This window comes from Neiella marina, assembly GCF_002165625.1.
In the GTDB taxonomy this organism is placed as follows: Bacteria; Pseudomonadota; Gammaproteobacteria; order Enterobacterales; family Neiellaceae; genus Neiella; species Neiella marina.
The window spans coordinates 1-51,465 of the sequence record NZ_NGNS01000028.1; the positions used below are offsets into that span (position 1 = coordinate 1).

Annotated in this window: 46 protein-coding genes; 29 read left to right on the forward strand and 17 right to left on the reverse strand. The window is 50.8% G+C overall.

The genetic code is table 11. The annotated features are described in order from the left end of the window. Positions 1-362 precede the first annotated feature (362 nt). From cowN to CBE68_RS16785, 3 genes are all read left to right on the forward strand, one after another. Entirely contained in the window at positions 363-653 is a 291-nt protein-coding gene (cowN, locus tag CBE68_RS16775) for a N(2)-fixation sustaining protein CowN (protein ID WP_087507262.1), read from the forward strand. Between the two features lie 77 nt (positions 654-730). Beyond that, entirely contained in the window at positions 731-1,414 is a 684-nt protein-coding gene (locus CBE68_RS16780; protein WP_087507263.1) for an SDR family NAD(P)-dependent oxidoreductase, read from the forward strand. Between the two features lie 113 nt (positions 1,415-1,527). Beyond that, positions 1,528-3,252 (forward strand): hypothetical protein, encoded by a 1,725-nt coding sequence (locus CBE68_RS16785; protein WP_087507265.1) that lies wholly within the window; start codon positions 1,528-1,530, stop codon positions 3,250-3,252. Positions 3,253-3,264: 12 nt separating this feature from the next. On the opposite strand, the gene CBE68_RS16790 is transcribed toward CBE68_RS16785, so the two are convergent. The 4 genes from CBE68_RS16790 to CBE68_RS16805 all read right to left on the reverse strand — a co-directional run bounded on the left by CBE68_RS16790 (position 3,265) and on the right by CBE68_RS16805 (position 9,403). Continuing rightward, positions 3,265-6,351: an error-prone DNA polymerase gene (locus CBE68_RS16790; RefSeq protein ID WP_087507266.1), complete on the reverse strand. Its 3,087-nt coding sequence runs from the start codon at positions 6,349-6,351 to the stop codon at positions 3,265-3,267. Positions 6,352-6,357: 6 nt separating this feature from the next. Continuing rightward, entirely contained in the window at positions 6,358-7,827 is a 1,470-nt protein-coding gene (locus tag CBE68_RS16795) for a Y-family DNA polymerase (protein ID WP_087507268.1), read from the reverse strand. A 9-nt stretch (positions 7,828-7,836) separates the two neighbouring features. After that, positions 7,837-8,565 carry a translesion DNA synthesis-associated protein ImuA gene (imuA, locus tag CBE68_RS16800; protein WP_158100649.1) on the reverse strand — a complete coding sequence of 243 codons (729 nt, stop codon included), beginning with the start codon at positions 8,563-8,565 and terminating at the stop codon, positions 7,837-7,839. Between the two features lie 85 nt (positions 8,566-8,650). Continuing rightward, positions 8,651-9,403, reverse strand: a complete 753-nt coding sequence (locus tag CBE68_RS16805) for a hypothetical protein (protein ID WP_143824606.1) — start codon at positions 9,401-9,403, stop codon at positions 8,651-8,653. Positions 9,404-9,564: 161 nt separating this feature from the next. On the opposite strand from CBE68_RS16805, the gene CBE68_RS16810 reads away from it, so the two are divergent. From CBE68_RS16810 to CBE68_RS16835, 6 genes are read left to right on the forward strand one after another with little or no spacing between them, the layout of a single operon-like run. Continuing rightward, positions 9,565-10,920: an isochorismate synthase gene (locus tag CBE68_RS16810; RefSeq protein ID WP_158100650.1), complete on the forward strand. Its 1,356-nt coding sequence runs from the start codon at positions 9,565-9,567 to the stop codon at positions 10,918-10,920. After that, entirely contained in the window at positions 10,917-12,617 is a 1,701-nt protein-coding gene (gene menD, locus CBE68_RS16815; RefSeq protein ID WP_087507275.1) for a 2-succinyl-5-enolpyruvyl-6-hydroxy-3-cyclohexene-1-carboxylic-acid synthase, read from the forward strand. The genes CBE68_RS16810 and menD overlap by 4 nt, the downstream gene beginning before the upstream one ends. After that, entirely contained in the window at positions 12,595-13,446 is an 852-nt protein-coding gene (locus tag CBE68_RS16820; RefSeq protein WP_087507276.1) for an alpha/beta fold hydrolase, read from the forward strand. The genes menD and CBE68_RS16820 overlap by 23 nt, the downstream gene beginning before the upstream one ends. Then, positions 13,436-14,287 (forward strand): 1,4-dihydroxy-2-naphthoyl-CoA synthase, encoded by an 852-nt coding sequence (gene menB / locus CBE68_RS16825; protein ID WP_087507277.1) that lies wholly within the window; start codon positions 13,436-13,438, stop codon positions 14,285-14,287. The genes CBE68_RS16820 and menB overlap by 11 nt, the downstream gene beginning before the upstream one ends. Continuing rightward, on the forward strand, positions 14,241-15,248 hold the full coding sequence (gene menC, locus CBE68_RS16830; protein ID WP_158100651.1) for an o-succinylbenzoate synthase: 1,008 nt from the start codon (positions 14,241-14,243) through the stop codon (positions 15,246-15,248). Before menB ends, menC begins: the two co-directional genes overlap by 47 nt. After that, entirely contained in the window at positions 15,245-16,705 is a 1,461-nt protein-coding gene (locus tag CBE68_RS16835) for an AMP-binding protein (protein ID WP_087507281.1), read from the forward strand. The genes menC and CBE68_RS16835 overlap by 4 nt, the downstream gene beginning before the upstream one ends. Here the strand turns inward: CBE68_RS16835 and putP are convergent. Then, complete coding sequence (putP, locus tag CBE68_RS16840; protein WP_087507282.1) at positions 16,702-18,189, reverse strand: sodium/proline symporter PutP; 1,488 nt, start codon at positions 18,187-18,189, stop codon at positions 16,702-16,704. The genes CBE68_RS16835 and putP overlap by 4 nt on opposite strands. Positions 18,190-18,411: 222 nt before the next feature. Between putP and CBE68_RS16845 the strand changes: the two genes are divergently transcribed. Together CBE68_RS16845 and CBE68_RS16850 are read left to right on the forward strand one after the other, a co-directional pair. Continuing rightward, positions 18,412-18,855, forward strand: coding sequence for a GNAT family N-acetyltransferase (locus CBE68_RS16845; RefSeq protein ID WP_087507285.1), 444 nt, complete (start codon positions 18,412-18,414; stop codon positions 18,853-18,855). An 87-nt stretch (positions 18,856-18,942) separates the two neighbouring features. Next, on the forward strand, positions 18,943-19,137 hold the full coding sequence (locus CBE68_RS16850; protein ID WP_087507287.1) for a (2Fe-2S)-binding protein: 195 nt from the start codon (positions 18,943-18,945) through the stop codon (positions 19,135-19,137). 408 nt (positions 19,138-19,545) lie between these two features. Here the strand turns inward: CBE68_RS16850 and CBE68_RS16855 are convergent, their stop codons facing one another. Together CBE68_RS16855 and CBE68_RS16860 are read right to left on the reverse strand one after the other, a co-directional pair. Continuing rightward, positions 19,546-20,034 carry a chorismate--pyruvate lyase family protein gene (locus CBE68_RS16855; RefSeq protein WP_143824607.1) on the reverse strand — a complete coding sequence of 163 codons (489 nt, stop codon included), beginning with the start codon at positions 20,032-20,034 and terminating at the stop codon, positions 19,546-19,548. Positions 20,035-20,079: 45 nt separating this feature from the next. Then, positions 20,080-21,516 carry an SLC13 family permease gene (locus CBE68_RS16860; RefSeq protein ID WP_087507290.1) on the reverse strand — a complete coding sequence of 479 codons (1,437 nt, stop codon included), beginning with the start codon at positions 21,514-21,516 and terminating at the stop codon, positions 20,080-20,082. 221 nt (positions 21,517-21,737) lie between these two features. Between CBE68_RS16860 and CBE68_RS16865 the strand changes: the two genes are divergently transcribed. Beyond that, entirely contained in the window at positions 21,738-22,325 is a 588-nt protein-coding gene (locus CBE68_RS16865; protein ID WP_087507291.1) for a DUF4202 domain-containing protein, read from the forward strand. Here CBE68_RS16865 and CBE68_RS16870 read toward each other — a convergent pair. From CBE68_RS16870 to CBE68_RS16880, 3 genes are all read right to left on the reverse strand, one after another. Then, positions 22,322-23,419: a glycosyltransferase gene (locus CBE68_RS16870; protein WP_158100652.1), complete on the reverse strand. Its 1,098-nt coding sequence runs from the start codon at positions 23,417-23,419 to the stop codon at positions 22,322-22,324. The genes CBE68_RS16865 and CBE68_RS16870 overlap by 4 nt on opposite strands. A gap of 86 nt (positions 23,420-23,505) precedes the next feature. Continuing rightward, positions 23,506-23,994, reverse strand: a complete 489-nt coding sequence (locus CBE68_RS16875) for a methylated-DNA--[protein]-cysteine S-methyltransferase (protein WP_229744794.1) — start codon at positions 23,992-23,994, stop codon at positions 23,506-23,508. Beyond that, entirely contained in the window at positions 23,991-25,394 is a 1,404-nt protein-coding gene (locus CBE68_RS16880) for a DNA-3-methyladenine glycosylase 2 family protein (protein WP_087507295.1), read from the reverse strand. Before CBE68_RS16880 ends, CBE68_RS16875 begins: the two co-directional genes overlap by 4 nt. Positions 25,395-25,584: 190 nt before the next feature. On the opposite strand from CBE68_RS16880, the gene CBE68_RS16885 reads away from it, so the two are divergent. The 10 genes from CBE68_RS16885 (at position 25,585) to CBE68_RS16930 (ending at position 35,994) form a co-directional block, all read left to right on the forward strand. Further along, the gene (locus CBE68_RS16885; RefSeq protein ID WP_087507297.1) at positions 25,585-26,133 is read left to right on the forward strand and encodes a hypothetical protein; all 549 of its coding nucleotides are present in this window, start codon (positions 25,585-25,587) and stop codon (positions 26,131-26,133) included. A 334-nt stretch (positions 26,134-26,467) separates the two neighbouring features. Next, a complete protein-coding gene (thiC, locus tag CBE68_RS16890; RefSeq protein WP_087507300.1) occupies positions 26,468-28,414 on the forward strand; it encodes a phosphomethylpyrimidine synthase ThiC in 1,947 nt (648 codons plus the stop codon). A gap of 705 nt (positions 28,415-29,119) precedes the next feature. Then, positions 29,120-30,775: a thiamine phosphate synthase gene (gene thiE, locus CBE68_RS16895; RefSeq protein WP_087507303.1), complete on the forward strand. Its 1,656-nt coding sequence runs from the start codon at positions 29,120-29,122 to the stop codon at positions 30,773-30,775. A gap of 14 nt (positions 30,776-30,789) precedes the next feature. Then, positions 30,790-30,990, forward strand: coding sequence for a sulfur carrier protein ThiS (gene thiS / locus CBE68_RS16900; RefSeq protein ID WP_087507305.1), 201 nt, complete (start codon positions 30,790-30,792; stop codon positions 30,988-30,990). 37 nt (positions 30,991-31,027) lie between these two features. Continuing rightward, positions 31,028-31,801: a thiazole synthase gene (locus CBE68_RS16905; protein ID WP_087507307.1), complete on the forward strand. Its 774-nt coding sequence runs from the start codon at positions 31,028-31,030 to the stop codon at positions 31,799-31,801. Positions 31,802-31,856: 55 nt separating this feature from the next. Continuing rightward, the gene (gene thiH, locus CBE68_RS16910; RefSeq protein ID WP_229744795.1) at positions 31,857-33,005 is read left to right on the forward strand and encodes a 2-iminoacetate synthase ThiH; all 1,149 of its coding nucleotides are present in this window, start codon (positions 31,857-31,859) and stop codon (positions 33,003-33,005) included. Positions 33,006-33,038: 33 nt separating this feature from the next. Next, positions 33,039-33,788, forward strand: coding sequence for a HesA/MoeB/ThiF family protein (locus tag CBE68_RS16915; protein WP_087507309.1), 750 nt, complete (start codon positions 33,039-33,041; stop codon positions 33,786-33,788). Between the two features lie 119 nt (positions 33,789-33,907). Beyond that, on the forward strand, positions 33,908-34,324 hold the full coding sequence (locus tag CBE68_RS16920; protein WP_087507311.1) for a hypothetical protein: 417 nt from the start codon (positions 33,908-33,910) through the stop codon (positions 34,322-34,324). 21 nt (positions 34,325-34,345) lie between these two features. After that, positions 34,346-35,404, forward strand: coding sequence for an XdhC family protein (locus CBE68_RS16925; RefSeq protein ID WP_087507314.1), 1,059 nt, complete (start codon positions 34,346-34,348; stop codon positions 35,402-35,404). Then, on the forward strand, positions 35,401-35,994 hold the full coding sequence (locus CBE68_RS16930) for a nucleotidyltransferase family protein (RefSeq protein ID WP_087507316.1): 594 nt from the start codon (positions 35,401-35,403) through the stop codon (positions 35,992-35,994). Before CBE68_RS16925 ends, CBE68_RS16930 begins: the two co-directional genes overlap by 4 nt. Here the strand turns inward: CBE68_RS16930 and CBE68_RS16935 are convergent. Beyond that, on the reverse strand, positions 35,980-36,603 hold the full coding sequence (locus CBE68_RS16935; RefSeq protein WP_087507319.1) for a LysE family translocator: 624 nt from the start codon (positions 36,601-36,603) through the stop codon (positions 35,980-35,982). The two genes, CBE68_RS16930 and CBE68_RS16935, sit on opposite strands and share 15 nt — an antisense overlap. A gap of 179 nt (positions 36,604-36,782) precedes the next feature. On the opposite strand from CBE68_RS16935, the gene CBE68_RS16940 reads away from it, so the two are divergent. Together CBE68_RS16940 and CBE68_RS16945 are read left to right on the forward strand one after the other, a co-directional pair. Then, positions 36,783-37,946 carry an ABC transporter substrate-binding protein gene (locus tag CBE68_RS16940; protein ID WP_087507321.1) on the forward strand — a complete coding sequence of 388 codons (1,164 nt, stop codon included), beginning with the start codon at positions 36,783-36,785 and terminating at the stop codon, positions 37,944-37,946. A gap of 90 nt (positions 37,947-38,036) precedes the next feature. Next, complete coding sequence (locus CBE68_RS16945) at positions 38,037-38,516, forward strand: glutathione peroxidase (protein WP_087507323.1); 480 nt, start codon at positions 38,037-38,039, stop codon at positions 38,514-38,516. A gap of 7 nt (positions 38,517-38,523) precedes the next feature. Here the strand turns inward: CBE68_RS16945 and msrA are convergent, their stop codons facing one another. Both msrA and CBE68_RS18800 read right to left on the reverse strand, forming a co-directional pair. Next, positions 38,524-39,051, reverse strand: coding sequence for a peptide-methionine (S)-S-oxide reductase MsrA (gene msrA, locus CBE68_RS16950; protein WP_087507325.1), 528 nt, complete (start codon positions 39,049-39,051; stop codon positions 38,524-38,526). An 84-nt stretch (positions 39,052-39,135) separates the two neighbouring features. After that, positions 39,136-39,312: a hypothetical protein gene (locus CBE68_RS18800; protein ID WP_158100653.1), complete on the reverse strand. Its 177-nt coding sequence runs from the start codon at positions 39,310-39,312 to the stop codon at positions 39,136-39,138. 116 nt (positions 39,313-39,428) lie between these two features. Between CBE68_RS18800 and CBE68_RS16955 the strand changes: the two genes are divergently transcribed. After that, complete coding sequence (locus CBE68_RS16955; RefSeq protein WP_143824608.1) at positions 39,429-40,211, forward strand: potassium channel family protein; 783 nt, start codon at positions 39,429-39,431, stop codon at positions 40,209-40,211. A gap of 11 nt (positions 40,212-40,222) precedes the next feature. Here the strand turns inward: CBE68_RS16955 and CBE68_RS16960 are convergent, their stop codons facing one another. After that, entirely contained in the window at positions 40,223-40,417 is a 195-nt protein-coding gene (locus CBE68_RS16960) for a DUF4250 domain-containing protein (protein WP_087507328.1), read from the reverse strand. Positions 40,418-40,532: 115 nt separating this feature from the next. On the opposite strand from CBE68_RS16960, the gene CBE68_RS16965 reads away from it, so the two are divergent. Then, on the forward strand, positions 40,533-41,408 hold the full coding sequence (locus CBE68_RS16965) for a hypothetical protein (protein WP_143824609.1): 876 nt from the start codon (positions 40,533-40,535) through the stop codon (positions 41,406-41,408). A 27-nt stretch (positions 41,409-41,435) separates the two neighbouring features. Here the strand turns inward: CBE68_RS16965 and CBE68_RS16970 are convergent, their stop codons facing one another. Together CBE68_RS16970 and CBE68_RS16975 are read right to left on the reverse strand one after the other, a co-directional pair. Beyond that, positions 41,436-41,789 carry a putative quinol monooxygenase gene (locus tag CBE68_RS16970; protein WP_087507331.1) on the reverse strand — a complete coding sequence of 118 codons (354 nt, stop codon included), beginning with the start codon at positions 41,787-41,789 and terminating at the stop codon, positions 41,436-41,438. Positions 41,790-41,850: 61 nt separating this feature from the next. Beyond that, entirely contained in the window at positions 41,851-46,599 is a 4,749-nt protein-coding gene (locus tag CBE68_RS16975; RefSeq protein ID WP_087507332.1) for a response regulator, read from the reverse strand. 223 nt (positions 46,600-46,822) lie between these two features. Between CBE68_RS16975 and CBE68_RS16980 the strand changes: the two genes are divergently transcribed. The 3 genes from CBE68_RS16980 to CBE68_RS16990 all read left to right on the forward strand — a co-directional run bounded on the left by CBE68_RS16980 (position 46,823) and on the right by CBE68_RS16990 (position 50,709). Further along, positions 46,823-47,752: a type 2 periplasmic-binding domain-containing protein gene (locus CBE68_RS16980; RefSeq protein ID WP_087507334.1), complete on the forward strand. Its 930-nt coding sequence runs from the start codon at positions 46,823-46,825 to the stop codon at positions 47,750-47,752. Then, entirely contained in the window at positions 47,749-49,155 is a 1,407-nt protein-coding gene (locus tag CBE68_RS16985) for an OprD family outer membrane porin (protein WP_087507335.1), read from the forward strand. The genes CBE68_RS16980 and CBE68_RS16985 overlap by 4 nt, the downstream gene beginning before the upstream one ends. Positions 49,156-49,236: 81 nt before the next feature. Beyond that, positions 49,237-50,709, forward strand: coding sequence for a GGDEF domain-containing protein (locus CBE68_RS16990; RefSeq protein ID WP_087507336.1), 1,473 nt, complete (start codon positions 49,237-49,239; stop codon positions 50,707-50,709). A gap of 87 nt (positions 50,710-50,796) precedes the next feature. On the opposite strand, the gene CBE68_RS16995 is transcribed toward CBE68_RS16990, so the two are convergent. After that, on the reverse strand, positions 50,797-51,465 hold a 669-nt coding region (locus CBE68_RS16995), incomplete at its 5' end, for a sigma-70 family RNA polymerase sigma factor (RefSeq protein ID WP_087507338.1).

The window sequence follows — 51,465 nt, forward strand, 5'->3', positions numbered from 1 at the left end:
CTAACCTATCACTCTGCTTAACGACAGCGCGCCGCAGGCTCCCAGCGTCGCAGCTAAGCTGCTAGCGCTCCACAGGTGCACAAAGCGTTGCTTTGTGAACGCACCTGGTCGGCCTCCATGTGAGTCATATCTCTGTTGAGATGATTAATAGCCCTTAGGCTGGCACCCGAAGGGCGGAGGGCGCGATTACAGGACGTAGCAGGTAGCTCGCCGGGATTTCTCCGCTTGTTGGTTTACTAACAAAACTTACAAAAACAACAAGTTAATCATTTGTTAAATGACAGTATTTCAGTGGCTTATAAGTGGCCCATGGTTTGCTGCGTGTCACTACGGCTAACGTCACTATGTAGAGGGCACCTGTTGTGACACCACCAGATCAAACAACGGATCGTTACATTTCATTTTGCGGTATCGAATGTGACGCAAACGCAGATAAGCTCATCGAAATGCTGAAATTGAATTTGTCGCAAAAGAAAGGCGGAGGGACGTGGGGCCAGTACTTTGAAATGAAGTTCAAAGAGCAGCATTCAGTTGGCTCTGACAACCTGCACTTTATCGGTAACCAGCTCAATCCATTGTATGAATACTTCGAAGCGTGTGGCGATAGCGAGGCAGAAGCTTTGTTATATCAGATTGAGCAAGAGTGCTGCTGAGCATGGCGTTGCTCATGTTTTTGTCACAGCGACTTTGTTAAGGTGGTCGTTAACAGTTAAACCCTTGAGAATTTCCAATGCATATCTTACTGACCGGTGCTTCATCTGGCATCGGCCGAGCCCTTGCTGTGGCACTTGACGCCGCTGGCCATCAATTGAGCTTGTGTGGCCGTAATCCTGAAAAGCTGCAACAAACGTTGGATCAACTAGCGCACCCTGAGCGCCATCTTGTCCGTGCGTTTTGTTTGAGCGACTTCGATGCCATCGCTGAGTTTGCCAGCAGCGCCCAAGAACGCGGAGCGGTTGATGTATTGATTAACTGCGCTGGTTTAAATCATGCCAGAGGAGCGGGTCATGAATTGCCGAAGCAAGAATTAGACTGGATGCTGACCATTAACTGCCATGCGCCGATTGCGATGATGCGAGCTGTGGTGCCTGATATGCTCGCGCGCGCTAGTGGCATGATAGTCAATGTGTTGTCGACCGTGTGTTTATTCGCGAATCCCAATTTGGCCGGTTATACCGCTTCGAAAGCGGCGCTCGATGCTTATTGCAAGGTCATGCGCAAAGAGTTGCAGCCTCAGGGCGTTCAAATGTTGTCAGTTTACCCGGGTGGGGTGGATACCGATTTCCGTAGCCAGCAACGACCGGAGTACTTGTCGCCAGCACAAGTGGCAGAGGCCATTGTGCCGCATTTGAGTACTAAGGCACATGTTCATGAGCTGGTGTTGCGGCCACAGTGTGAATCGAATTACAGTTAACGGCAGCCTATTAGCAGGCCATAACTAGTTACTATTGGAACAGGATAGAGTTTCGTCTGAATGACCTTAATAACGAATCAGTCAGTCTATCTCGCAAACAGGATAGTTACGCTTTGAAGTACTTATTTTTTCTCGCCGTATTAGGGCTTGTCAGCGGCTGCGCCACTCCGATTAAGAGCACTCACATCAATGATCAACAGCCTTTGCTGGAGAATGAAGGCGTTGTTGCTGTGCAGGTCGTCAATAACGCCGGTCAGTTAGGTCAGTTTCACCGTAATTGGACGGAAGTCATTGCCGTGCGCTTAGATAACATGGCCGAGCTGAAAGCCGCTGCAGTTGAAAAAGCGCAAAAGCAACCAGGTGGCAAAGTTGTCGATGAGGACAAGGTTGATTGGGAGCCCGATGTGTTTTCATTGGCTCCTTCGTCGCAAGGCATGATTGATAGCCAAGTCTATCTCGGGCGGATGCCAGCCGGTCGCTACATGATTTCATCGTTATTTAGTTTTTTTACTAATGGTGACATGAGCTCTTGGATCTCCATGCCTGTGGGACATTCCGCCGGTACCTTTGAGGTCAAAGGCGGCCAAATGACGTACCTTGATACCTTGGTGTTTCAGCCGCTTCTTAGTATCAAGGAAAGCTCCTTTTGGAGCTCTCGCTCATCACAAAAGGCGTTCGTCACCCGAATTCCATCGCAGCAAGATATTGTTGGCTTTACCAAGGAGCTATATCCCAACTTAGTTGCCAAGCTCAGTAGCACCACGTTATTAGGTTGGAATGATGATCCGCTCAATCAGCTCCGCATCGATCTTGGCCAGCTGTCTCGGCAGAATGCCTTTGCTAACCGATTCTTACCATTGCAACTCCATGGCAAAGGCATCGTCGCCGCTCGTTTTGGTCAGCTACGTGTGTTGCCGCATCAAGGCGAGTGGATCCAAGTTGACTTACCAACCAATGCACAAATTTCCGCAGTACTGGAAGCGCCTGATTATGTAGCAGTGGGTGGCGAGCTAGGACAAGTATTTGTCGCGCCGAGCTTCGCAACAGAGTGGCGCCAGATAAGTCCTGTTTCCGCCGATGAGGCCATTGTTTGGTTTGGCCGCGATCAACATGCTGGCTATGCGATGAGTGCCTCGAACAATGAATTTCGGTTATATCGATTTGATCATGTCGAAGCGCCTTGGCAACAAATTCGTCAATTTGACAAAAAAAGCTATGGTACGTTTTTGAATGTTGACGGTAATGTCTTTGCGTTTGTCAAAAAGTCCGGTGGTTTAAAGGTGATTAATAATGACCTGCACTATGACTACGATGCCGAGGCAAATGCGTGGCAGGAAGCCAAAGGCGATCGTTTTAACCAGATTAGCCAGTTGGCATCGGGTAATTTGGTTGCCATTGAAACCAGTCAGTGGGATGGTATTGGCGATCAGCTGATGAGTACTGACGATGGCGCAAGCTGGCAAGTCATTCCTCGTAGCTTGAATTTGTTCGGCGACGCCAAAGCTGATGCGAGCTTACCGGCGATGCTGTCGGCACAAGATATCGTCACGGTTGGTCGGGTGCAAACAAGCAGCGAATCGAAGCGCGAGTTAAGATTGCTATTGAGCTCCAACCAAGGCCAAAGCTGGCTGGCTAAGGGGTTGGTCGACAAGAGTTGCGCAACCCTGATCCCTGAATTGAGCAACCAGCAGGCGATCTACTTGCTATGCGATCAAGGAACCATTGTCACCACGTCTGATTTAGGTGAATCATGGCATGATGCTGTTACTCTTGATCTTGGTAGTATTCAAGCTCAATTTGAAGCCTTGATCGAAGCGCTAAAAGAACCAACGTCATAATCAAACGACTTGCTAATGAAAGTCTCGTGAGTGTACCGCGAGCTGTTCAAGGGCGCTGGTACGATCAATCAGGCGCCCTGCAACAATATGAATCACTGATTCTTCTCGCTCAAGAATGCCGTGAACTTCCAGCAACTTGGCTTGCAAGAAAGGCTTACGTTGCTCTCTGGCAGTATTGAGCCAGACCACCACATTGATATTGCCAGTGTCATCTTCGAGCGTGACGAAGGTGACGCCACTGGCTGTCCCCGGTCGCTGGCGGCCAACCACAAGGCCGGCGACGCGAACCAACTCGCCATGACTAAATTGAGGCAGCTGGGCGGCATTGATGGTCCGCTTAAATAACTGTTGTTCTCGTAATAACGTCATTGGGTGACGCCCCAAACTCACTCCCAAGTGTCGGTAGTCTTGTAGTAAGTTATCCACTTCGCTGGGGATACTTAAATAGTTGGCGCTCTCTGGTTCGGCAACGGTTTGTTCGATGTTGGCAAACAATGGTGTGTCATTGGCTTGCGCGGCAACCTGCCAATGAGCCTGATAGCGGTCGCCAGTTAGCGGATTCAGTGCGCCTGCTGCTGCTAGTGCCTGTTGTTCATGACGAGGCATTGCGCAGCGCTGCTGCAGTTCAAGCAATGAGCTGAATCCTTGTGACGGCCGATGGTGACAAATTCGTTCGGCTAACTGTTTCGATAGCCCTTTGATCAAGCGCATGCCAAGACGAATGGCTGCTTGCTGGTTATCATCGGCAACCAATTGGTGGTCCCAGTCGCTTTGATTGATATCGACAGGCAGTACCGTCACGCCATGTCGGCGCACGTCCTGTAGCAACTGCGATGGTGAATAAAATCCCATTGGCTGACTGTTAAGTAGGGCACAGCAAAATGCCGCTGGATAATGACGCTTGAGCCAAGCAGAGACATAAGCCAATAACGCAAAACTGGCGGAATGGGACTCGGGGAAGCCGTATTCACCAAAGCCGAGAATTTGCTTGAAGATACGATCAGCAAAGCTGGTCGAATAGCCATTCGCAGCCATGCCCGTGCGCAGTTTATGCTCAAATTGCGCTAGCTTGCCATTGCGTTTCCAGCTTGCCATCGCCCGCCGTAACTGATCGGCTTCGCCAGCACTAAAGCCGGCTGCTACCATCGCTAATTTAATTACTTGCTCTTGAAAAATGGGTACCCCCATGGTTCGTTCGAGTACTGTTCTGACCGCGTCATTGGGATAACTAATAGGCTCTTTGCCATGGCGTCGGCGGAGATACGGGTGAACCATGTCGCCTTGAATTGGCCCGGGCCGGACAATGGCAATTTGCACCACCAGATCGTAGTAACAACGTGGCTTCAGGCGGGGCAGCATATTGGTCTGGGCGCGCGATTCGATTTGAAACACACCAATGCTATCGGCCTGGCATAGCATGTCGTAAACGGCGGGTTGCTCCCATTCAACCTGGCTCATATTTAATTGCTGACCGGTAAACTGATTGATTAAATCGAAACTGCGACGAATTGCCGTCAACATTCCCAGTGCTAGCACATCAACCTTTAATAACCCGAGCGCTTCCAAATCATCTTTATCCCACTGGATCACGGTGCGGTCTGCCATCGCGGCATTTTCGGTTGGTACCAGCTGATGAAGTGGCCCAGCAGAAATAACAAAACCGCCAACATGCTGAGATAGGTGGCGCGGAAAGCCGATGATTTGCTCGACCAGCTGGCGAAAATGCCGAATCAAATGATGATCTGGAGAGCCCAATAATCCCAGTTGTTGGCGCCAGTCTTGCTGCTTATCACGACGATCGACATTGGCCATGAACTGATCGAGTTGACTGTCAGCGAAACCCAGCGCTTTGCCAACATCTCTGACCGCGCTTTTGAAGCGATAGCTAATGACGGTTGCCGCTAAAGCGGCTCGGTCACGACCATATTTTTGATAGATGTATTGAATGACTTCTTCGCGTCGTTCGTGCTCGAAATCAACATCGATATCGGGTGGCTCACCGCGCTCTTTGGAGATAAAGCGTTCAAACAGGACCTGAATTTTGCGCGGATCGACTTCGGTAATTCCGAGGCAATAACACACCACCGAATTCGCCGCAGAGCCGCGCCCCTGATAGAGAATTTGCCGTTGTTTAGCAAACCGCACGATGTCTTCAATGGTTAAAAAGAAATGGGCGTATTCGAGCTCTTCTATGAGTGCCAGCTCCTTGGCGATGATTGCCTGAATCGCTAGTGGCACGCCATCGGCAAAGCGTCGCTGCTGACCTTGAGCAACCAACTGGCGGAGGTGACTCATCGGCGTATGACCGGGAGGAACCAGCTCCGCCGGATACTGGTAGCGCAGCTCATCCAAACTGAATTGGCATTGCTGTGCCAGCAGATAGGTTTGCTCAATGTGCTGTGGTTGAAATAATCGATAGATACTGGATTGAGGCCGCAAATGGCGCTCAGTGTTGGTACTGGCTTGTGCCAATGTTTGTTGTACCGACTGGTTCAGTCGAATGCTGGTGAGCGTATCGAGCAGTGGTTGACGCTTAGGATCGTGCATCAGTACGGCACCGCATGCAGCAATCGGAAGTTTGATAGCCTCAGCAAGGGCGCAAAGTTGTTGGTAGCGCAACTTATCATTGCCACACAGCGGTCGAGTGGCTAATAACCACAAGCGTCCTTGTGACCAAGACTGGAGCCAATCGAGGCTGGGCTGCCAGTCATTCGGATGGGGGTGAGGCAGCCAACCAATGCGCGCGGTTTGCAGTAGTTGTTCGACGTCATCTCGATGCAGTTGATAATGACCTTTCGGGCAGCGCATTCGGCCGCGGGCGATCAGCTGACTGAGTTCGCTATAGGCCTGTTTGTGTGGTGCCCATACCACTAATTGTTCGCCTTCCACTAAGCGGATATAGCTACCAATAATTAATGGTAAGCCAAGCGCTTTGGCGCAAACATGGGCTCGAACGACGCCCGCTAACGAACATTCGTCGGTGATTGCTAGCCCTTGATAGCCAAGTTCAAAGGCGCGCTCCACTAACTCCTCAGGGTGTGATGCGGCGTTGAGGAAGCTGAAATTGGATTGGCAAAACAGTTCGACATATTGAGTCATACTGCGCTACCCAAACCAGCCATGGAGAAACCATTGATTGGCTGGTGTTCTAAAGACCCAGCACAGCTGGCCATGCTGATCGACTGCAACAAAGTAGTCTCGCTGAATGGCACCATCATCCCACCAACCACAAGCAATGCGCTCGGGGGCAGACTTAAGCTCCCAGGGTTGATTGGGTAGCGGTACCGGCTTGGGCAGCAGCCAGACCGGTCGATTGGCACTATCTTGTATATGATCTCGACCATTATCTTGGACATCACCTCGGCCACCGTTTTGAGTGCCAGCAGTGATTGGCGTGTCGCTTTCTGTGACTAACTGAAAAGCGCGTTCGGGGCGAGGATCAGCAGCAAGAGCGAGGTGCTTGACGTCGCTTGGAGCGAGACGGCTACGAAGTCGGTTCAGTAATTGCCCGCCATCGAGGGCATGGCTATTGGTGGCGGCAAACAAATCGGTTGCTGGTTGTTGTTGTGAGACTAACTCGGCAGCAACCACCTGAATGCCGATCACTGGCTCAGGTAACGGCAGTTGCTGTAATCGCAGTCGGGCGAGCAGGAGGAATTCACTGGCTTGATGTTCAGGCTGAGCTAAGCGTAATGATATTTGGCTATCGGTTTGTTCCCGATGTTGCAAGATGAGTTCGACGGCACAGGCTGCCAGTTGCCGCCGACGTAAGTAGTGACTCAGCTCTTTGAGCATATGCTGCAAAGGAAATAATAAGCCGTTGCTATGGTTGATTTCATGCAAGCAGTGCCAGTTGCGGACAAACTGAGCGGGCGGTTCAAACCAGCAATGATCATCGACTTTGTCACCGTTTAACCGCTCCAACCAAGTTGCGATCTCGCCGCTAAAACGCCGCCGCCACTGAGCCATTGGAATGTTGGTTAAATCAGCCAATTGTTTGATGCCGACATCAGTCAGTGATTGTTGCTGCGAGGCCGATAGCGGTAATTGTTGTAGTGTCAGTTGTTGCAGTTGCTGGTTGAGCTGCTGGGTAGAGGCTAATGGTAAGTCATAGCCTGCTCGGGCTAACACGTAAGCGGCCATTGGTGTTGTACCAGCGGCGGCATGAAAGCGTAATTGCCGACTTTGCAGCGCCTGTTGTAATTGTTGCCAGTAGTTTGCTCGGCCACCAAATAAACGCCACATGGTGGCAACTTCGAGCAGCAACCCTTGCTCAAATGACAGCGCTATTCGGGCGCACCATTGGTAACAATAGTCAGCCATTTGCGCCAAGATCTGTTGTTGTTCATTGCTGCGCTGCGGCTGCAGCTGTAATTCTGGAGCAAGCTGCAGGGCCGTGGTAAATACCATGCCGGTTTGTATCCCGCTCGCTTGTGCTAGGCGGCAGTGCTGCCAAACTCGCTTGCTCTGATCCAATATCGCAATGGGAGCTTGTGGGTTCTGCAGTGATAACTGATCGGCCTGTAAATGTGGAAAGTGTAGATACAGCCACACTGGTAAATTGGGGCTCGCCATCGCAATGCCTCAAGCTTGTTGGGCAAGTGGCTTGCCTGACCAAGGCCCTTGAATAATCTGGCCGGTAGGCTGGTTGCTGTTGGTTATCTCGTCCGTTGATGGATAAACCGCAGTGACTTGAATCGGCATGGGTTGTGGCGCCCAGCCGCCACGGCGCTTGATGCAATGCACTTGTATTTGTTGCTCATCAATGGCGCTGAGTTTAAGGCGACAGGCTGCTGGTGATGATTGCGCTGCAACGTTGCTGGGTCGCATCAGCCAGAGCTGTGATTGACCTTGCTCGGCTGCCACTTGTAAGCGGCGAATATCTTTTGATGCCAGAGGCTGAGTGCTATCAAGCCATGCCATGACTGCGCTGCAACTACCACTTTGTAATGCTTGCTCGGCAGCCCATAGCTGTTGTTTAACATCGTTCGATTGCACTAGTAGTTGTTGCGATACATTCAGGCCGGCGTCATGGAGTGCTGGCGGATAGGGCACAAAGGGAGGAGCTAACCATAATTGCCATTGTGATGAGGCTATTTGTTGTTGGCTCAGTTGCGCAAGGGTAGGCAGTAGAAGTCGCAGCTCTCCTAGCCCCTGGCCATCATATAGTAGCTCGGTTGCCTGCCCTTTAGGCCAGCCTCCAAGGAGTAATTGATCAAGTGTGGCAATACCACTACTTAGGACTTGCTGAACCCGCTGATGATTGGTTGCCCGCCATAACCGGCCGGCATTCAGTAGTGATTGTAAACTCACCGTTTGCCTCCGAACGCAGAAAAATATAACTGTATATATATACAGTATCAGTGAGTTTGCCATTCGGCAAGTTTGTTATCACCGTTTAGTGATTGGCGTGATGGGCAATGCGTTCTTTAAAAGCTTGCCAGGCGAGACTGTCTTTACCTGAGCAGCCAGCACCGAAGTAAGGCAGCCACATGTTACCGCTGAGTTGTGGGTCAAGCTGCTGTTGATCTTGAACCAGTACACAAGCTCCTGATTTCATCCGCATCAATGTACTACCATCAGTGAGTCGAATTTCTTCCGATATGGGAGAGCTAGCTGCGTATCGAGTGCCGCCCCAGCTGTTGGTTGCGCGTTGGCGAGGTTGGGGGGCGGTATTTCGTAAATGCTCGGGTAAATCAGCAGTGCTGATGGATGGCGGTAATAGCTGTTGCCAAGTTGAACTCTCTTGCTCGGCAATTTCTGATGCGTGCTTTTGGGGTCTGCGAGGCTTGAGCAACTGGCTAATTTGTCGTTGTGTTTGAGCCGATAGGTTGGGCTTGTTGGTTACTTCTGGTTCAGCTATCACGGCCGTATTGCTTGGTGTCGGTTCGACAAGATCTGGTTGAACAATTTCCTGCTCTGGTTCGTGTTCCGGCTGGAGATTTGGTTTAGGCTCCGGCGGCTCTTCGGCTGGTGGTTTAGTTCTCGGTGCTGGCCGGATAATGAGTTTGGCTTGAATGGGCAGACGTTTAGTTGTCGCCGGTGGTTTTGCTGCTGACGTCACAGTTCGCTGCAACAAACCGATCAACAGTAAGTGCAGTAGCATAGAGATCACCAATAGGCTGGCAAACCGCATCCATCCTTGGGGCATGACGACAACCGTTATTTGTCATAGAGTTAGTTATCTATGACAACAAAAATCGTTATGTGTTAGATCATGACCTGTGAAATTTCACACTGTTACCATGCACAGCAAGACGATGGGGCGCCGGAAAAACGTCGGAGTCCAGCAAAACTGAGAGAAAACGAGTTGTGTTAACCGTTGCATTTGATCGCCAGATTGACCCTGTTATTGAGCTACTTGAGCTGCAACTGGGTCGTCTTCAGTGTCCGCAACAAGATAGCTTGGTCCAGCTAGCCGTTGCCATTAGCGAGATACCTGCGCTGGCATGGTTGCAGGCACAGCAAAGCTTTCCAAAAATTCACTGGCATTCACGCGATGGTAATCATGAAGTGTCTGCGGTGGGTAGTGTCGATCAATGGTGGCTAACCGAATCACAAGCTAAGCGTGGTAATTGGCAGCGCCTTTGCCTTGGTGAAGTGACCGCAGAATGGCGTTATTACGGCGGCCATGGCTTTAACCCTGATGATCCTTCGGTCACCGCACAAGGTGGCAATCGGCTGCATTTGCCGCAGTGGGAATATCGTCGCATCGGCGAGCAATCGTGCCTGATCTTCAATTTATTACTGCAACCAAGCTGTTATCAGCAGCAACTCTCGCAAGCAAAACAAGACCTACAACAACTGCGAGCGGTTGCACCACTACCGCCGCAACAACTGAATATTGCTAATCAACAACACACTCCGAATTTCCATGATTGGCAACAGCGCGTGCTAGAGCTGACTTCAGACGAGCAACAGGCGCGGACTTCAAAAGTCGTACTGTGCCGCGAAACTCGGCTCGATACCGAACAGCTGGCCAACCCTTGGAGCTTGCTGGATAGTTGGCAGGCGCAGCAGCATGGCTGTTATCGTTTCGGTATTCAAGTCGATGAGCAACAAGCCTTTTTTGGCTGCTCGCCGGAGCGGTTGTTTTTACGTAAGCAAGACAAGCTTTACACCGAAGCACTGGCTGGCACTTGTGCGCGTGGTCAGGATCAACAGCAAGACCATATCCTTGCTGGACAATTGCTGATGGATCGTAAAAACATCTATGAAAACCAGCTGGTCGCGGATGATATTGAGCAGCAGCTAACGCTGCTGGCAAGCCAGATTGATATTGAGCCTGAGCCCCACTTAGTGCCGCTGGCACAAGTCAGCCATCTATGTCGTATTATCAGTGCTCGACTGCGGCCAGATATTAGCGAACAAGCCTTGCTACAGGCATTGCATCCCACAGCTGCGGTTGGCGGTTTACCTCGACAAGCGGCGCAAGCCTACTTAGCCCAACATGAGGCAGTGAATCGCGGTTGGTATGCGGGTGTCTTTGGCATGATAGGTGAGCAGCGCAGTGAATTTTGTGTCACCATTCGTTCCATGGTCCAGCAAGGTCAGCAGTTGCAACTGTATACCGGTGCTGGCATTGTCGCTGGCTCGGAGCCAACTACCGAATGGCATGAGCTCAACAGTAAACTAAAAAGTGCCATGAGTGTTGTGCAACCTGCATGAGTTCGATCTTCCCCACTGCTTTTAGCCACCATAACCAGTTATGGGCCAGCTTATTGCTGGAAGAATTGGCCCGTTTGGGCGTCCGCCATGTTTGTCTGGCACCAGGCTCTCGTAGCACGCCACTGACCTTGGCTGCGGTCGCTAACCCTAAGTTACAGTGCCACAGCCATTTTGATGAACGTGGTTTAGGCTTTATGGCGTTAGGCTTATGCAAAGCCAGCGCTTCGCCAGTGGCGGTGATTGTTACCTCAGGTACCGCGGTGGCCAACCTTTATCCGGCGGTGGTTGAGGCCTTTCAAACCCAGCAACCATTGATTCTATTGACGGCCGACCGACCAGAAGAGCTGATTGATTGTGGCGCTAATCAGGCCATTGAGCAGGTTGGTATCTTTGCTCACTTTGTTGTGGCGCGACAAAACTTGCCAGCCCCCCATGCCAGTGAATCGGCCAGCGATTTACTGACCCGTATTGATGGCATTTACCAGCGTTGCTGTGTGCAGCCAGTACGCGGCCCCATTCATATTAATTGCCCCTATCGGGAGCCCTTGTATCCGACGGAGCAACAGCAAGACTTCGCTGCCGAATTAGCTGAATTGAATGAGTGGCGACAGCATCAACAGCCATTCGTTAGGGCTGAATTGAATGACCCTGAGCCGGTCGTCTTAGCTGTCCCGGCATTGCCTGGGGTGATTATTGCTGGTGCCTTGGGCCCGGATGAGCAAGCCGCGGCGTTGAAGCTACAACGTCAACTTGGCTGGCCTTTGTTGGCGGATGTCCAAAGTGGTTTGAGAGGGCAAGCGAACGTCATTAACCATCCCGAATTGGCGTTGGCGCAACAGCCTGATGCCCTGATGCAAGCAAGGCAATTTATCCTGTTAGGCGGTCGGCTGATCAGCAAATCGTTATTGCGCTGGTTGGAGCAGCACGAATGGCATCATTCGGTGCAAATCAGCGATCATCCAGGACCCTTCGATGCCGGTTTGGTGATCATGCAGCGGCTCAAGTGCCGTGTTGACCAGTTCGAGTTAAAAAATCCACCCGTTCACCCGCCAGCCGTTTGCGTGAGTGATGCCATTAACCAAGCGAGTCGATCATTGTGGCAAGCCGAGGCGTTATCGCTGAGTGAAGTGAATCTGGCCGCTCAGCTCCAGCTCAGTATGCCTGAGCAGGGGTTGTTGATGTTGGGGAATAGCCTGCCAGTGCGGCTGTTTGAGCAGCGCTTTAGCGGCTGCCAGCAGATCATTACCAGTCGTGGCGCCAGTGGTATCGATGGCCTTTTGGCGACTGCCGTGGGCCTTGGCAAACATGATGCGAGTCGGCCATTAACCTTGGTACTGGGCGATATTTCACTACTGCATGACTTGAATTCATTGGCTCTGTTGAGCCAATTGCAGCAGCCTTTGGTGGTGATTGTGTTGAACAATGATGGTGGCAATATCTTTGATTTGTTACCGGTGCCTGATGGCCGCACGCTCGATCAATATTACCGAATGCGGCATGGCTACCAGTTTGCAGCGGCCGCAGAGCAATTTAATCTCAATTACCAGCGGCCAGCCGATATGGCTGAATTCCATCAGGGCTATCAGCAGGCCCTCGCGTTGGCTCGGCCGACCTTAATTGAGCTGTTGACTGAACCCGGCGAAGCCGCCGCCGATCTGAAGCAGACCATCGCCGATGCCGCAGCACTTACACGCTGAGTTAATTGGTGCGCCTCTCTCCGCCGACCGACCTGTGGTGGTGATGCTCCATGGGTTCTTGGGCCAGCATCAGGACTGGCTTGCGGTGATTACGCCTTGGTTGCAGCAGTACAGCTTCTTGCTGGTGGATTTACCCAATCATGGCAATAGCCCCACGACAACCAGAAGTCATTCGGGCTTTCAACAGTGGTTGCAGTTGTTTGCCAATACCCTTGATCACCATGGCGTAGAACACTATTTATTGATGGGCTACTCCATGGGCGCCCGATTGGCAATGGCAACCGCAGCCGCGCAGCCGCCCGGGCTACGGGGGATACTACTGGAGTCGGGCCATCCCGGTGACATTCGCTGGAACAAACGTTTGGCGCGTCATCGCTGGCATCAGCGCTGGCAAGCTCGCTGGTTAAAGCAGCCGAAACTGCAAAGCTTGCAACAATGGTATCAACAAGGGGTATTTGCCGATTTAAGTCGGCCCCAGCGACAGCAGCAAATTCATCGTCGCTTGTTGACCATTAAGGCTTGGCGATTGGCAAGCACGTTGGCGCAGCTATCCCTCGATCAGCAAGACGATTATTGGTCGCTGCTGGCTCATGATCGCAATAAAGCCGACAGCCAGCAGGCAATGCCGATTCATTACCTTGCTGGTGGCCAAGACCGGAAATATGCCAAACTGGCTGAAAAGATGAAGCAAACCGGTTTGCCGGTTCGAGTTCATCTGCTAAAACATGCAGGCCATAACATTCATGCTCACCAGCCTCGGCAGTGGCAGCAGTGTTTTCAGTTATGGTTGCAAGATTGTTTACCACAAGGACTTATTCATGCTCGATGAACAAACCCTCTATGCGCCAATCGACTGGCAAGAGGTCAGCGAAAAATCGTATCAGGACATCCGTTATCAAAAAGCCGAAGGCATCGCCAAAATCACCATTAACCGGCCGCAGGTGCGAAATGCTTTCCGCCCGCAAACGGTAAAGGAAATGATCGATGCGTTAGCTGATGCTCGTTACGATGCGGCCATCGGCACGATTATCCTGACTGGTGAAGGTGAGCTGGCATTTTGCTCCGGTGGTGATCAAAAAGTTCGTGGTGACTACGGCGGCTACCAAGATGATCAGGGTACTCATCACCTTAATGTGTTGGATTTTCAGCGCCAGATCCGTACTTGTCCGAAACCCATCGTGGCGGCAGTTGCTGGTTATGCCATTGGTGGTGGTCATGTGTTGCATATGATGTGCGATTTAACCATTGCCGCTGACAATGCTCGCTTTGGCCAGACAGGCCCCAAAGTTGGCTCCTTTGACGGTGGCTGGGGTGCGAGCTATATGGCGCGTATTGTCGGACAAAAGAAGGCGCGTGAGATTTGGTTCTTGTGTCGTCAATATGATGCTCAGCAAGCGCTCGACATGGGCTTGGTCAATACCGTGGTGCCGGTGGCTGAGCTGGAGCGAGAAACAGTGCGTTGGTGCCGCGAAATGTTGCAAAACTCACCGATGGCACTGCGTTGTTTGAAAGCCGCGCTAAATGCCGACTGCGATGGACAGGCCGGTTTGCAGGAGTTAGCAGGTAACGCCACCATGCTGTTTTACATGACCGATGAGGGCCAAGAAGGTCGCAACGCCTTTAATGAAAAACGTGCGCCGGACTTCGACAAGTTCCCCCGTAATCCATAACGGTTATCGGTTAGTGGGGGTGTACTGCTATGACATCCCCTTAACACAACCGCTTCAGCTGGCCCACGGCAGATTGCAGCAGCGCCAAGGGCTATTGCTGAAATTTGCCGATCAATCTGGCTGTTACCATTGGGGCGAAGCTGCACCGCTGCCCGGTTTTAGTCGGGAAACACTCACCGGTGCCATTCATACGCTGTTGCAATGGCTTGACCGCCAGCTGTCGTTTGAGCAATTGCCGCCGAGTATTCAGTTTGCCATTGATATGGCGACTAGTACTGTCACCGAGAGCTTAGCCCAGACTGCCGAGGTTTCGATCCGGCCCGCAGCTTTGGCCGCTCAGTTGGTGACAGCAAATGAGACGCCTCAGCAACTGGCTTCTGTTGCTAAATTGAAAATCGGCAATGCTGATGTTGATGCCGACATCAGGCGCTTCAACCAGCTGCAACACCAATTCCCAGCAACGCGTTGGCGTCTTGATTGCAATCAGCAATGGTCGTTACAGCAAGCCGAGCAGTTTTGTCACAACGTCGATTTATCGGTTATCGATTTTATCGAAGAGCCTTGTCGCCACTTAGATGAAATCATGGCGCTGGCTGCTCAAGGTGTGCCGGTGGCGCTGGATGAAACCATTCAATCAAACCAAGTTGAATTAGCCATGTTTAGTGGCTTGCGGGCCTTGGTTTGCAAACCAACATTGGTAGGCGCCTTGACTCGGTGCCAGCAATGGCAGCAGTTCTGCCAGCAGCATGACTTGGCTTTTATCGTCAGCGCCTGTTTTGAAAGTAATTTGACCAATGATTACTTGGCTCGCTTGGCTAAACTGTGGGCGCCAGCGCAAATCCCAGGGCTTGATACGCTCAAGGCGCTGGGCGCAGACTTAATCCACCCGCGAAGCGCAGATTCTAGCTTGCCGCTGTTGAGCGAAGCCAAGCTGGACCTTGTTTGGAAATTGCCATCATGAGCCAAACAAGTTCGGTCACCTTACTTGCGCCATCGCCAAACGCAGCAATACAAGTGGGTGATATCACCCTAAGTGCGGCTGATTGGTGCCGTGCCAGTGAAGAGTTACGGAAACTACTCCCTCTATCAAGTCAGCCCAAGCGATTGGCGGTCTGCGCTGAATCATCCCTTGATTTACTGCTACTGGCATCAGCTTGTTTAGCGGCAGGCTGGACCTTTGTTCCCATCAGTCATCGTTGGCCGTTGCCACAACGGCTCGAACTGGCAAAGCGAGCTGGCGCCGATTATTGCTGGCCCGAGCATGGTTTTACCACTGATGATGGCTTGCCGCTGTTGGTTATCGAGCATCCACTTATTGGGTTGGCGTTGAATGGTGAGTTGAACACCGAGCGTTCTTCTGCCAGCCGAATCGCTCGTTGGCTGCAACCAGGCAGCCAGTTTGACGCTCATGCGCTGCCAGCGATAGCGGCACAACCGGCGCTGGAGGCGACTGTTTTAATGACCTCAGGTAGCAGTGGCATGCCCAAAGCAGTATTGCATCCGTTGTCATCTCACTTAAGTGCAGCGGCGTTTTGTAACCCGATCTTAGAATTATCTGCCGCCAACTGCTGGCTGCTGTCATTGCCGATGTTTCACGCCGCCGGTTACGGCTTATTTATCCGCTGTTTATCAAGTGGTGCGCGTTTGGCGATTGCTGAGCCGAAACTGCCATTGTTTGAGCAGCTGCAACAGAGCGCCGCGAGTCATTGCTCGCTGGTGGCGACGCAATTACAACGTTTGTTGGAGTTATCGACGTTTCATGCCGACTATTTGCCGCTACGCCACATCATGCTCGGTGGCGGCCCTGTTGCCGACACCTTGCTCCAACAGGCCTCGCAGCGCGGCTTTAAGCTTTACCTTGGGTTTGGCATGACCGAAACCGCTGCAGCGATTGCCTTATCACCAGTTACCGCTGATGGCGGTATTGATATCAGCAATAACAACCGCATATCGCTCGGTGATGATGGCCAAATTGGGGTCCGTGGCCCGCAGCTCGCCAACGCCTATGTTGAAGGTGACTATCGCAAAGCGCTGGTGGCGAAAGACGGTTGGTTTGCCACGGGTGATTTAGGGCGAGTCGAAAATGGCCGTTTGTTTGTTGTGGGTAGGGTGGATAATCGTTTTATCTCTGGCGGCGAGAACGTTCAGCCTGAAATGGTTGAGCAGGCTTTGAAGCAGTTACCAGAGATAGAACAAGTGCTGGTGGTACCTATCGCCGATGACGAGTTTGGCCAGCGGCCAGTTGCCTTTGTGCGTTGGTACCAGCAACTTGATGACTCAGCAATACAATTGTTTTTAGCGGCTCACTTACCCAAGCTTATGTGGCCCGTTCGCTGGCTCGACTGGCCGAGCGAAATGGATGCGGTGAAACCCAATCGAACTGCGCTGAAGCAATTAGCTGAAAGGTTGGTTGACTAACTTTCTTTGGCGTTTACCGCATCAAAGTCGGCTTTGATACTCGCAGTCGGCTCGGCGCTTAGTAGCGAGCCAATGACAATGGCAATAACTGCAAACAGTACGCCGGGAACCATTTCATACAAATCGAACAAGCCACCGCTGAGAGGTCGCCAGATCACGACCGTTAGCCCGCCAACGATCATGCCTGCCAAAGCGCCGATGCGCGTCATCCGGCGCCAGTAGAGCGACAGCAGTAAGACTGGGCCAAACGCCGAGCCAAAACCCGCCCAAGCATAGGCGACCAGATTCAGCACTGAAGTGTCGGGGTCCCAAGCCAATGCCGTTGCCAGCAAACACACGGCAACGACGGTCAGGCGCCCGGTCCAAACCAGTTCTTGTTGCGACGCTTGGGGTCGCAACCAACGCCGATACAAATCTTCGGTGAAGGCAGATGACGACACCAGTAGCTGGGAGTCGGCAGTACTCATTACCGCAGCTAGGATGGCTGCCAACAGCACGCCAGCAATCCACGGATGGAATAACAAACCCACCATCTCGATAAAGATGGTTTCAGAATCTTGTAACGCTGGCATTTGATGCTGGTGGAGGTAAATCAAACCACACATACCCACTAGCAAGGCGCCAATTTGGCAAAACAAGTTCCAGCTGACAGAGATTTTTCGCGCAGTGGCAATGGCATTGTCTGACTTGGTGGCGGCGAAGCGCGCCAAAATATGGGGCTGACCAAAATAGCCTAACCCCCAGGCCAGCAGAGAAATAATGGCAATGGTGGTCATCGGAAAACCATCGGCATCAGTGAGGGCATTGAGTAACTGCGGGTTAATTTTTGCGAGTGATTCAGAGGGGCTACCGTTGAGTTGCAGCAGAATGACCAGCGGCACTAGCAGTAGCGCCACCATCATCAGTAAACCTTGCACCACATCCGTCCAGGTCACTGCTAAAAAGCCGCCAAACAGGGTGTAGGAAACGATGCATATAGCGCCAACAACGACCGCAATGTGGTAATCCATGGCGAACACACTGGCAAACAGCTTGCCGCCAGCAACCAACCCTGAGCCGGTGTAAAACAAAAAGAACAGCAAAATCACCATGGCTGCTATTAACTGCAACACCCCAGACTGATCGGCGAACCGGCGCGAAAGATACTCAGGAACGGTGAGCGCGTCTTGACAGCGAATGGTATAGCGGCGCAATCGCCTCGCCATCAATCGCCAGTTCAACCAGAAACCAAGGAGCAGGCCAGCTGCGAGCCATAATGCTTCCATGCCCGCCAGATAGGCGTAACCGGGTAGCCCGAGTAGCAGCCAGCCGCTCATGTCGGATGCGCCGGCGCTCAGTGCAGACGGCACCGGCCCAAGCGAACGCCCGCCAAGGAAGTAATCCGATACGCCTTGAGTTTTACGATACGCCCATACCCCAATTGCCAGCATCATAACGAGGTAAGCGGCAAAAGTAAGTAGTACGGACATATCGGCAGCGGGCATTGGCAAGCATTCCTAAACAAAATGAGAATCGGTATCAAGCGTAAGACAACTTGGGCAGAAAAAGCCAGTAGCAAACAAAAATTGCCATTGAGCGTGATCTCGTTTGCATCTCGTTGATTTGTATAAGGCAGGTATCACAACCTGCGATAAAAGGGTTGGCGTGTTGTGAAATGCTCTTATATGCCTTAAACAACAGTCAAACAAGGTAGTTCAGCCATCCCTATGGAGTTAGAGATTTGCGCTATCAGCGCAGCCGATACATTAGCCGTTCGATTACCTGTACTGCGTCCCGGACGCCCGGCTGCCAGTGCAGTGTTTGATGGTGATCAAGAACCTTCAACCATTCATCTAGGAGCGGTTGTTGCCGATGAAATAGTGGCAGTGGTGAGCCTGATGAAAACACCCATGGTGGAACAAATCGATCAGGTGGCTTACCAGCTCAGAGGCATGGCAACTCAGCCCCAATGGCAAGGTCAGGGCTTGGGACGTCAATTGCTATCTGCCTGCACTGATGCCGTCGATCAAGTTAAAGGCGACATCATCTGGTGTAATGCCAGAGCCCATGTTGTTGGCTTTTATCGCGCGGCCGGCTATCAAGCTATTGGTGCACCCTTCCACATTGTTGATGTAGGTCAACATCAGAAAATGTTTTTACCCCTACCATAACTTCCTGAAAGCGCTAGATCTAATGCTCTTGATAATTGTTCGTATTTGCATTAAGCTTTGCGTCATACTTTTGAATCGAGGTTTCTTATGTACGTTTGTTTATGTCATGGCATCACTGACAAAGACATCCGCGAGGCAGTTGCTGGCGGAGCGACTCGCATGAGCGAAATAAAACGAAGCCTCAAAGCATCCACTCAATGTGGTAGCTGTGCCATGCAAACTGCTGCAGTATTGCGTGATGAGCTTGCTAAAACCGACACACCTTTCTACGACGCCGCGTAACTCTTTTCTATTGTTTAAATTCTTACGGATTTGAGCAACCTTATCTTGTGCTCTCCTAGTCAGCAGTGTAACGCTGCTCAAACCCACTATTGAACTTGGTCAACGGCGATTTTCAAGGGAAAAACTACTTTGCAGTTCGATGTAGGAACCCAGACACATTTGCTGTTCTCGCAAATGGCGTGGTTTTGCTAAATCGGCAATGTAATTGTGGCGCAGAACTGGGACTGAAGGTTGAGCAAATAGTGATTTCACACATTCGTTGATCCACTGGGTGCAATGTCTAATCATGGCGGGCTCTCTTGGTTGACTTGTGGCCCTCTGAGCCTATCTGGCAAACCTGAACCCATGCTTAATGCGACGCCGCTAATTCGCCGATTTTTATTTGGCTAATGCTCGAGATGCGCCCCCTCAATTGGAGGCAGTCGCAGACTTGTAGGTCTCTATCGGGAAGTGTTCGGTGATCAGCATCACTGGTTGGCCCGTCATCACAATGCGATAGCAGCGCCAAACTTCATTGCTTTGCTCATCAACCCCCCAATCAAGCACTTCGCGCAGGGTTTCACTTCTTGCTTGACGAAGCGCTTTGCCAATACCTGCTTCATGCTTTTCAATACAGGCAAGCGTTTGTGCAGGGACCCGATCGGCTAGAATTACCGCTGTGGCTCTGAGGTAGGTTGTCGAGCTGGATTTACCTACAATTTGGGTACTGCGGCAAATCACTTCATCGCCCGGCGAAGCATCGAGCATGAGTAAATCATGGTCAGAGACCGGTGCTGTGGTTTGGTCTACTTGGGCCACCACGGCTTCACTAAACCAAGCTTCGAGCATGTTCGAAATGGTGCCGTCTGCACTGATCAATACCTTGAGCAGTGGCGGCAGTCGGGCGTCGTCTGTCAAAGGTTGCTACCTGCTACTTTATTGCGCTCGCCAGTTTAGCAGCCACTAATTAAATAACAAAGGCAGCAACCAAACCGATGCCGCAGTGATCAGGGCGGTGGCGACAAAGTTCAGCATCAGTCCTTTGCGTGCCATTTGTTTTATTCGTAATTCACCGGATGCAAACACAATGGCGTTGGGTGGTGTCGCAACGGGCATCATGAAGGCACAACTGGCTGCCAGGGCCGCTGGAATAACGATACTTTGTGGCGCGTAACCTAGTGACACAGCTACTGGGCCCAACAGCGGCAGAAATCCGGCTGTGGTGGCCGTATTACTGGTGACTTCGGTGAGAAATACGATCGCGGCAGTGACGACAAAAATTAGTAGCCATAACTGACCGCTACCGGCTTGGCCAATGCTAGCGCCAATAAATTGTGCCAAGCCACTGGATTTGATCATTCCGGCCAATGCTAAGCCGCCGCCAAACAGCAATAACACGCCCCAAGGTAATTTTTGCGTCGTCGGCCAGTCCAGTAATCGCTCGGTTTGGCCGTCAGTGGTTTTTTTGCTGCTGGGGATAATGAACAGCAAGGTAGCAGCAACCATGGCAATGGTGGTATCTGATATCGGCAGGCCGGTCCAATTGGCCAGCGGTACTCGGAGTATCCAGCCGGTGGCGGCGCAAATGAAAATGATCAATACCCGTTTTTCATGGCGATGTAGCGGCCCCAATTGTTGTAGCTGTTGATGGAACAGCTCATGAGTTTGCTCAGAACCGCTGCCTTCTAGTCCAGATCGAGTGAGCCAATACCAAGCAGCGAGCAATAGCAAACAACACATCGGTAGGGCGAATAGCATCCATTGGCCAAAGCCTATTTCGATTTGATAAGTATCGCTCAGATAAGCGGCCAGCAAGGCATTAGGTGGTGTGCCGATCAGGGTGGCAACGCCCCCAATACTGGCACTGTAGGCAATCCCTAGCAGTAGTGCTGGTGATAGCTCTGATACATCATGATCTACTTTCAGCAATTCGATCACCGATAAGGCAATCGGCAGCATCATCACCGCCGTCGCGGTGTTGGACATCCACATGCTCAAAAATGCCGTCACTAGCATCAAGCCGCCGACTTGCAGGCGTGGATTTGAGCCCACTAAATTCATTGTTGTTAGGGCTATGCGGCGATGCAAGTTCGATCTCTCCATCGCCAAAGACAGTAAAAAGCCACCGAGAAACAAGAAGATCAAAGGATGAGTGTACAATGAGGCGACTTGTTTAATTGGCAATATATTCAGTAATGGTGCTGCCGTAAGTGGCACCAAAGCGGTGACGGCAACGGGCACTGTTTCCGTCACCCACCAAACGGCCATCATCACTGCCAACCCCGTGGTTACCCAGGCAGTGGCTGATAACGCCGCAGTTGGTGGTGGTAGCACTATGGTCACCAATAGACATGCGAGACCCAGCCATAAACCCCAGTAGTTTCCGGTTGTTTTGGTCATTGTAGATTCCGGTTATGCGGCGGTATTTGTAGCTTAGCTGAGCCGATCTACGACAGCGAAAAAGAGCTGATTAGTCGGGCAAATAATTGATAAAGCGCAAGCTTGGGGTCGAAATTAACGACCTTTAAGACGTTGGAAGTCGTTGAGTTTCTGTTCAATCTGCCCCACAATGTTGCGCTAATTAGTTTAATAACAAGCCTGAAAACACAGGGCGCGAAGCTATGGTACTGTCGAATCGACTCGAACAAGTATTCGCTGCAATTGATGCAGAGAATAAGGCGGATCCAAACATGGAGTTGCTGGAAGATATTGAGCTACCAGCCGCTCTACTTTACGGCACTCGAATGACCAGTATGCAAATGCGTTTTGCGCCAAAGGCAACGGAAGTGGTGCAAATTGCTGCTCGTGCACAGCATATCAAGCGTTGGGCAATTGCTCGCTCAGACTTTCCTGCGGGTAAGAAAGGGTACTACGACTGGCGTCAAACGCTAGGTAGAAAACACGCTGAGTGGACTGCTGAAATCCTGCAATCTTTTGATTTTGATGACAACACCATTGACCGTGTTGGTGCGTTGCTGCGCAAAGAGCGACTCAAAGCTGACCCAGAGTGTCAGCAACTCGAAGATATTATTTGTTTGGTTTTCTTAGCTTATTACGCCGAAGCATTTGCAGCTCAGCACACTGAAGAGAAGGTTATTGATATCTTGCAAAAAACTTGGCGTAAAATGTCTGCAGAAGGGCAGGCTTACGCGCTTGAGCAAAACTACCCTGCAGCGGTCCAGCAATTGATCGAAAAAGCTCTGGCTTAGGGCGTTTTCGGCGATTTATTGATGCATGAGCGATACAAATCCAAGTATTGCTCCCGCACAGAATGCTCGCAAAATTCCTCTTCAATTTGTTGTTGACCCGCCCGCGCCAGTTGTTGGCGCTTTTCTGCATTCTGTAGCAGCGCTAGCAATGATTCTTTGAGTTCTTCCTCGGTGTTATCCAACGACACAATCAGTCCTGTCTTGCCGTCTTCAATCAACTCATTGGCACCATCATTTGCTGTTGAAATGACCGCTTTACCAGCTGCCCAAGCCTCTAAAATAACATTGCCCAATGGTTCGTGACGCGAAGGGCAGACAAACAGTTCTGCTCGTTCAAACCAAGGCCAAACGTTGGTTTGCCACCCCGGCATCAGGATTCTTTCTTCGAGTTTAAGGTTGGCCACCAACTCAACAAGCGGCTGACGCCCCCAGCCATCGCCAAGTAACACCAGCTTTAGTGCTCGGTCATTAATTGTTTCCGGCAGTTTTGCAAAGGCATTGATCAAGCTATCAAAGCCCTTTTTCGGCACTTGCCGGCCTAAACCAAGCACCACTAAATCATCGGCAGAGAGTTCTGCAATTGCAGCAGGCTTGGCGACTTGCGGCGGCAATTGTCGCTGTCGACCAACAAAGTTGGGAATGTAGTGGCAGCAAGAAGCCGGTAGCTTGCAATCAATCAGGTATTGACGAAGTTGCTTGGTATTGCCGACCCAGCAATCGGCATGCTGATATCCCTCGAGTTTGTAGTAGCCGCCAATGCGAGCGATTAGTTTCGATTCAAGGCCTTTCGGTATTCGGGTCAAACGGGTCGCTCGACCCATATAGGTCTGCACCACTTCAGGTTTAATCGTTTTGATTAGCTGTTGGATCTGACGCTTTGAAAATGGGCAGAACACGCTACGCATGGATACCGGATGGAGGTTTACCTTGGACTCTTTCAGGGCATTGAATACGCCGCTGTTAGGTCGGCATATCACGTCTACAGGGTGACCAGCATTGCTTAAGGACGTCACTAAGCGGATGAAAAAACTCTCTGCACCACCGAGTTCTTTACTGCCGATGATATGTAGCGAGTGAATTGGCTGAGCGTCCATGTGAGATCGGTACCGATAATTGTTTCTATTAAAAAGTGGTCGAACCATACCTTGCAACGAGCAGAGGGGCAAGCCAGTGCAGGTATTTAGCAGTGCTCAAAATCGCGTAGCCACTGTTTGCGGCGTAAACCTCCAGCATAGCCGGTTAGTTTTCCGTTTCGAGCGATAACCCGATGGCAGGGAATGATAATCGCAATGGGATTTTGACCATTGGCGGCGCCGACCGCTCGGACCGCTTTGGGGTGACCAATTTGACTTGCCTGCTCGCTATAGCTTCGGCTGGTACCGTAACTGATGCTCCTTAACACTTGCCAAACAGATTGTTGAAATGGTGTGCCGATTGGCGCTAGGGGTAGGTCAAAATTTGTCCGCGTGGCAGCAAAGTACTCATTGACTTGGTTTTCGGTCTCAGTCAATACCGGATGATTGGCCGCCAGTGAAGCGGTTGACAAATCACCGCGAAAAGAATCTTCAAACTCAAGCCGGACTAGCGGCGAATGTGGCTGCAAAGCATCAGTAACGGCAATCATATCGCCAAGCGGTGTGGCAAATAGGTGATAATGCAACTGGCTCACAAGCGGCTCCAAAGCTGAAATGTGGCATAGCTTCCCCATGGACTGAGCTGAGCTGGCTCAAGTACTAACTGCTGCGCTTTCAAAGCATTCTTAACGCCCAGATCGGAGCTAAGAAAAATATCAGGATCAGATAAACCACGAAGCTTGGCGTAGTTAACCGTCCACGGGCCAATACCCTTGAGCGCTAGCCAGTCGTCAGGGTTATGATCTGATGCTTGTTGATAGTAGCGAGCGAATCGCTTGAGGCTTTGACGTCGGCTGTCGGGCATTCTCAGAAACATCAGCTCTGAGTCCGCAATAGCTTGCGCTGTCGGAAAGCAGCGATTCAGAGCCGCATCATGAGCTGTTGATGAATCGAGTGACTGGCCGAGTTCGTCGACCAGCTGTTGCACTAGATTACGCGCCGCTTTGATCGATACTTGCTGGCCGAGAATGGCTCTAACTCCGGCTTCAAACGTATCCCAAATGCCTGGCAAGCGCACGCCAGCAATAAATCCCCTCGCTAATCCTGCTTGCTGCAGGTGGCGATCAATTTCAAAACTGTCGGCATCAAGATCGAATAGGCGGCGAACATGCTGAATTAAGGCCGGTAACTGCGACAGCTTGGTTAGCTCTATTGTCAATTCCAAGGCATTTTGATTGTCGTGATGACGAACTTCAAACCAGCCAGATTGATCGTCAATGGTAAACGCTCTGCGATAGCGTTGATCATCAACCCATTCGAGACCACCGATAGCTCGGGCGCGATAAAAATCCAACATGCGTGACCAGTCAAATGGCGGCCGATAACTCTGGATCAGCCTTAAACCGGCAGCTGATTTGCTGCTTGACTGGCGGCGAATTTGACTCGGCTGCAACTGGAGGGTGTTGGCAAAGGCATCGTTGAAGCGACGAAGGCTGTTAAAGCCACTGGCCAAGGCTACCTGCATCATGGGTAATTGGGTTTCGTGCAGTAGTTGCTTAGCGAGCAGTAACCGTCTGTGATTGTCATACTGTTTTGGCGACATACCAACAAAGCGTTGAAATAACTGCCGTAAGTGGCGATCAGTAATGCCAAGTCGAGCACTTAATTGAGCCAAGTTATTGGCTTGTAATTCGCCCTGCTGAATAAGTTGGATGGCTCGTTGCACTGTGGTTTCGACACCGCGCCAGGCCCATGAGTTGGGGGCCGCATCGGGTCGACAGCGCAAGCACGGCCGGTAGCCTTGTTGGAGCGCCTGAGCCGCATCAGCGATGTAGCTGACATTGGCTTCTTGGGGCGGAGTTGCCGGGCAAATTGGCCGACAAAAAATGCCAGTAGTTTTCACCGCAACAAAAAACTGGCCATCAAAACGCGCATCTCGAGCAAGTCGAGCGGTGCGGCATTGTTCGGGGGACAAATTTAGTTCAGCCAACGCCATGATGATTCACTGTGGTTGTGTCTACGGATTGGTATTAAAGCTTAACGGTTTTGATGGGCAATACTCGCCATTTTCGGAACTGACGCAAAGGTTCCTTGGCGGACTACAGTTTCATTCTCAGCCGCTCGTTATTTACAACCACGGCTAACTTGCCTAACTTGACACTGCTAGCAACCCGAGGAGCGCCGCAGTGAGCAAGGATGTTGAGTACTACGCATTTCGCCAAGATCTGTATTTTTACGACTTGGTGTCCTCCTTTTCGGTCTCTTTATGTGGCTGCCCGGCGATCTTTGATACTCAAATTCCGTTTTTTTTGTCGCCACAGCAGAATCTCAGTTTTCCCGGTCAGTTCACGTCTGCCAAGCACATGAACCCATATTCACTGCGCCGACTGGCAGAACTTGAACAGATCGATAAAGGCGCTCATATTGCCTGGTGCTGCATTATGCTGGCCAACACCGCTTATGAGTCCGTTCGACGGTTTCATGATGGTTCGCCAGAATTTGAGTTTTTCCGTCATATTCGCAATGCTTCATCTCACCTCAATGTGTTTCAGTTTAATCACCGCGAGCCTGCTCATCCCGCTATGTGGCGCACCGCAGTCATTGATGATCGACTAAAAGGCGAGGACAACCCGCTATTTGGTCAGCAGTGTTTTGGTAGCTTTCTTGGCGTCGCCGATTTACTCGACTTGCTGATGGATATCGAACGAAAAATCATAATTCAGTTGCAACAATAACAATCCAATAAGGCTTGAGACTCGTTTCATTTAGGGTGTATATTGACCACCGCTTTGTCGGAGTGCCCAGAGTCTGAACTTAATCAGACCCGTTGGCTGAGATTGCAAAGCTTATTGCCTTTGGCAGTAAGCCGCGCAGAATCCGAGAACCTGATCAGGCTAACACCTGCGGAGGAAACAAGGCCGGCATTCGCCCGAATACGATCGTTGGAACAATCGTATGCAAGCGAAAACCACCTCGAATCTAGCGATTCGCCTCTGATCAGTGCTCTCATTTCAGCCACTTCTCGACATTGCCGCATCAATCGAACCAGTGCATTGAACGGAGAGCCAAATGTCGACTTCAAACCGCCGCGAATTGCGTCAACAGGCGCAGCAATTCTTAGATAATTTAAAAGCCCAGCCGTATCCAAATTCCACCCGTGTTTACGTTGCCGGAGAGCAAGCAGGCGTCAACGTGGCGATGCGCGAGATTAGCCTCAGCCCAACACTAGTGGGCGGCACCGAAGATGATCCGCAGTTTGAAGATAATGCCCCGGTTCGCGTGTATGACACGTCCGGCAGCTACTCCGATCCAGAAGCAGTCATTGATGTGCGCCAAGGCCTGCCAAAGCTTCGCGCCGAATGGATTGCCCAGCGCGGTGATACTGAAACGCTTGATTCAGTGACCTCGCAATATGCCCAGCAACGCCTTGCTGATGATGGCCTCGATCATATCCGCTTCGAACACTTACCCAAGCCTCGAATTGCTAAACAAGGTAAGTGCGTGACCCAAATGCACTACGCTCGGCAAGGCATTATTACCCCTGAAATGGAATACATCGCCATTCGCGAGAACATGGCGCGAGCGCAGCACAATGACAAAATTCAGCACGCCGGTGAGTCTTTTGGCGCTGAGTTAAAAGAGCAAATCACGCCCGAGTTTGTCCGCCAAGAAGTAGCGCGCGGCCGTGCCATTATCCCAGCCAACATCAACCACCCTGAATCAGAGCCGATGATTATCGGTCGTAACTTCCTCGTCAAAGTGAACGCCAATATTGGTAACTCGGCAGTCACTTCATCAATTGAAGAGGAAGTTGAAAAACTGGTGTGGTCGACCCGCTGGGGCGCTGATACCGTGATGGATTTATCGACTGGCCGCTACATCCATGAAACTCGTGAGTGGATTGTTCGCAACTCGCCTGTACCAATCGGTACCGTGCCAATTTATCAGGCGCTGGAAAAAGTAAACGGCGTAGCTGAGAACCTGAACTGGGAGATCTTCCGCGATACCTTGATCGAACAGTGTGAGCAAGGGGTGGATTACTTCACCATCCACGCCGGTGTCCTGCTTGCTTACGTTCCGATGACAGCTAAACGTCTGACCGGTATCGTTTCGCGCGGCGGCTCGATCATGGCCAAGTGGTGCTTGTCGCACCATACCGAGAGCTTCCTCTACACCAACTTCCGTGAGATCTGTGAAATTTGCGCCAAGTACGATGTGTCGCTGAGCTTGGGTGACGGGTTACGCCCTGGCTCAATTCAGGATGCCAACGATGAAGCTCAGTTGAGTGAGCTTTACACCTTGGGTGAGCTAACCAAAATTGCTTGGGAGTATGATGTTCAGGTGATTATCGAAGGCCCAGGTCATGTGCCAATGCAGTTGATCAAAGAGAACATGGACAAGCAGTTAGAAGCGTGCCACGAAGCACCATTCTACACCTTGGGCCCGTTGACCACGGATATTGCCCCAGGTTATGACCACTTCACCTCTGGCATTGGCGCGGCCCAAATTGGCTGGTACGGCTGTGCCATGCTGTGTTACGTGACGCCAAAAGAACACCTTGGCCTGCCAAACAAAGAAGATGTAAAAGAAGGTTTGATTACCTACAAGATTGCCGCTCACGCTGCTGATTTGGCCAAGGGACATCCGGGCGCGCAAGTGCGCGACAACGCGCTATCAAAAGCTCGTTTTGAATTTCGTTGGGAAGACCAGTTCAACTTGTCACTCGATCCAGAACGCGCGCGCTCTTATCACGATGAAACGATTCCACAGCAATCCGGCAAGGTCGCTCACTTCTGCTCAATGTGTGGACCGAAGTTCTGCTCAATGAAGATCACTCAAGAAGTGCGTGATTTTGCAGCGAAACAAGAAGCTATTGCAGTGAAATTGGTCGATATGGACGGTAACACAGAAGTTGCAGAAGCCGGTATGAAGCAAATGGCCGATGCCTTTAACGAAACTGGCGGCAAGCTGTATTCGTTGGAACATTCGGACAAAGAGCCAGTAGAGGCAAATTAATCGACCAATTCTATAGGTCAGGACTAACAGTGCTTTGTGAAAGCTTCTGCTGCAAGGATGCAGCAGTCGAGTCATCAAGGATGATTTCACGGCGTTTTGAGGCAAAGCGCTGTTAGTTCTGGCCTGTGAGCAATACTGGCTTTGAAATCCTGTTGAGGCGAGATTGAAAGGCAGGGCTAATGGCGTTTTGTGAAAGCTTCTGCTGCATGGATGCAGCAGCAGAGCCATCAGGGATGATTTTACGGCGTCTTGAAGCAAAACGCTGTTAGCTCTGACCTGTGAGCAATACTGGCTGTGAAATTCAGTTGCGACGAGATTGAAAGGCAGGACTAATAGCGCTTTGAGAAAGCTTCTGCTGCATGGATGCAGCAGCAGAGCCATCAGGGATGATTTCTCGGCGTCTTGAAGCAAAGCGCTGTTAGTCCTGACCGGAGTAGGGCAATGGTCGTTGAGAAGTTCAGCTGAGCCGCATGAGATAGCGGAAGACTATTTGCAGCGAGCTGGAACGTTACGACGAAATTGAAAGGCAGGGCTAATAGCGTTTTGTGAAAGCTTCTGCTGCAAGGATGCAGCAGCAGAGCCATCAGGGATGATTTTACGGCGTCTTGAAGCAAAGCGCTATTGGTCCGGCCGGAGCAGGGCAATGGTCGTTTAGCCAGGCTAGACACCAAATAGATATATAACGACATAAGGTAAACACAACTGATGAGCTGGCTTCCACATACCGTCATTCAACCCTATCAGGTGCTCACGCCCAAGCGAGCTATTGTCTGGGCGATTGGCGGCTCCGATAGTAGTGGTGGCGCAGGCATCCAAGCAGATATTCAAGCGATTAACGGCTTACGTGATGAGGATGCACTGGGCAACCAAACGGTTGCCCAAGCCTGCACCATAGTCACCACGGTCACCGCGCAGAATTCGGAGTCAGTTTCTGATTTGATGGCATTGCCCATCGACTTGCTGGAACAGCAATGGCTGCAGTTGCTCGCTGATATGCCGCCTGCGGTGATCAAAATATCCCTGTTGGCCAACCCTCAGCAGGTTGAATGGCTGGCCGAGCAGCTAGCCAACTGGCCCGCGGGTTTGCCAATGCCGCTGGTGATTTACGACCCGGTGGCTATCGCCAGTACCGGTGATGCACTGACCGCAGAGCCGATACTCGATGCAGTAAAACAACAACTACTGCGCCACGTTGATGTGCTGACACCAAATGCTACCGAAGTATTGGCCATCACAGGCATTGCGCTACTGTCCAGTCATGATTTGCAGCGCGCATTTGACGTGTTTCGCCAGCATGGCGTTAAAACCGTGCTGTTCAAAGGCGGTCACACCGGCTTGCTAATGGACGTGCCGATTTCAGATGACCACGTCATTGACGCTTGGACCAATGGCGACTGCTGGCGGTATTGCGCTAGCCCTCAGCTGACAACCAAGCATGGTCATGGCACCGGCTGTAGCTTCGCGTCCTCGCTGGCGAGTGGTTTGGCCCAGGGGTATGCCCTAGAAGATGCTTTTGCCATTGCTCATGCTTATGTCCAACAAGGACTCAAAGCCGCCGTTGGCCAAGGTAAAGGCCCCGGGCCTGTCGCTCACCTTGGCTGGCCCAAACGCTGGCAAGACTTTCCCAAAACGGCTAATGCACTAGCTGAACTGGATGCGGAGCGACAAGCTTGTGCTCCTTGTGAGCTTCGACTCGGCTTGTACCCGGTAGTGCCGACTGTCGAATGGCTCGAGCGATTACTGAAGTGTGGTGTCAAAACCATTCAGCTGCGCGCCAAAGACCTGCCTGAGGATCAAGCTGAACCTTTGGTCAAACAGGCGGTATTACTCGGGCAACAATACCAAGCTCGAGTGTTTATTAACGATTATTGGCAGCTGGCATTAAAACACAATGCATACGGGGTCCATTTGGGGCAAGAAGATGTCTCTGATGCCGATGTCGAAAAAATAGCCGGATCAGGCGTCAGGCTTGGCCTCTCGACCCATGGCTACTTTGAAATGCTGCGCGCAGCGGCGCTGCAACCGAGCTATCTGGCAATAGGCCACATTTTTGCCACCACAACCAAAGATATGCCGTCCACTCCGCAAGGGGTGCTAAAGCTATCGCAGCAAGCGTCATTACTGGCTTCGCGTGATACTGCAGGTGTGGAAAAAATGCCGACAGTAGCCATTGGTGGTATCGATTTTGAGCGCGCTCAACAGTTGGTTACCACGGATGTTGGCAGCATCGCTGTGGTCCGGGCTTTTACTCAGACTAGCGATCCTGAGTTGGCTGCCGAGCATTGGCTCCATTTGGTTGGGGCTGGTGATCGGCTGGGTGATTCAAGTGACGCCGAGTCTGCGCCACTAGCAAAGCAATAACAAGGAGGTTGGTAATGAAAATAGATGTAAACGGCGAGCCTGTTGAACTATCAGCGCAAGCGACATTAGCCCAGCTGATCGACGTGTTGAAGCAAGATGTGTCTGGTATTGCCATCGCGGTTAATCAAACGATCGTACCGCAGCATGAGTGGGACCAGTATTTGCTGCAAGATCGCGACAGTATCGCGTTATTTCGAGCTATTGCGGGTGGCTAAATCGCCAGTTTATTCATTTAAGTAACGGTTATTCACTATGCTAAAAATTGCCGATAAAACCTTTCACAGTCGCCTGTTCAGCGGTACTGGCAAATTTGCCAATCCAAGCTTAATGACCGACGCCATCCTCGCTAGCGGCACAGAATTGGTGACCATGGCAATGAAGCGGGTGGATTTGAATCGGGCTGATGACGATATTCTCAGGCCCTTGATCGACGCTGGCGTTAACCTACTGCCGAATACGTCCGGTGCTGGCACGGCTGAAGAAGCCGTATTTGCCGCCAAATTAGCGCGAGAGGCACTGGGTACCCATTGGATCAAGCTCGAAATACATCCAGATCCCAAGTATTTGCTACCCGATCCGATCGAGACGCTGAAGGCCGCTGAAGAGCTGGTGAAAGACGGCTTTGTGGTGTTGCCATACATCCATGCTGATCCTGTCCTCTGTAAGCGGTTGGAGCAAGTGGGTTGCCAAGCAGTGATGCCACTCGGTGCGCCGATTGGCTCCAATAAAGGGCTTAAAACCCGCGACTTTCTAGAAATCATTATCGAGCAGGCTAATGTCCCAGTCATTGTCGATGCGGGCATTGGCGCGCCTTCCCATGCCGCAGAAGCGATGGAGTTGGGCGCAGATGCGGTGTTAGTGAACACCGCGATTGCGGTATCGCCAAATCCAGTAGCGATGGCCGAGGCGTTCAAGCAAGCAGTTCGCGCCGGACGAATGGCCTATGAAGCAGGCTTGGGCGGCGTCAGTCACGCGGCAGTGGCATCGAGCCCGCTAACTGCATTTTTAGACGAGCCGGTTTGCTAGTCGACGTGCGCACAGTGGTGACAGCAAAGGAATTTGAGCGAGAGGTTTGGCCGAGTTGAATAAGCAAGCAGAGAGTTTCCAGCAGGTATTGGATAATCAGGATTGGGATCATGTCCGGTTGAGCATCGGTGCCAAAACAGCCGTTGATGTTGAGCGGGCCTTATCGCGCTCAACTGGCAATCAGCGCTTGAATCTCGATGACTTTATGGCGCTGATCTCGCCCGCTGCCGAGCCTTATCTGGAAGCAATGGCGCAACGCTCACTGGTCCTGACTCAACAGCGTTTTGGCAAAACCATCCAGTTGTATGTGCCGCTCTATTTATCGAATTTATGCTCCAATATTTGCACCTACTGCGGTTTCTCCATGCACAACGCTATCCGTCGCAAGACACTCGACATGGCCGAGCTCGATGCTGAAGTGGCGGCGATTAAAGCACTTGGGTTTGATCATATCTTGTTGGTGACCGGCGAATCTGAACGCAAGGTCGGCATGGACTATTTTCGCCAGGCTATCCCAAGGATCCGGCGTCACTTTTCGCACTTGTCGATGGAAGTTCAGCCGTTAGCTGTTGAAGAGTATGCTGAGCTGAAAGATCTCGGGGTTGACGCAGTGTTGGTGTATCAAGAAACCTATTCGCGCCGGACTTATGCTGAGCATCACCTCAAAGGTCAAAAAAGTGATTTTGATTGGCGCTTGGCAACACCAGAGCGACTCGGCCAAATCGGGATGAATAAAATCGGCATTGGCGCGTTAATTGGTCTCGAAGATTGGCGAACGGACTGCTTTATGGTGGCATCTCACCTGAATTTCTTACAAAAGCGCTACTGGCAAAGCCGCTTTTCGATTTCTTTTCCGCGTCTTCGCCCTTGTACCGGTGGTTTAGAGCCCAAATCTGTGATGACCGATCGCCAGTTGGTACAACTCATTTGCGCCTATCGTTTGTTTAATCCGGAACTTGAGTTGTCACTGTCGACGCGCGAATCGGCTGCCTTCAGGGACCAAGTGCTGCCACTTGGCATCACCACCATGAGCGCGTATTCTCAAACTCAACCCGGCGGTTATGCCAATGCGGAACCTGCTCTGGAACAGTTTTCCATTAGCGATGATCGCCATCCACAAGCGGTTGCTGAGGCGATTCGCCAGCGCGGCTACCAACCGGTTTGGACCGATTGGCAATCGGCCTACGGCCGCCAAATGGTGTAACACCGCGAGCTATACAAAGTTTCAAGGACCCCTATGCTGACCGATCATCAAACCCTGAGATACAGCCGCCACCTGTTGTTGCAACAAGTGGGCGAGGATGGTCAATTGAAGCTGCAACAGGCTAAAGTTTTGTTGATCGGCTTGGGCGGGTTGGGCAGCCCTGCGGGGTTATATCTGGCCGCCGCAGGTATTGGTGAGTTGCATTTGGTTGACCATGATCAGGTTGAATTAAGCAACTTGCAGCGCCAAATTCTCTACCGCGAATCGGATGTTGGCGAAGACAAAGTCGAAGCCGCTGAGCGTCAGCTTAGCGATTTGAATGATGATATTGAACTCGTCATTCATGCCGAGAAAGTCACTGCGAACAATGCCCCAGAGTTAGTCCAAGGTATCGATGTGGTGCTCGATTGCACCGATAATTTTGCCGTCCGCCATGTTATCAATGCAGCCTGCCAACAGGCCGGTGTTCCTTTAGTTTCCGGGGCTGCTATTCGTCTTGAAGGCCAGCTGAGCGTATTTGATTTTCGCGATTCGCAGTCACCTTGTTATGCCTGCCTTTATCCGCCGAGCGGCCAAGAGCCGAAACTCAATTGTGCCAATTCCGGTGTTATCGGGCCTGTATTGGGTGTTATTGCCAGCCTGCAAGCGCTTGCTGCTATAAAGTTACTTCTCGGTTTGCCGGTCGATACAGCGAAATTGCAGTTATTCGATGCCCTTCACGGCGACTGGCAACAATTTGCTATTACTCGCTCAGCGAACTGTCCGGTGTGCGCCGCTCGCTGAATTTCGCCCCACTAACCTTCTGCTTACACAAACAATTACAAATTGTCGATGGGATTATCCAAGCCCTGACGCTTAGACTGGATTAATCTGACCTTTAAGCCGTCGTTAGAGGACTCTTCATGTTCCAGCGCTTTAGCAAAGAAGCAAAATCATTGGTCATTTTCATGGTCGTCACTATCGGCTATGGCTGTTATCAATTGCTGCAGGCTGCAATTCAGCTTAACTGGACTAGCTTACCCGAAGCGGCAGGCTGGCTCGCTCTCGCTGGATTGGTGGTCGCCACCGTTGTCAGCGCCTTTGCTATGATTGACAAAAAATCACTGGCATTTTGGGTGGTTGCGGTTTTTTGGTTGCTACAAGCCTGCTATATCCACAGCTCGGTGTTTACCCTAGATCTGGGTGAGTCACCGATAGTTGGGTTTGGGCTCGATATGGCAGAAAACCAATTCACCATTCGGGTCATGCCACTGGTGATGTGTATTGCTACCATCGGCCTTTTTATTCGCTATAAATCTGCTCGTCGCAGCGCCTACTAAATTGCTTGAACGGAGAGCCTGATGGCCACTCACACACAAGACATATTGCAAGCTTGGTATCCCCATCGCGATAGTCATCAATGGGTGCTGGGAACAGTCGTTGGAACCATAGGGTCGAGCTATCGCAAAGCTGGCGCACTATTGTTAATCAATGATATGGCACAGCTGTTTGGCCTGATCAGCGGCGGCTGCCTGGAAGCTGACTTGATGCGGCGCAGCAAGCGCGTCATGACAACAGGTGGTGCTGAGTTAGTCAGTTATGATAGCCGCGATGAAGATGATGTGGCGTTTCAACTGGGACTTGGCTGTGGCGGAAAAATCGATATTCTGCTGCAACCTGTGACTGCCGAAAATCACTACTTGCAGTTGGTTCAGGTCTATCAATCCTTGATAGCCCACCAGCCAATTGTGTATTGCTCGCCGATGACACCGGCTATGCCTAATGAAGACGGTCATCAAATCGGTCTGGTCGCTTCGACCCTGACGCAATTGCCGTTTGCTATTGAGCTGGGCAATAAAGCGAAGTCTGTCACCTACTGTGATCAACACTGGTTGTGTCGCTGGATCCGGCCTCGACCGCATTTGGCGGTATTTGGAGGCGGCTTGGATGCCCAGCCGTTGGTTGCTATGGCTGCCAATTTGGGGTGGGAGGTGTCCGTGGTTGACCCTCGACCAAGCTATGGCCGAAGTGTTGATTTTCCCACAGCAAGTCGTTTGCTCAATAGCTCGGCAGCAGGCCTTGAGCAACAGCCGTGGCTTGAGTCGGTGGACGCTGTCGTCATCATGAATCATCACATTGATCTGGATGTCGAGGCGATTCAGCTATGGCACAACAAGCCGCTCAGTTACTGGGCTGTACTTGGTCCAGAGCATCGCAAGCAACGATTATTTGATACTGCCGGTATTCAACCTCAACAATGTCGCCAGCCGTTGGCTGGCCCCGCTGGTTTGTCGCTAGGCGGTGAATTGCCAGAGGGCGTGGCGCTATCGATACTGGCTGAATGTCACGCGGCGTTGCATGGCGCGTCGGCTCAATCAATCAGCGGCATATTGAATGACACCGCCAGGATTGCTCCGTGACACTGCAAGCCGCCATCTTGGCTGCGGGGCAAAGCCAACGTTTTGGCGAAGCCAACAAGTTATTAGCGCCACTGGGCGATAGTTTTGTTCTACAGCGCAGTGTTGATACCGTCTCTTCGGTATTACCTCGACAGCAAATTCGACTGATTCTCGGCCATCAGGCAGCAGCGCTCGTCGCGCGATTTCCGACATTAAGTCACGGCCACAATTTGAGCTACCAAGAAGGGTTGGCCAGTTCGCTGCGCTGCGCGGTAAAACAGGCTGAACAATCGCTAAGTTGCCAAGCTTTGTTGGTCCTATTGGCCGATCAGGTGTTGCTCAACACCGACGACTTATCTCACTTAATACAAGTTTGGCGTCAGCAACCGAATGACATCATCTGTGCCGACTATGGCGAGCGTCGCGGTGTGCCGGCAGTTTTTCCACGCTCAGTTTGGCCGCAATTGAATGAGCTGAAGGGCGACCAAGGTGGCAAAGCGTTATTGCGATCGAGTGATGTCGTTACCGTCGCCATGGCTAATGCCGCATTCGATATTGATACGCCCGATGATCTTAAACGAGCCCAAGACAGGTTATTAACCCAAGAATAGCCATACGCCAACACCAATCATCAGTGAGCCGGCAACACGATTCATGGTACGGACGTTACTTGGCTTGAGGAGTAGGTGTCGGAGGGTTTTGCCGCCACTGGCATACAGCAGCATGCAAATCGCTTCAAACAATAAAATTAGCGAGAGTAGAATTAGCAACTGCGGCGCCAAAGGTTGTGCTTCGTTGATGAATGGCGGCAACAAGGCAATATCAAATGCCCAACCTTTGGGGTTAGCAACGGCGGTCATAAAACCCTGCATCGCGAGACTCTTGGCGCTGATTTGAGGCGTGATGTCGAGTTGTTCTGGAATCGCCAGCTTGCCGCGAGAGCGCCACATCTGAATACCAATCCAAGCGAGATAACAAGCGCCTAAGGTTTTCATTACCACGAATGCTTGCGGGTACTTCAATACGACTGCAGCGACGCCAATCACCGCACTGGTTGCGACCAGGGCCACACCTAGTAGCTCGCCAAGCATCATCCATCCAGTGCGCTTGACGCCAATGGTCATGCCCAGCGTTAGAGCGAGCGTCATGCACATGCCTGGCGTGAGTGACACAAAGAAAAATGTTGGAATAAACAAGGCGAGTGCAGCTGAGTCGATCATCGGTTACGTCTGTCAGGCTAAATACCGGCGAATCTTATCATTTCGAGTCGAGTGGGTCTCACTTCTTGATTGTAACTGAGTCGTATTAAGAGGAACTCAGCTACCCTGTGTATTAATCTGCATCGAAAGGAATGTCATGCTGAAACTCAGCCATTGATGGCTTTTGATGTGGTGGGTTGATGGCCAACATTGCTGTAGTAAAGTCTGTTGTTATTTGGGCGGTGATCTCACTGCAACTGATCGCTGTTAGTGTTGCCAGCGAGGCGTCATCTTCAGCGGCCAACAAGCGCAACGATCCCATTCGTGTCACTTTCATCAACCCGTCCGTTCAAGGGGAGCCCTTCTGGGAGCCGCTGACAAACGTAATGAAGGCCGCCGCGCGGGACCTAAATATAGAGTTAAAAGTGGTATACACCGATGCCAATCGATTCACTTATACCGCTGCGGTGATGGAAGAAATCAACGCTGACATACCGCCCGATTTCCTCGTCTACATCTTTCTGCGTGGTCAAGGAGCAGCACTTTTAAGTGCCGCTGAGCAAAAGGGTCTCCGCTCTTTTTTGATTAATTCGAGCGTTCCTGTCGAAGAGCGAGAGGAGATCGGCCTGCCGAGGGAAAAATATCCTCACTGGCTGGGTCATATGTATGCCGATGATGTCAAAGTTGGCTACGATTTGGCTGAGCATTTATTCCAGTTAGCGCGGCGCAATGGTATTGCCAACCCGGAAATGATTGCCGTTGGCGGCGTCAAAGATTCCTCTGCAACGTTGGACCGAGATGAAGGGCTTTTAACCTACTTGCAGCAGCAACCTGCGCTTAACCTCAATCAGTTGGTGCATGCAAGTTGGACCGGGGCAACGACACCCCGAAAGGCCGGCGGTTTGCTCAAACGTTACGCTAATACTCATATCATCTGGGCTGCCAATGATAGCATTGCAATTCAAGCATCAATCACTGCAAACGAGCTGCGAGGAACTAGAGAAAACATCTGGGTTGGTGGTGTCGATTGGAGTGCCGCTGGCATTGCCGCAGTTAAAGATGGGCTCATCGATGTCACGTACGGCGGCCATTTTCTCGAAGGTGCCTCGGTCATGGTATTGCTGCATGACTTTTATCATGGTCATGATTTTGGTGACCAATCGCTGGTGTTCAAAACAACGCTGCAGGCTATTACGCTTGATAATTATCACCAATTTGAAGCCTTGCTGAGCGATCAGACTTGGTCCGGAGTCGATTTCGCTCAGTTCTCAAAAATCGGTAAGGACCTAGATGATGACCAAGACTACTCGTTTGATTGGCAGACCATATTGTCACAACGTTCGACGCCAGCGACCACCGATTAGTATTGATAGCGAAGCATCGATCCGGAGAGCTCAGCCTACGTAAACAATGAACTATGGACAATATTTGCCACCGAATAACATGAGGATGATATGACCGACTTTTATGCAATTGAAGCAACAACCAATAGCGGCGAATCAGTGACGATGGGGCAATTCAAAGGCCAGGCGTTGCTGATTGTCAATACCGCTAGTGCTTGCGGCTTCACCCCGCAATACCGAGGGCTACAGCAGCTTTACCAGAAATATGGTGATCAGGGTTTCAAGGTGTTGGCGTTTCCCTGCAATCAGTTTGGTAAACAGGAGTCGGGTAGTGACAGTGAAATCAAGCAATTCTGCGATTTGAACTTCAATATCAGCTTTCCGTTGTTCGAAAAAATTGAAGTGAATGGCGATGGTGCCCACCCGCTATACAAATACCTGACCGATGAAAAACGTGGCTTATTGGGTAGCAAAGCCATCAAGTGGAACTTTACCAAGTTTCTGGTCGACCGAAACGGCAGGGTAGTCAAACGCTATGCCCCCACCACCAAGCCTGCAGACCTAGTGGCGGATATCGAAGCCTTGTTGTAGAGACTGGTTAATCGTCTTTCAAAAGCGGCAGCCACAACTTGCGAAGCTTAGCCAGTTTAGGTGGGATCACTGCATTGCAATACACCTGTTGAGGATTACGGGCAAAGTAATCTTGGTGGTAGTTCTCAGCAGGGTAATAGTTATTTATTTCAGTTACTTCAGTAACAATCGCGTGGTCAAAATCAGCGCTATGTTGGTCAATATATGCTTGCGCCAGCTGTTGCTGCTCGGCGTTGTGATAGAACACTGCGGAACGGTACTGAGTGCCAACGTCGTTGCCCTGTCGATTGAGGGTAGTTGGGTCATGGCTAGTGAAGAATACATTCAGTAAATCGCTGTAGCCGATCAGTGACTCATCAAACTCAATCTGAATGACTTCGGCGTGGCCGGTATCGCCAGCACAAACCTGCTCATAGGTAGGATTCTCGGTCGCGCCGCCGGCATATCCAGAGGTGAGGCTATGGACTCCGCGTAAACGCTTAAAAACGGCCTCGACACACCAAAAGCAGCCGCCGGCAAAGGTAGCAGTTTGCATTGTTACTCCAGAACGCACCTTCGGCAGTGCGATCAATTATTGGTGATAAAAACGAATTGAAGATGCACTACCGAAGTTGAAGGGCTAACGTCTTTCCTGACAGTCGCTCAGTTCTTGGGTAATGCTCTGTAGCTTACGTAGGTGCTCAAGCAAACGTTCATGGCTTGGGTCATTTTGCGGCACACTGTTCACAATATCTTCAGCTTGCGCACATAATTGATTCAAATCTTTGCTTAAATCTAGTAGTTCCGTCACTGTCATGGCTTTGATTCTCAAATCGATATGTCGCTGTATTGAACGGAAATTAGCAGCTCCAGTCCAGTAACGTCAATTTTCAAACTAAAATCTTTTGGTAACAAATTGCACGGAGGCCAGTGTTGACCACATTAACCAATAAAAATACCGCAGCGGCAGACCATAAACATTCCACCAGCCTGTATGAATTCATGATGATGATGTTGTCCATCGTGTCGGTGGTGCTGGCGTTACTGCTGCTGATCAAAGACATGGACCCCGGTATTTATCGCTTGCTTAGAGTGTTCGATTTGATTGTTTGTGGGGTGTTTTTTATCGCCTTTTGGACTGGCTTCTGGCGTGCAGATCATAAATGGCAATACGCTAAATCCCACTGGTACGACTTAGTTGCCTCAATTCCATTTAGTGAATCGCTGCGTCTGTTACGAATCGTGCAGGTCTACCGCGTGGCAAAAATGCTCTATTTGACCAAGGGCCGTTTTGATTTTCATTTTGTCTCGCGTTTGGGTAATACCGTTGCCGGCTTACTGCTGTTGGAGTTGCTGATCATCTTCGGCGGTTCTTTCTTGGTGTTTTATCTCGAAACGGGTCTGCCACACGCGCCAATCACTGAACCTGAAGAAGCGATTTGGTGGGCTTTAGTGACGGTATCGACGGTGGGATATGGGGACTTTTATCCAATAACCGATGTTGGCAGATTGGCAGCGAGCGTGTTGATTGTTATCGGTGTTGGTAATTACGCCCTACTATCAGGCTATTTTGCCCAGCAATTTCTTGGCAGAGACGAGGAAGAAGAAGCCATAAAAACGGCCGTGAGAGACACCCACAGTGAAGTGAAGATGCTGCGCGAGGAACTGCGAGAGTTGCGCCAGCAACTCTCTGAACTAACCGATAAAGGCAAATGACGTTGGTTGCGTCAGACCGCAGTGAACTGGTTATGAATGGCATCGTAATGGTAGCCAATCATTGAGAGTCGTTGCTGCAGGCCGCCAGAATCAATGTCATAGCAGTCAGCCAGATCATCAACGCTTGAGCATTCGTGACGTAGCTTCATATTAATGATGCCGAGCAACATGCTAGGATCCATGGAGTGATAGTTAGACAAGTCCATGACGGTCTCCTCTTTTTGGGGAACCTATTAAGGCTAGCCATTGATGGCTAGTTTTGCATAAAAAATGACCACCACAACCTAACATGATGTGATCGAGGTTAAATCAGAACCAGTCATGCTCAATACCAAAGCAGGGAAACGCCAGGTAGCGGCCTATCGCTATCGCAATGCTCGCTATGTTTTGTTCGAACGCTGCCAAGGCGAAGTGGCGCGGTTTGCTCGCCATTTACAACAAAGTCATAGTTACGCGTCGGCCTATATTTCTGAAGCCCCGACCAAGCGCATTGGTGACAAAGTTGCGCGGATTATTGAGAAGACCTTTGATCTTGAAGTCGGTTGGCTCGACAGCGACCGCAGCCAACGCTGGGATCAGCGCCTACGCGATGCCATTGGAGGTGCCGTTCATCCGCTCGATGAAGAAGTGCAGCAACCCGAGGAAGTGGATCATCAACGCTGGCTGAACCAATTGGCCGTGTTGCCAGAATCAGGGCCTCAATTAATTCAAACCGGACTTGCTTGCCAACAACGCTTGAGTCAAATTCAGCAGCAAATTGAGCAATTGAGCCGCTTGCAGCGGGCGATCATTGGTAAATCAACGCAACTTTATGAGCGCGATTTGGAGGTCCAATTGCTCGCTCAGGGGTATGTGGTGCAGGCTCCATCGCAAGAACAGGGGTCGGTGTTTCGCATTTGGCATGGTGATCCGGCAGTTAAACTCTGTTTGCAGTTACGAATTTCTCTGGTGTTTGAGCCGGTGTTTCAGCTCACCCCTTTGCCGCCAGCGGTTCGAGAAATTGTCGCAATTCCCTTCGTTGAGCCACATTCGCAACAAGCATCATATGTCTTTATGGCTGCTGATGCGCGTAGTAGTCGTTTTGACGCCAGCCGATTGAAGTGGATCGACGGCGCGCTTTGGCTCGTGGGTATCGACGGCAATAAACAGCGGGACATGACTTCGGCATTGCGCCTTGACCCGCTATTCAAAACGTAACGGCGATGCGCTGAAGCTAATCGACCGTCAGGTAAATTGGGGCGCGTCGTAGTTGTTCGGCTCGTCACTGTATACCGTCACATTCCACGCTTCTGCTAGGCCACTCTCGTCGAGACATTGTTGCTGAAAAAACTGCTGAATTGCTGAGCGCTGGCAGTGGGCTCCGAAGGCATCGTGGTTGGCCCAAATTTCGTTAAAAACAATTGGGTACTCAGTGGTGCCATCGGCAAATTCACTGCTGGCAACTTGGGTGACGATGTATTGTAAGCAACCCTCCTCTCTTTGCGTGTCAGGCTCCAGCGATTGAAGTACCTTGAACAGGGCGTCGTGCTGATCAGGCTTAGCTCGAAATTGAGCGATGCAATAAACTTTTGATGACATGATTTCTCTCTAACGGCGTTGCTATGCCGCAGCGCCTTTTCCGTGTGATTAAACTGAGTGATTAGCCACTCGATAGTGGCAGTAGCAACCGCAATTCTTCCAAGCTATCCTTGGCGCTGTCAAAGTCATATTTATCCAAGTGTTGTTGGATGTCATTGATCTTCTCCTGAATATCAGGAGCAAAAGCGAGTTCCGCCCATTCAGCAACAATGTCTTGGGCGTCGACATCAAAGTCTTCCATCAACGCCAGCAAGTGATCAATATTGTTCTCAATAATGGTCGGTGAAGCATGTTGTTTTTGCTCGGCGACATCATCAGCAACGAACAACCCACTAATTTCACTGAGTACCAGTTGTAGCGCTTGATGGGTTAAATCGAGCTCTGTCTGAATACGCTCATGCGCCGCTTGTTTAGCTGAACTACGCTCAAGGTTATCAGCAAATGCCTGTAACTCGATGGCGCCAATATTACCGGCGTTACCTTTTAGGGTGTGAGCGATGCGAGTGGCATCGTCCCACTCTAGTTCTGCCCATGCATCGTTGTATCGAGCAAAGAAATCACTCTGACCTTCAACAAAACGACGCAGTAGCTTGCGGTATAACTTATCGTTACCGTTACAGGTTTTTAATCCGAGTTTGACGTCTATCGAATTGAATTCCAATACTTGTTCTTTGCCAATACTGTCTTGATTTTGAGTCGCGACGGTCGGCTGTTGGCTCTCAATAGGCTGTTGAGGATGAATCCATTTCGCCATGGTACTAAACATGTTGGAGACCTTAATCGGCTTCGAGATGTAGTCGTTCATACCCGTGGCCAACACTTTCTCCCGATCGCCCGACATGGCGTTGGCAGTCATAGCAATGATGATCTGTTGTTGGTCAAATTCGCGAATTTTCGCCGTCGCTGTGTAGCCATCCATGACCGGCATTTGAATATCCATCAGCACGCCGTCATAGTCGTTTTGACGAACTTTATCGATCGCAATTTCACCATTTTCGGCCAAGTCGACTTTTATCTTGGCATTTTGTAGCAGGTCCATTGCCAGCTCTTGGTTTAACTCGTTGTCCTCAACCAACAACACATAGGCACCAGCCAATTTATCTTGGCTGGCGGCATCTTCCTCTTGTCGCAGGGCGGCACGCTTAGTCACTCTGTAGTCGCGCCCCATGATGGTCATCATGGCATCGAATACCGACGACGAAGTCAGTGGTTTACGCAAGAACTGATCGATCCCCCGCTGCCGAGCTTTTTCCTTGTCGGCTTCCTTAGCGCTGGCCGACACCATGATAAATCCGCGTAACTTGTTGTCGGCTGCTTGCTTGAGTTGAATACAGGTTTCGATACCGTCGAGCTCCGGCATCTTCCAATCGATTAACGCTAAGTCAAAAGTGCGCTTGTCTTCTTCTATCAGCGAAATCGCTTTATTACCGGAACTGACTTTGGTGACATCACAACCCATCGACACCATGATATTGGACAGTACTTCGAGCGCCGATAAGTTGTCATCGACTAGCAGTACTCGTAGCCCCTCGAGGTCGAGCTTGTCCAACTCATCCTGTTCGCTGGTTTGAGCGCTGATGCCGAACCAACCAGTGAAAATAAACTTACTACCGTGGCCGGCAACGCTATGCAGCCAAATTTCACCACCCATCATTTCGACTAGGTTTTTACTAATGGTGAGACCGAGCCCTGTACCACCATATTTGCGGGTGGTCGACGTGTCGGCTTGTGAAAATGACTGGAACAGTCGGGCTTGCTGTTCGGGCGTCATGCCAATCCCAGTATCTTTGACTGAAAACTCCAATTTGACCTTCGACTGGTTGCGATCTGCCACCTTGACGCCTATCACAACCTCGCCTTCATCAGTGAACTTGACTGCGTTTGAGCCCAGATTCAGCAATATTTGGTGGAGTCTGAGTGGGTCGCCGAGCAGGTTCTTTGGCACGTCGGCATCAATATCGAATAGCAATTCAAGTTGCTTCTCTTCAACTTTGAACGTGAGTACGTTTGCTAAGCTTTCCATCGAATCATCGAGTCGGAAGTCAATCGCTTCCATTTCCAGCTTGCCCGCTTCAATCTTAGAAAAGTCGAGAATGTCATTAATGATGCCGAGCAGAGATTCGGCGGCATTGTGTGCTTTAGTGATGTAGTTTTTTGCCTTTGAGCTTAAGTCTGTTTGTAGCGCCAAACTCGACATGCCGATAATGGCATTCATTGGGGTCCGAATCTCATGACTCATATTGGCCAAAAAATCAGACTTTGCTTTGTTGGCATCGCGCAGCGCTTGCGAGGCTTCGTGGTCGGCAGAGACATCGCGTATAGAAATAATCGTTTCTGGTTGCTCGGCCAATTGAATTGGCGTCAATGAGGCTTCGACGTACTTCAGTTCGCCATGTAACAACTTGATTTGAAGGGTCTCATCGCTAAGTAAATCCTGTGGTTTAGGGTCCAGCAAATGATTGTCGATAGCCGCTCGCACTAAAGTGCGCTGTTGCTCAATGAAGAAATCTGCAAATTGGCGGGTTTTAAGCTTTTCTTCGGACATCGCGAACAGTCGACAGGCAGCCAGATTGACCTGCTGAATTTCGCCGGCAGCGTTTTGAGTAAACATCGCCGTCGGTGCTCGGCTGAGGATCTCTCGGGTGTCTCGCTCCGATTGTTTCAAGCGTTCTTGTTTGGCGTTGAGTTCGCGAGTGCGGTCCTCAACAAGGCCTTCTAATTCGGCTCTGGAGCGAGTCGATATCTCGTGGGCTTGGCGGCCTACTACCGAGGTAAATATGGTGATGGATATGATCGTTGATAAGGTTATCACCAAAGTAAAAATCAATAATTCGCGTGCACCTTCAAAATCGTATAGCACTTCGTCAAGGTCTATCTCTGCCACTGTGCCAAAACCAAACTGTGGCAGCCAACGCCATGAACCGAGTACCCGCTCACCGCGATAATCGAGATACTCATGGTGATTGGTATCGAGCGCTTTTCTGCCGTCATTGTTCCCCAACATCTGTTCGGCAAGCTTAGGGTCCACCTGCACCGACAAAATAGAGCTGAGGTTGTCGCCCAGTTCACCTCGCTCAAGCATGATGGTTTCAAAGCGGCTGCGGGTTAGCATCCAGCCATCGCGGTTAATGGCGTAAACCTCACCGGTAGAGCCAATGTCGGAGGAACGAAAATTCTTTGAAAAGCCTCGTGATGGATCAATCCGAAGGGCAAATACCGCAATGATTTTGCCAGTATTGTCAGGGATTGGACTGAGAATAAACATGGTTGGTGGCAACTGCTTATCCTGTAAATGGGCAGAGAAAAACACGTCCGATCGAACCGGCGGCACTAATACCGTCTCGCCGCGCCATGCTCGGGCCAGTAATTCGGGGGCGGCGCTGGTGAGCAGGTTGCGAGTGCCGATATTTTTTCCTCGCATCGAGGCGACATTGATGTTGTCCGGGCCAATGATAAAAAAGCCGGTCGTCGAGGTCATGGTGAAACGACTGGAGACATGTTGCCGTACTTTGGTTAACACTGGCGAGTCGAGCAGTAGTTGGCGATTATCGACTTGATCACTGTCGCTATCACCAACTGTAGCTAATTGATTAAGAATTTGAGCATAGATAGAAAAATCACTGTTCAACAGTAAATTGAGATTAATCTGCTTCTCGTTCATCCATTCGGTCAGAATTGTCTCGGCGCCGTCTTGGGCGATATCCATTTGCTCTTGATAAGTTTCATAAGCACTTAATCGCAAGTTGTGTAAGGCAAGCATGATCGATGCAACAAAAGCGATACAGATCAGTGCAATGACGGTAGCAAACGTTCTGCGATACTTAGTTTGACCAAAAAAATCGCCGACCTGGTTGGAACGGAAAAGCTGCAATACCATGATGCCGACAACGATGGCAATGACGCCAAACATCGACAGTACCCAAACTCGATTTTTGTAACGGCGCTCGCCTGATTGCGACTCCATCGCTCGGCTTTTCAGAGCTGCATCGGCAACATCTAGATCCTTCGAATACCACTGGCTGCGCAACTCTTCCATTCGTTGCTCGCCAATCTGATTGATACCCCAATCAATCAACCTTGCCAATTCCGGCAGCCCTTTGCGAACACACATGTTGTTGGGTTCTGGCGCTGCATTGGGGAACGGCACAAAGCGGACTGATTTTAAATCGCCGGTTTTGGCCCAATAATGGGCACTGGATTGATAAGTTAAGAACACATCCAGATCACTATTGGCGACTTGAATAATGCCGTGTTCATAATCTGCCGTAGTAATGATTTTGGCACCGAACTGATATTGATTGAGGTAGTCTCTTAGTGCGGTGCCATCAATGGCACCAATCACATGAGCTTTCGACCAGTTATCAATGTTTTCCAAATAAGGCGTTTTAGTATTGATGATAAAGCCAGCGACCTGGTGCATCACAGGCTGAGTGAATTCAAACAGTTTCTCTCTGGCTGGAGTGCGAGCGCAAATTGCCAGTACATCTTGCTCACCACTCATCAGCGCACTGAGCTGCTGATCCCAGCTTTTCGGGGGGAGCGGAATAAACCGAACAGGTAAAACCTCATTCAGAGCCTGATAAAGATCGCTGGCGTAGCCGGAGTGAGCGCCTTGTTCGGTAATAAAATCATCAGGCCGTAAACTGAGTGATGGACTGTAATGAATTGCCGGGTGTCGACTCGCCCAATCGCGTAAATCGTCAGGCAGCGGCTGCGATTCCTCGGACATCGTATTTGCCACCAAGCCGACAAACAAACTAAGGAGCAGAAACATCTGCCGAGCCCAGAGTGGTTGGAGTCGCAACGTCATCACTATTCCTTAGCTGATTTCAACGAGTTAAGAATAGTTCACCGGTGAAATTCGCTAGTCTTTCTGGCGCGCTATGGTGATTTTTTTGATCGAGCCGACGAATACTGGCATTTTGCCGCGGTTTGCTACACTTGAAAGTCAATGAACAACAAAAAATAGCAACGTTGTCGCTAAGTTAGCGACAGGTGCAAGTTGCTGGTGAAGACAACAGGGTGGGTAAAGCATGAATGGTGGGCTTATTCTCTGGCGTTGCGTTCTGATCATTATGCTTTGTTCTGCCGTGCCAGCGATTCGCGCCAATGCTGCCTCTGAAGAAAATGTCACCATCGTCAGGATGACGCCGAAGCAATCCGATGCTGATGCCTCCCATAGCTATTTGGTGCAGTTACTTGAAATTGCCTTAGCGGAAACTGAATCTGAGTTCGGACCGTCAGAAGTTGAGTTTATGCCGATTTCCCTCAACCAAGGGCTAATCCTTCATTTGATGGATATTGGCGACATTCTTGATGTCGTCGCATCGGCTCCGACCAATCAACGAGAAATCCAGTTTAGAGCTGCTCGTGTGCCTTTATTGATGGGGTTGTTGGGTTACCGGATGATGCTGATAAAGCCGCAGGATCAAGCCAAGTTTGCTGCCATTGAACGCCCCGAAGAGCTAAAACAATTGCGTGCTTGCCAGGGAACATTTTGGCCTGATGCCGACATTCTTGAGCAGCAGGGATACCGCGTTGTTCGAGCTGATGAATTTAGCGCCTTGTTTGAACTGCTTTTGACCGACCAATGTGATTACTTTCCTCGCGCCATTACTGAAGGGTACGGCGAGTTAGACGCGCACAATAAGGCCAACCCTGAACGGCAGGTCGTTGCTTTTGATGATATTTTGCTTCATTACGTGGTGCCATTTTACTTCTTCACTAGCCATAGAAACTATGAACTGGCAGCGCGACTTGAATTGGGCTTACAGCGCGGTATTAGCGATGGCACCATTCGTCGGCTAATGGAGCAACACCAAGTAACTCGGGTGGCATTTCCACTAGAAAAGTGGCAACAGACCGTGGTGTTTGAGGTGCCCAATCCCAGCCTGCCGAAATCAACACCGCTGTATCGCAGCGAATATTGGTTGGAATTACCGGTAAAAACTAGGTTGCAATGAGTCGCTACTGGTGCGTCAGTTGGTTAGCGTTTGGGGCGCTGTATTTTTGTGGTGCCGTTCAGGCAGACAACCGCTCTTCCGGTGACGAAGATGAAGAATTTTGGCTTGAATTGGCAGAGAAACATACGCTTGTCGGCCAGCTTGCCCATATGCAGCGCTACCGTCAACGTCGCGATGAATCCGGTCAAACCAGCAGCTATCAGGATGATTTGAACCATGGCACGTTGCAAACTGCCCTGAGCTTTAAGTCGGGCTGGTTGTTTGACTGGATTGGCTTTAACGCCTCAGCTTTTGCTGCCGCAGATATTACCTACGATGATGATTTACCGCGAAATATTGAAAATGAGTTTTCTTTTGCGGGCAATAAGTGGGGGCAAGAAAATGGTCAGTCTGCGGAAAATGGTGTTTCAATATCGCGAGCGGTATTGAAGGTTCGCGCCGATCACCGGTTAGCGCGTATCAAAATTGGTTATGCACCGATGCATGTGCCAGGAATCCTGGGGGTGAACTGGTCATTTCAGCCTGGCACGTATCGTGGTTTGCAGTTCAAGTACGTACCGAAACACTGGACAGTTACTTACGCTTGGGCCGACCAATACAAGGCGCCATGGTATAAACAAACTCAGTACTTCTCCAAGCTCAACGCTTGGGATACCAAACCCATTGGCGGTAGCAATCGCATTGACTACATCCATGGTTTGGGGGTGACATATCACCCCGACCATCAATCGTTTAACTTGCAATTAGGGATCGGTGAAGCCAAGGACTATATGCGCGCTTATCACCTAAAAGCGTCATGGCAACTTGATTGGCAAGATGGTTTATCACTGGCCTATTTGTTCTACGGTTCAGAGTCAGATAATGACCCCGGTTATCGAGTCTATAACGGCTTAGCGTGGCAGCAGGGAGTGCGGGCGCAGTTGCTATCTGGTCGTTGGCAGTTTCGCGCTGAGTTGTTGGCCACTAAGGCCGAAGGTTTGGGTACCTATCTGCCGCGGTTGACTCGCGGCTATGCCAACTCTCAGGGGTCTAATGAATATTGGTGGGATAGCCGCTCGGACTGGAACAACGATGGCGAAACAGCTCTGTTTACTGGCGCTTGGTATCGTTTGCCGACAGCCTCTGGTGAATGGCGTTTGGGCGCCTCCGCGGCTTATGGTTGGGGCTCAACACGCTGGGTCGATGGTGAACAAGACCAATCAGCATCGACGGGTGAAGAGAGTGCATGGAACTTGGACCTGGCATATTCAGTCAGCCAAGGTTGGCTCGCTGGTGGCAGCATCAATCTGCATTACACTGATTATCGGAACCATCAGGACCGACTCGGTAGTTTTTATTACGCCAACATGTTCACGTCGGAGAAAGATATAAAACTGACAGTGAGCAAGCCTTTGGCGTTTTAATCGTTTTATCGCTTCGGGTATTTGTTGCAATGAATTCAAGGCGCTAACATGATAGTCAGCGCATCTTACTAAGGGCCATCCATGCTTGCAGCGGCAACCAATCAGCCACAAACCTCGGTAGTAAAAAAAGCATCAGTGATGTGTCTGTTGGTGTTGCTCTGGGTGCCAATAGACGGCCTGGCGCTGCTGTCATTACACTCTTTAGAACGAGTGTTGTGGAGCGCCGAAATGGGCTACATGTTTGCCCTATGTTTATATTTTGGTTGGCGCGGTGCTATGTTGTGTTTAGTAGCGGCAGCCATAAGCAATGCTTTTTGGTTGATGATTGACATTGGTCCGGTCTCTCACTTATTAGCTCGATTGCCGATAGAAAGTTCCTTTGTGACGGCGTTATCTTCAGTCTCGGTGATCTTCTTAGTCACGCACATTTATTTGCTTTTTTATGGCCAGATCAACCAAGGCCGAGCCCATGTTCGACTGGTGCCAGCATTTGTGGCTGCGTTGCTCGCCTCATTTTTAGTTGCCTACATCAATCTACATGGAATTGCTTATTTCTATGACTTCGAGCTGGAGAAGCTAGGTTTGTCGCCATCCATGTTGGCGATGGCGTTTTTCTCTGGCATTGTCAGTTTGTCGGGTCTGTTTTGCTTGCTGTTTGATTGGCTCAAGCTGGGCAGCAAGTTAAATTGGCCGGTGAAGCTGGTGTTATCGCGCCAGTCACGGCCAAGAAACCGAGCCAACTACTTCCTTTTGCTAGTGCTCGCTGCAGCTGCAGTTTGCTTGCTATTTTATTTGGGAAATCGACTGCAGAGTGACGTCTGGCATATGCTGGCAGGCTTAGTCATTATCGCTGCTGTGATGCATGTTTCGATTCACTTTTCTGAGCTTCAGACCGCTGGTGCTGGCGCTATGTTGGTGAGCATGTTGGCGGCTTTGGAGCACTCTGTGCTGGGCAATTCGCTTAACGATTCGATCGAGATTTTTCTGCCACTGTTAGCCATCACTGTCTACGCCCAGCGACTGATCCCACAAATGTTGCTTGAACAAGGGCGGTTGCGACGCAAGGCAGATTCTGATTCCTTGACTCACCTATTGAACCGCCGAGGTTTCACAGCTGCCGCTCACATCGAGCTGGAGCGAGCTGTTCGATACCAACGACCACTTGCTGTGCTGATGCTGGATATTGATCATTTCAAACAAGTCAATGATACCCATGGTCACCAAAGCGGCGATGTCGTGCTCAAGTTGGTATCTCGAAGCTTAATGCGAGGGCTGCGTTCTGAGGCTATTTGCGGCCGTTGGGGCGGTGAAGAGTTTATTGCGGTGTTACCCGAATGCGATGCCAAGGCCGCTGAAATTTGTGCTGAGCGAATTCGTCGGTTGATTGGCAGTGAAAAGGCACGCTTTGCAACAGGTACAGTAGTGGTAACAGCTAGCGTTGGTATTGCGCTGATGCAACCAAATGAGGACTTGGAGCAAGTGGCTGCGCGAGCAGATAAAGCGCTATATCAAGCCAAACGACAAGGCCGTGATCAGGCAGTGCTGGCATCATAGAGCCATACAAAAAAGGCCCCGGCAAAGAGCCGAGGCCAAACGCGTTAACGTAGGGGGAGAATTCATAAAACCATGTTGATGGTGGTGTTACGCTGTGGCGCTCAACACCATATCCATCGAGATACCTTGCTTTTCAAAGACCACGCGCAGCTTGTTTAGCGCCTTGACCTGAGCCTGACGAATACTTTCACGCGTCACGCCCATCTCTTTGCCAATTTCTTTCAGTGTCGTTGGCTGGTGACCCAACAAACCAAAGCGGCGGGCGAGGATTTCGCGTTGTTTGGGCTCCAGTGTTTCAATTGCTGCTGCTAGTGAACCGTTTAGCTCATCTTGTTGAATGCGATCTTCGGTGCTGATGTGATTGTCATCGCGAATCATGTCCGCCATGGTGGCGTTTTGATTTTCACCGACCGGAATATCCAACGAGCTGGTTTTGCTATTGAGTTGCAACATACGGTGTACGTCTGCAACTGGTTTACCCATGTGAGCGGCTAACTCTTCGGCACTTGGCTCAGCACCCAGCGATTTGCTCATTTCTTTGGCAGTACGCAGGTAAACATTCATTTCTTTAATCAAATGCACCGGCAGGCGCACCGCGCGGCTTTGGTTCATTAGTGCGCGCTCGATGTTCTCGCGGATCCACCAAGTGGCGTAAGTCGAGAAGCGGAAACCGCGTTCTGGGTCGAACTTCTCAACGGCGCGGATTAAGCCGATGTTGCCTTCATCAATCAAATCGAGCAGTGGCAGACCGCGGTT

Coding starts and splice junctions, on each gene's coding strand:
- CBE68_RS16780 (WP_087507263.1), top strand. CDS start 731: ATGCATATCTTACTGACCGGTGCTTCATCTGGCATCGGCCGAGCCCTT.
- CBE68_RS16790 (WP_087507266.1), bottom strand. CDS start 6,351: ATGACTCAATATGTCGAACTGTTTTGCCAATCCAATTTCAGCTTCCTC.
- CBE68_RS16795 (WP_087507268.1), bottom strand. CDS start 7,827: ATGGCGAGCCCCAATTTACCAGTGTGGCTGTATCTACACTTTCCACAT.
- CBE68_RS16805 (WP_143824606.1), bottom strand. CDS start 9,403: ATGCCCCAAGGATGGATGCGGTTTGCCAGCCTATTGGTGATCTCTATG.
- menD (WP_087507275.1), top strand. CDS start 10,917: ATGAGTTCGATCTTCCCCACTGCTTTTAGCCACCATAACCAGTTATGG.
- CBE68_RS16820 (WP_087507276.1), top strand. CDS start 12,595: ATGCCGCAGCACTTACACGCTGAGTTAATTGGTGCGCCTCTCTCCGCC.
- menB (WP_087507277.1), top strand. CDS start 13,436: ATGCTCGATGAACAAACCCTCTATGCGCCAATCGACTGGCAAGAGGTC.
- menC (WP_158100651.1), top strand. CDS start 14,241: ATGAAAAACGTGCGCCGGACTTCGACAAGTTCCCCCGTAATCCATAAC.
- CBE68_RS16835 (WP_087507281.1), top strand. CDS start 15,245: ATGAGCCAAACAAGTTCGGTCACCTTACTTGCGCCATCGCCAAACGCA.
- putP (WP_087507282.1), bottom strand. CDS start 18,189: ATGCCCGCTGCCGATATGTCCGTACTACTTACTTTTGCCGCTTACCTC.
- CBE68_RS16845 (WP_087507285.1), top strand. CDS start 18,412: ATGGAGTTAGAGATTTGCGCTATCAGCGCAGCCGATACATTAGCCGTT.
- CBE68_RS16850 (WP_087507287.1), top strand. CDS start 18,943: ATGTACGTTTGTTTATGTCATGGCATCACTGACAAAGACATCCGCGAG.
- CBE68_RS16860 (WP_087507290.1), bottom strand. CDS start 21,516: ATGACCAAAACAACCGGAAACTACTGGGGTTTATGGCTGGGTCTCGCA.
- CBE68_RS16865 (WP_087507291.1), top strand. CDS start 21,738: ATGGTACTGTCGAATCGACTCGAACAAGTATTCGCTGCAATTGATGCA.
- CBE68_RS16870 (WP_158100652.1), bottom strand. CDS start 23,419: ATGGACGCTCAGCCAATTCACTCGCTACATATCATCGGCAGTAAAGAA.
- CBE68_RS16880 (WP_087507295.1), bottom strand. CDS start 25,394: ATGGCGTTGGCTGAACTAAATTTGTCCCCCGAACAATGCCGCACCGCT.
- thiC (WP_087507300.1), top strand. CDS start 26,468: ATGTCGACTTCAAACCGCCGCGAATTGCGTCAACAGGCGCAGCAATTC.
- thiE (WP_087507303.1), top strand. CDS start 29,120: ATGAGCTGGCTTCCACATACCGTCATTCAACCCTATCAGGTGCTCACG.
- thiS (WP_087507305.1), top strand. CDS start 30,790: ATGAAAATAGATGTAAACGGCGAGCCTGTTGAACTATCAGCGCAAGCG.
- CBE68_RS16905 (WP_087507307.1), top strand. CDS start 31,028: ATGCTAAAAATTGCCGATAAAACCTTTCACAGTCGCCTGTTCAGCGGT.
- CBE68_RS16915 (WP_087507309.1), top strand. CDS start 33,039: ATGCTGACCGATCATCAAACCCTGAGATACAGCCGCCACCTGTTGTTG.
- CBE68_RS16920 (WP_087507311.1), top strand. CDS start 33,908: ATGTTCCAGCGCTTTAGCAAAGAAGCAAAATCATTGGTCATTTTCATG.
- CBE68_RS16925 (WP_087507314.1), top strand. CDS start 34,346: ATGGCCACTCACACACAAGACATATTGCAAGCTTGGTATCCCCATCGC.
- CBE68_RS16935 (WP_087507319.1), bottom strand. CDS start 36,603: ATGATCGACTCAGCTGCACTCGCCTTGTTTATTCCAACATTTTTCTTT.
- CBE68_RS16940 (WP_087507321.1), top strand. CDS start 36,783: ATGGCCAACATTGCTGTAGTAAAGTCTGTTGTTATTTGGGCGGTGATC.
- CBE68_RS16945 (WP_087507323.1), top strand. CDS start 38,037: ATGACCGACTTTTATGCAATTGAAGCAACAACCAATAGCGGCGAATCA.
- msrA (WP_087507325.1), bottom strand. CDS start 39,051: ATGCAAACTGCTACCTTTGCCGGCGGCTGCTTTTGGTGTGTCGAGGCC.
- CBE68_RS18800 (WP_158100653.1), bottom strand. CDS start 39,312: ATGACAGTGACGGAACTACTAGATTTAAGCAAAGATTTGAATCAATTA.
- CBE68_RS16960 (WP_087507328.1), bottom strand. CDS start 40,417: ATGGACTTGTCTAACTATCACTCCATGGATCCTAGCATGTTGCTCGGC.
- CBE68_RS16965 (WP_143824609.1), top strand. CDS start 40,533: ATGCTCAATACCAAAGCAGGGAAACGCCAGGTAGCGGCCTATCGCTAT.
- CBE68_RS16970 (WP_087507331.1), bottom strand. CDS start 41,789: ATGTCATCAAAAGTTTATTGCATCGCTCAATTTCGAGCTAAGCCTGAT.
- CBE68_RS16975 (WP_087507332.1), bottom strand. CDS start 46,599: ATGACGTTGCGACTCCAACCACTCTGGGCTCGGCAGATGTTTCTGCTC.
- CBE68_RS16980 (WP_087507334.1), top strand. CDS start 46,823: ATGAATGGTGGGCTTATTCTCTGGCGTTGCGTTCTGATCATTATGCTT.
- CBE68_RS16985 (WP_087507335.1), top strand. CDS start 47,749: ATGAGTCGCTACTGGTGCGTCAGTTGGTTAGCGTTTGGGGCGCTGTAT.
- CBE68_RS16990 (WP_087507336.1), top strand. CDS start 49,237: ATGCTTGCAGCGGCAACCAATCAGCCACAAACCTCGGTAGTAAAAAAA.